54 protein-coding genes (1 of these 54 running past the window's edge) are annotated in these 55,341 nt (G+C 61.1%); 24 read left to right on the top strand and 30 right to left on the bottom strand.

The annotated features are described in order from the left end of the window. Together HMPREF3138_RS04545 and HMPREF3138_RS04540 are read left to right on the top strand one after the other, a co-directional pair. Nucleotides 1–503: the 3' portion of an amino acid ABC transporter permease gene (locus tag HMPREF3138_RS04545; RefSeq protein WP_038876029.1), read on the top strand. The gene continues 211 nt to the left of window position 1, outside the view; only the last 503 of its 714 coding nucleotides appear in the window; its start codon lies beyond the left edge, outside the window; it ends in the stop codon at nt 501–503. Between the two features lies 1 nt (nt 504). Next, nucleotides 505–1,245, top strand: a complete 741-nt coding sequence (locus HMPREF3138_RS04540; protein WP_004933841.1) for an amino acid ABC transporter permease — start codon at nt 505–507, stop codon at nt 1,243–1,245. Here HMPREF3138_RS04540 and yieH read toward each other — a convergent pair. Both yieH and HMPREF3138_RS04530 read right to left on the bottom strand, forming a co-directional pair. After that, on the bottom strand, nt 1,242–1,910 hold the full coding sequence (yieH, locus tag HMPREF3138_RS04535; RefSeq protein ID WP_038876027.1) for a 6-phosphogluconate phosphatase: 669 nt from the start codon (nt 1,908–1,910) through the stop codon (nt 1,242–1,244). The genes HMPREF3138_RS04540 and yieH overlap by 4 nt on opposite strands. Nucleotides 1,911–1,957: 47 nt before the next feature. Then, the gene (locus tag HMPREF3138_RS04530) at nt 1,958–2,362 is read right to left on the bottom strand and encodes an NUDIX hydrolase (protein WP_038876025.1); all 405 of its coding nucleotides are present in this window, start codon (nt 2,360–2,362) and stop codon (nt 1,958–1,960) included. A gap of 235 nt (nt 2,363–2,597) precedes the next feature. Between HMPREF3138_RS04530 and HMPREF3138_RS04525 the strand changes: the two genes are divergently transcribed. Beyond that, nucleotides 2,598–3,935 carry an NCS2 family permease gene (locus HMPREF3138_RS04525; RefSeq protein ID WP_028128066.1) on the top strand — a complete coding sequence of 446 codons (1,338 nt, stop codon included), beginning with the start codon at nt 2,598–2,600 and terminating at the stop codon, nt 3,933–3,935. Between the two features lie 35 nt (nt 3,936–3,970). Here HMPREF3138_RS04525 and HMPREF3138_RS04520 read toward each other — a convergent pair whose 3' ends face one another. The 9 genes from HMPREF3138_RS04520 to rpmH all read right to left on the bottom strand — a co-directional run bounded on the left by HMPREF3138_RS04520 (nt 3,971) and on the right by rpmH (nt 11,471). After that, on the bottom strand, nt 3,971–5,023 hold the full coding sequence (locus HMPREF3138_RS04520; RefSeq protein WP_038876022.1) for an alpha/beta hydrolase: 1,053 nt from the start codon (nt 5,021–5,023) through the stop codon (nt 3,971–3,973). Between the two features lie 77 nt (nt 5,024–5,100). Beyond that, nucleotides 5,101–5,667, bottom strand: coding sequence for an NADPH-dependent FMN reductase (locus HMPREF3138_RS04515; protein ID WP_025304752.1), 567 nt, complete (start codon nt 5,665–5,667; stop codon nt 5,101–5,103). Between the two features lie 161 nt (nt 5,668–5,828). Further along, the gene (locus HMPREF3138_RS04510) at nt 5,829–6,554 is read right to left on the bottom strand and encodes a 4'-phosphopantetheinyl transferase family protein (protein WP_038876020.1); all 726 of its coding nucleotides are present in this window, start codon (nt 6,552–6,554) and stop codon (nt 5,829–5,831) included. Between the two features lie 133 nt (nt 6,555–6,687). After that, the gene (locus tag HMPREF3138_RS04505) at nt 6,688–7,488 is read right to left on the bottom strand and encodes an MBL fold metallo-hydrolase (protein ID WP_038876017.1); all 801 of its coding nucleotides are present in this window, start codon (nt 7,486–7,488) and stop codon (nt 6,688–6,690) included. Between the two features lie 143 nt (nt 7,489–7,631). Then, a complete protein-coding gene (gene mnmE / locus HMPREF3138_RS04500) occupies nt 7,632–8,996 on the bottom strand; it encodes a tRNA uridine-5-carboxymethylaminomethyl(34) synthesis GTPase MnmE (RefSeq protein ID WP_038876016.1) in 1,365 nt (454 codons plus the stop codon). Between the two features lie 96 nt (nt 8,997–9,092). Beyond that, entirely contained in the window at nt 9,093–10,730 is a 1,638-nt protein-coding gene (gene yidC, locus HMPREF3138_RS04495; protein ID WP_038876014.1) for a membrane protein insertase YidC, read from the bottom strand. Between the two features lie 2 nt (nt 10,731–10,732). Continuing rightward, nucleotides 10,733–10,990: a membrane protein insertion efficiency factor YidD gene (gene yidD, locus HMPREF3138_RS25125; RefSeq protein ID WP_004933881.1), complete on the bottom strand. Its 258-nt coding sequence runs from the start codon at nt 10,988–10,990 to the stop codon at nt 10,733–10,735. Then, a complete protein-coding gene (gene rnpA, locus HMPREF3138_RS04490; RefSeq protein ID WP_004933883.1) occupies nt 10,954–11,313 on the bottom strand; it encodes a ribonuclease P protein component in 360 nt (119 codons plus the stop codon). The genes yidD and rnpA overlap by 37 nt, the downstream gene beginning before the upstream one ends. 17 nt (nt 11,314–11,330) lie before the next feature. Next, complete coding sequence (rpmH, locus tag HMPREF3138_RS25120; RefSeq protein WP_000831330.1) at nt 11,331–11,471, bottom strand: 50S ribosomal protein L34; 141 nt, start codon at nt 11,469–11,471, stop codon at nt 11,331–11,333. A 682-nt stretch (nt 11,472–12,153) separates the two neighbouring features. Between rpmH and dnaA the strand changes: the two genes are divergently transcribed. The 5 genes from dnaA to yidA all read left to right on the top strand — a co-directional run bounded on the left by dnaA (nt 12,154) and on the right by yidA (nt 19,273). Further along, nucleotides 12,154–13,548, top strand: a complete 1,395-nt coding sequence (gene dnaA / locus HMPREF3138_RS04485) for a chromosomal replication initiator protein DnaA (RefSeq protein WP_004933889.1) — start codon at nt 12,154–12,156, stop codon at nt 13,546–13,548. 4 nt (nt 13,549–13,552) lie between these two features. Next, nucleotides 13,553–14,653: a DNA polymerase III subunit beta gene (gene dnaN, locus HMPREF3138_RS04480; protein WP_004933892.1), complete on the top strand. Its 1,101-nt coding sequence runs from the start codon at nt 13,553–13,555 to the stop codon at nt 14,651–14,653. Between the two features lie 161 nt (nt 14,654–14,814). Further along, nucleotides 14,815–15,900 (top strand): DNA replication/repair protein RecF, encoded by a 1,086-nt coding sequence (gene recF, locus HMPREF3138_RS04475; protein WP_038876012.1) that lies wholly within the window; start codon nt 14,815–14,817, stop codon nt 15,898–15,900. 18 nt (nt 15,901–15,918) lie between these two features. Then, nucleotides 15,919–18,333 carry a DNA topoisomerase (ATP-hydrolyzing) subunit B gene (gene gyrB, locus HMPREF3138_RS04470; RefSeq protein WP_038876010.1) on the top strand — a complete coding sequence of 805 codons (2,415 nt, stop codon included), beginning with the start codon at nt 15,919–15,921 and terminating at the stop codon, nt 18,331–18,333. 124 nt (nt 18,334–18,457) lie between these two features. Continuing rightward, nucleotides 18,458–19,273, top strand: coding sequence for a sugar-phosphatase (gene yidA / locus HMPREF3138_RS04465; RefSeq protein WP_038876008.1), 816 nt, complete (start codon nt 18,458–18,460; stop codon nt 19,271–19,273). A gap of 25 nt (nt 19,274–19,298) precedes the next feature. On the opposite strand, the gene HMPREF3138_RS04460 is transcribed toward yidA, so the two are convergent. Both HMPREF3138_RS04460 and HMPREF3138_RS04455 read right to left on the bottom strand, forming a co-directional pair. Beyond that, nucleotides 19,299–20,240 carry an ornithine cyclodeaminase family protein gene (locus HMPREF3138_RS04460; RefSeq protein ID WP_038876006.1) on the bottom strand — a complete coding sequence of 314 codons (942 nt, stop codon included), beginning with the start codon at nt 20,238–20,240 and terminating at the stop codon, nt 19,299–19,301. Then, the gene (locus HMPREF3138_RS04455; RefSeq protein ID WP_038876004.1) at nt 20,227–21,195 is read right to left on the bottom strand and encodes a threonine/serine dehydratase; all 969 of its coding nucleotides are present in this window, start codon (nt 21,193–21,195) and stop codon (nt 20,227–20,229) included. Before HMPREF3138_RS04455 ends, HMPREF3138_RS04460 begins: the two co-directional genes overlap by 14 nt. 36 nt (nt 21,196–21,231) lie before the next feature. Here HMPREF3138_RS04455 and HMPREF3138_RS04450 point away from each other — a divergent pair, with 36 nt between their 5' ends. Both HMPREF3138_RS04450 and HMPREF3138_RS04445 read left to right on the top strand, forming a co-directional pair. Next, entirely contained in the window at nt 21,232–21,552 is a 321-nt protein-coding gene (locus HMPREF3138_RS04450; protein ID WP_038876003.1) for a hypothetical protein, read from the top strand. 132 nt (nt 21,553–21,684) lie between these two features. Beyond that, nucleotides 21,685–22,965 (top strand): YidR family protein, encoded by a 1,281-nt coding sequence (locus HMPREF3138_RS04445; RefSeq protein ID WP_038876002.1) that lies wholly within the window; start codon nt 21,685–21,687, stop codon nt 22,963–22,965. A gap of 30 nt (nt 22,966–22,995) precedes the next feature. On the opposite strand, the gene HMPREF3138_RS04440 is transcribed toward HMPREF3138_RS04445, so the two are convergent. Continuing rightward, nucleotides 22,996–23,343: a YceK/YidQ family lipoprotein gene (locus tag HMPREF3138_RS04440; RefSeq protein ID WP_016929593.1), complete on the bottom strand. Its 348-nt coding sequence runs from the start codon at nt 23,341–23,343 to the stop codon at nt 22,996–22,998. A gap of 309 nt (nt 23,344–23,652) precedes the next feature. Between HMPREF3138_RS04440 and ibpA the strand changes: the two genes are divergently transcribed. From ibpA to HMPREF3138_RS04425, 3 genes are all read left to right on the top strand, one after another. Then, a complete protein-coding gene (ibpA, locus tag HMPREF3138_RS04435; protein ID WP_004933919.1) occupies nt 23,653–24,066 on the top strand; it encodes a small heat shock chaperone IbpA in 414 nt (137 codons plus the stop codon). 100 nt (nt 24,067–24,166) lie between these two features. After that, entirely contained in the window at nt 24,167–24,595 is a 429-nt protein-coding gene (ibpB, locus tag HMPREF3138_RS04430; protein ID WP_004933922.1) for a small heat shock chaperone IbpB, read from the top strand. Between the two features lie 167 nt (nt 24,596–24,762). After that, nucleotides 24,763–26,421 carry a putative transporter gene (locus tag HMPREF3138_RS04425; RefSeq protein WP_038876001.1) on the top strand — a complete coding sequence of 553 codons (1,659 nt, stop codon included), beginning with the start codon at nt 24,763–24,765 and terminating at the stop codon, nt 26,419–26,421. 10 nt (nt 26,422–26,431) lie between these two features. On the opposite strand, the gene HMPREF3138_RS04420 is transcribed toward HMPREF3138_RS04425, so the two are convergent. The 4 genes from HMPREF3138_RS04420 to HMPREF3138_RS04405 all read right to left on the bottom strand — a co-directional run bounded on the left by HMPREF3138_RS04420 (nt 26,432) and on the right by HMPREF3138_RS04405 (nt 30,557). After that, entirely contained in the window at nt 26,432–26,812 is a 381-nt protein-coding gene (locus HMPREF3138_RS04420; RefSeq protein WP_038876000.1) for a type II toxin-antitoxin system VapC family toxin, read from the bottom strand. Then, a complete protein-coding gene (locus HMPREF3138_RS04415; protein ID WP_038875999.1) occupies nt 26,812–27,033 on the bottom strand; it encodes a ribbon-helix-helix domain-containing protein in 222 nt (73 codons plus the stop codon). Before HMPREF3138_RS04415 ends, HMPREF3138_RS04420 begins: the two co-directional genes overlap by 1 nt. 74 nt (nt 27,034–27,107) lie before the next feature. After that, entirely contained in the window at nt 27,108–28,358 is a 1,251-nt protein-coding gene (locus HMPREF3138_RS04410; protein WP_038875998.1) for a valine--pyruvate transaminase, read from the bottom strand. A 135-nt stretch (nt 28,359–28,493) separates the two neighbouring features. Continuing rightward, nucleotides 28,494–30,557 (bottom strand): alpha-amylase, encoded by a 2,064-nt coding sequence (locus tag HMPREF3138_RS04405; RefSeq protein WP_070558814.1) that lies wholly within the window; start codon nt 30,555–30,557, stop codon nt 28,494–28,496. Between the two features lie 195 nt (nt 30,558–30,752). Here HMPREF3138_RS04405 and HMPREF3138_RS26635 point away from each other — a divergent pair, with 195 nt between their 5' ends. Continuing rightward, entirely contained in the window at nt 30,753–30,905 is a 153-nt protein-coding gene (locus HMPREF3138_RS26635) for a hypothetical protein (RefSeq protein ID WP_168166338.1), read from the top strand. Nucleotide 30,906: 1 nt separating this feature from the next. Here HMPREF3138_RS26635 and ghrB read toward each other — a convergent pair whose 3' ends face one another. The 8 genes from ghrB to HMPREF3138_RS04365 all read right to left on the bottom strand — a co-directional run bounded on the left by ghrB (nt 30,907) and on the right by HMPREF3138_RS04365 (nt 38,350). Then, nucleotides 30,907–31,884, bottom strand: coding sequence for a glyoxylate/hydroxypyruvate reductase GhrB (gene ghrB / locus HMPREF3138_RS04400; RefSeq protein WP_038875995.1), 978 nt, complete (start codon nt 31,882–31,884; stop codon nt 30,907–30,909). 73 nt (nt 31,885–31,957) lie between these two features. Next, nucleotides 31,958–33,226, bottom strand: coding sequence for an MFS transporter (locus HMPREF3138_RS04395; RefSeq protein ID WP_038875993.1), 1,269 nt, complete (start codon nt 33,224–33,226; stop codon nt 31,958–31,960). Between the two features lie 140 nt (nt 33,227–33,366). After that, nucleotides 33,367–34,332, bottom strand: coding sequence for a sugar kinase (locus tag HMPREF3138_RS04390; protein WP_038876064.1), 966 nt, complete (start codon nt 34,330–34,332; stop codon nt 33,367–33,369). Nucleotides 34,333–34,339: 7 nt separating this feature from the next. Continuing rightward, a complete protein-coding gene (locus HMPREF3138_RS04385; RefSeq protein WP_038875991.1) occupies nt 34,340–35,092 on the bottom strand; it encodes a sugar phosphate isomerase/epimerase family protein in 753 nt (250 codons plus the stop codon). Nucleotides 35,093–35,258: 166 nt separating this feature from the next. Continuing rightward, a complete protein-coding gene (locus HMPREF3138_RS04380) occupies nt 35,259–36,293 on the bottom strand; it encodes a LacI family DNA-binding transcriptional regulator (RefSeq protein WP_038875990.1) in 1,035 nt (344 codons plus the stop codon). 126 nt (nt 36,294–36,419) lie between these two features. Further along, on the bottom strand, nt 36,420–37,082 hold the full coding sequence (locus HMPREF3138_RS04375) for an OmpA family lipoprotein (RefSeq protein ID WP_016929583.1): 663 nt from the start codon (nt 37,080–37,082) through the stop codon (nt 36,420–36,422). 252 nt (nt 37,083–37,334) lie between these two features. After that, on the bottom strand, nt 37,335–37,787 hold the full coding sequence (locus HMPREF3138_RS04370) for an N-acetyltransferase (protein WP_070558812.1): 453 nt from the start codon (nt 37,785–37,787) through the stop codon (nt 37,335–37,337). After that, on the bottom strand, nt 37,784–38,350 hold the full coding sequence (locus tag HMPREF3138_RS04365) for a DNA-3-methyladenine glycosylase I (protein WP_038875986.1): 567 nt from the start codon (nt 38,348–38,350) through the stop codon (nt 37,784–37,786). The genes HMPREF3138_RS04370 and HMPREF3138_RS04365 overlap by 4 nt, the downstream gene beginning before the upstream one ends. 196 nt (nt 38,351–38,546) lie before the next feature. On the opposite strand from HMPREF3138_RS04365, the gene HMPREF3138_RS04360 reads away from it, so the two are divergent. The 7 genes from HMPREF3138_RS04360 (at nt 38,547) to HMPREF3138_RS04330 (ending at nt 49,614) form a co-directional block, all read left to right on the top strand. Further along, nucleotides 38,547–40,535: an autotransporter domain-containing esterase gene (locus HMPREF3138_RS04360; protein ID WP_038875983.1), complete on the top strand. Its 1,989-nt coding sequence runs from the start codon at nt 38,547–38,549 to the stop codon at nt 40,533–40,535. A 744-nt stretch (nt 40,536–41,279) separates the two neighbouring features. Next, entirely contained in the window at nt 41,280–42,197 is a 918-nt protein-coding gene (gene glyQ, locus HMPREF3138_RS04355; RefSeq protein ID WP_004933966.1) for a glycine--tRNA ligase subunit alpha, read from the top strand. Between the two features lie 9 nt (nt 42,198–42,206). Beyond that, the gene (glyS, locus tag HMPREF3138_RS04350; RefSeq protein ID WP_038875981.1) at nt 42,207–44,276 is read left to right on the top strand and encodes a glycine--tRNA ligase subunit beta; all 2,070 of its coding nucleotides are present in this window, start codon (nt 42,207–42,209) and stop codon (nt 44,274–44,276) included. A 308-nt stretch (nt 44,277–44,584) separates the two neighbouring features. After that, entirely contained in the window at nt 44,585–45,304 is a 720-nt protein-coding gene (locus HMPREF3138_RS04345; RefSeq protein WP_038875979.1) for a DUF3053 domain-containing protein, read from the top strand. 540 nt (nt 45,305–45,844) lie between these two features. Then, a complete protein-coding gene (locus tag HMPREF3138_RS04340; RefSeq protein ID WP_038875977.1) occupies nt 45,845–47,764 on the top strand; it encodes a PTS mannitol transporter subunit IICBA in 1,920 nt (639 codons plus the stop codon). A gap of 58 nt (nt 47,765–47,822) precedes the next feature. Then, entirely contained in the window at nt 47,823–48,968 is a 1,146-nt protein-coding gene (locus HMPREF3138_RS04335; protein WP_038875974.1) for a mannitol-1-phosphate 5-dehydrogenase, read from the top strand. Between the two features lie 94 nt (nt 48,969–49,062). Further along, nucleotides 49,063–49,614: an MltR family transcriptional regulator gene (locus HMPREF3138_RS04330; protein ID WP_016929575.1), complete on the top strand. Its 552-nt coding sequence runs from the start codon at nt 49,063–49,065 to the stop codon at nt 49,612–49,614. On the opposite strand, the gene HMPREF3138_RS04325 is transcribed toward HMPREF3138_RS04330, so the two are convergent. After that, entirely contained in the window at nt 49,611–50,219 is a 609-nt protein-coding gene (locus HMPREF3138_RS04325) for a LysE family translocator (protein ID WP_038875972.1), read from the bottom strand. The genes HMPREF3138_RS04330 and HMPREF3138_RS04325 overlap by 4 nt on opposite strands. 141 nt (nt 50,220–50,360) lie before the next feature. Between HMPREF3138_RS04325 and HMPREF3138_RS04320 the strand changes: the two genes are divergently transcribed. Both HMPREF3138_RS04320 and HMPREF3138_RS04315 read left to right on the top strand, forming a co-directional pair. Continuing rightward, the gene (locus tag HMPREF3138_RS04320; RefSeq protein ID WP_038875970.1) at nt 50,361–51,827 is read left to right on the top strand and encodes an aminotransferase-like domain-containing protein; all 1,467 of its coding nucleotides are present in this window, start codon (nt 50,361–50,363) and stop codon (nt 51,825–51,827) included. A gap of 73 nt (nt 51,828–51,900) precedes the next feature. Further along, on the top strand, nt 51,901–52,263 hold the full coding sequence (locus HMPREF3138_RS04315; protein ID WP_004933989.1) for a YibL family ribosome-associated protein: 363 nt from the start codon (nt 51,901–51,903) through the stop codon (nt 52,261–52,263). An 11-nt stretch (nt 52,264–52,274) separates the two neighbouring features. Here HMPREF3138_RS04315 and HMPREF3138_RS04310 read toward each other — a convergent pair whose 3' ends face one another. Both HMPREF3138_RS04310 and yiiM read right to left on the bottom strand, forming a co-directional pair. Then, nucleotides 52,275–53,054 (bottom strand): class I SAM-dependent methyltransferase, encoded by a 780-nt coding sequence (locus HMPREF3138_RS04310; RefSeq protein ID WP_038875967.1) that lies wholly within the window; start codon nt 53,052–53,054, stop codon nt 52,275–52,277. 102 nt (nt 53,055–53,156) lie between these two features. Beyond that, complete coding sequence (gene yiiM / locus HMPREF3138_RS04305) at nt 53,157–53,828, bottom strand: 6-hydroxyaminopurine reductase (RefSeq protein WP_038875965.1); 672 nt, start codon at nt 53,826–53,828, stop codon at nt 53,157–53,159. A 131-nt stretch (nt 53,829–53,959) separates the two neighbouring features. Between yiiM and HMPREF3138_RS04300 the strand changes: the two genes are divergently transcribed. Next, nucleotides 53,960–54,574, top strand: coding sequence for a histidine phosphatase family protein (locus tag HMPREF3138_RS04300; protein ID WP_015376170.1), 615 nt, complete (start codon nt 53,960–53,962; stop codon nt 54,572–54,574). Nucleotides 54,575–54,606: 32 nt separating this feature from the next. On the opposite strand, the gene HMPREF3138_RS26965 is transcribed toward HMPREF3138_RS04300, so the two are convergent. Then, nucleotides 54,607–55,341 (bottom strand): methyl-accepting chemotaxis protein (locus tag HMPREF3138_RS26965; RefSeq protein WP_049301048.1); only part of this gene is annotated, 735 nt, incomplete at its 5' end.

The following is a 55,341-nucleotide window of genomic DNA, read 5'->3' as shown; positions in this document are numbered from 1 at the left end:
TGTTCTTTTGGTATTTCGCCGCCGGGCAGATCCTGCCGTCCGCCGCCATGCAGTGGCTGAACAGCGCCCATCAGGTTGGCCCGCTTGAGTGGCCGTCGTTCGAGTTTCTCGCCGGTTTCTTCGGCCTGACGCTCTACTCCACCGCCTTTATCGCCGAAGAGATCCGCTCCGGCATTCGCGGCGTCGCCGGCGGGCAGAAATATGCCGCTCAGGCGCTGGGGCTGACCGGCTGGCAGGCGATGCGCTACGTGGTGCTGCCGCAGGCGTTGAAAATCGCGCTGCCGCCGCTGCTGGGCCAATACATGAACGTGATCAAGAACTCGTCGCTGACCATGGCGATCGGCGTGGCCGAACTCTCTTACGCCTCGCGTCAGGTCGAAACCGAAACCCTGCGCACTTTCCAGGCGTTCGGCGTGGCGACGGTGCTGTATATCGCCAACATCGCGCTGCTGGAAGGCTGGGGCATGTGGCGCCAACAGCGTAAACCGCTGGGAGGACATTGAGATGGATTTCAGCGTAATTCACGATAACCTGGGCTACCTGCTATGGGGCACCTGGCCGGACGGACCGCTGGGCGGCGCGGCGCTGACGTTGGCGATCAGCCTGATGGCCGGCGTGGCTTCGGCGGTGCTTGGTACCTTACTCGGCGTGGCGCTGGCGATGTCGCGCGGCGTCGCCGCCGGGCTGCTGGCGGCGGTGCTGGGCTTTTTCCGCGCCATTCCGGTCATCATGCTGATCTTCTGGACCTATTTCCTGTTGCCGATGGTGTTTGGCGTCGAGATCCCGGAAATCACCACCGTGGTGTGTGCGCTGGCGCTGATCGCCTCGGCCTATCTGGCCCATGCGGTGAAGGCCGGCATCGCCGCGATCGGCCCCGGCCAGTGGCAGGCCGGGCTTTCTCTGGGGCTGACCCGTTGGCAGACGCTGCGCATGATCGTGCTGCCGCAGGCGCTGCGCATGATGGTGCCGTCGTTCATCAACCAGTGGATTTCTCTGATCAAAGACACCTCGCTGGCTTATATCGTCGGCGTTGGCGAACTGACCTTCTTGGCGACCCAGGTCAACAACCGCAGCATGGTCTACCCGATGGAAGTGTTCCTGTTCGTGGCGCTGGTCTATTTCGTGTTCTGCCTGGCGCTCGATCTGCTGGCCAACGCGGTTAACCGCCGCTTCGGCGCGCAAACCCGCGCGCTGAAGCGGTCCTGGCGCTGGTGGCGCAACAAACCGCCGTTGCCGGCCAGTTAATCGGCCGTCAGCCGCCAGCCGCGTTCGCGCCACAGCGCGGGCAGCTGGGCCAGGTCGTCAAACGTCGTCACCAGCGGGTGGTCGATCGGCGGGTTATGCGGGTCGGCGCAGAAGTAAAAGACCGGAATGCCGGCGTTGATACCGGCCTGGGCGCCGGCGGGCGAGTCATCTACCAGGATGCAGCGCGTCACCGGCACCTGCATCCGTTCGGCGGCGTGAAACACAATAGCCGGATCCGGCTTCCAGCGCTGAATGTCATAGCCGCTGAACAACCGGTCATCAAAATAAGGCAGCATGCCGGTCAGGCCGAGCGAGTGCCGCATCTTGCTGACCGGCCCGTTGGAGACGGTGCAGACTGGCACCGTCACCTGCGCCAGCAGCTCGCGGGCGCCGGCAATCTGTTGCAGTTCGCTGTCGAACAGCCGCGCCACCTCCTGCCGATACAGCGGTTCCAACGCCTCTTTTGCCAGGTTAGTGCCCTGCTCGGCGTTGACCCGATCGATGATCTCGTACAGCTTCACCCCTTTGTATTTTTTGAACACCTCTTCCAGCGACAGATGAATGCCGTAGTGGGCGAACATGTGCACATAGGCTTTGCTGCACAGCACTTCGCTGTCCACCAGCGTGCCGTCGCAGTCGAACAAAATGCAGTCAATCTGATTCATGCGGGACAGGTTCCTTCGGATTGGCGCCGTTGAGGGGCGCTCAGCGATCACTTGATCAGGTTACGCGCCTTGAGATCGTGCAAAATCAGCGCGGCGACGTGTGAACAGTGCGGCAGATCGCGGCTGTCGCACCACCTCAGCTCGGCGATTTCGGCGGCCGGCTGCAGCTGCCCGGTAAAGTCGGCCTGATAGCAGCGAATACGCACCTGGGTGCCGTCCTGCTTGCCGTCCGCCGGGCCGGTGAACTCGCCGTAAAACGCGATGGAGTTCGGCAGCAGCGCAACGGTCAGCTCTTCGTCGATTTCGCGGCACAGCGCCTGTTCGTCGGTTTCGCCCGCTTCGCGTTTTCCGCCCGGCATATAAAACAGCGTCTTATTGTGTGAGCGCACCAGCGCCACTTTGTCGTCTTTCAGCGTAATTAACGCGAGCTTATCGATAAAGGTCGAAGACATGCGGATTCCTGTTTTTTTAGCGGGTAGGGTAAGAGATGCGATAGGCCATTTTATCGGCCGTGCCGGCAAACGGCAACGCAGCGGGCGGGCTCGGGGGATGAAAGCCTATAAATACAAGCCGTTGACACGTTTAGCCGTAAAGACGGCGAAAAAAACCTGTGACCGGCGTCAAAAGCCCCACTTTTTGTTATAGGATAGCCGGCGACTGTCCATTCCCATTTTCGGAATTCTGATAATGACCAAACCAGTATCTGGCCTTGACGCTGAGCAAGGCTTGCTTGGGCGCGTGTTTAAACTCAAGCAACATGGCACGACGGCGCGTACGGAAACGATTGCCGGTATCACCACTTTCCTCACCATGGTGTATATCGTGTTCGTTAACCCTCAAATTTTGGGCGCGGCGGGCATGGATACCCAGGCGGTATTTGTCACTACCTGTTTGATCGCCGCCTTCGGCAGCATCTTTATGGGCCTGCTGGCGAACCTGCCGGTGGCGCTGGCGCCGGCGATGGGCCTGAACGCCTTCTTCGCCTTCGTGGTGGTCGGGGCGATGGGCATCTCCTGGCAGGTGGGCATGGGCGCCATCTTCTGGGGCGCGGTCGGCCTGCTGCTGCTGACCATTTTCCGCATTCGCTACTGGATGATCGCCAACATTCCGGTCAGCCTGCGGGTCGGCATCACCAGCGGCATCGGTCTGTTCATCGGCATGATGGGGCTGAAAAACGCCGGCATCGTGGTGGCCAACCCGGACACGCTGGTGACCATCGGCAGCCTGACCTCGCACAACGTGCTGCTGGGGGCGCTCGGCTTCTTCATCATCGCCGTGCTCTCTTCGCGCAACTTCCACGCGGCGGTGCTGGTGTCTATCGTGGTCACCACCCTGATCGGCTGGATGCTGGGCGACGTGAAATACGGCGGCCTGTTCTCCTTGCCGCCGAGCATCACCTCGGTGGTGGGCCAGGTCGACGTGGCCGGCGCGCTGAACATCGGGCTGGCCGGGGTCATCTTCTCGTTTATGCTGGTGAACCTGTTCGACTCCTCCGGCACCCTGATCGGCGTTACCGATAAAGCCGGCCTGACCGACAGCCAGGGCAAGTTCCCGCGCATGAAGCAGGCGCTGTACGTTGACAGCATCAGCTCGGTGGCCGGTTCGCTGGCGGGTACCTCTTCCGTGACCGCTTACATCGAAAGCTCTTCCGGCGTTGCCGTCGGCGGCCGCACCGGTTTGACGGCGGTGGTCACCGGCCTGCTGTTCTTGCTGGTGATCTTCCTGTCGCCGCTGGCGGGCATGGTGCCGGCTTACGCCGCCGCCGGCGCGCTGATCTACGTCGGCGTGCTGATGACCTCCAGCCTGGCGCGGGTGAAGTGGGACGATCTGACCGAAGCGGTACCGGCGTTTGTCACCGCGGTGATGATGCCGTTCAGCTTCTCGATCACCGAAGGTATCGCGCTCGGCTTTATCTCCTACTGCGTGATGAAGCTCGGCACCGGCCGCTGGCGTGAAATCAGCCCGTGCGTGGTGGTGGTGGCGCTGCTGTTCGTGCTGAAGATCGTCTTCGTCGACGGCCATTGACTGCCAAAGGGCCGGCGCCTGCCGGCCCTGAACCCCTAGACACCCGGCGTCGCATCCGGCGCCCGATCCAACACCCACTGCAATGGCCGCCTGAAGCGTGCCTGCCAACTGCCGGCGGCATCCTCGCCCTGGGCGAAGTGCAGCGTCTGCACCTGATTATCCTCCCCGAACAGATTGGCGAAGTGCAATGCCAGCGCCTGCTCGCTGAAGTTCTGCCGATCGTAATACGCCATCACGATTTTCTTTTGCGCCGCCAGCGACTGCTGGGCCGGCTTGATCTCGCCGTTGGGGGCGATCAGGAGCGCGCCGGCGTAAAACTGCGGGTACTTCGCGATCAGGTTGGCGGCGTGCAGTGCGCCCTGGCCGCGGGCGCTGAGGTAAATCCGTTGGGTATTCAGCTTTAGCTGCGGAGCCAGCTGTTGCAGCGTACGCTGAATGGCGGTGTGGGTGCTCTCGTCGCTGTAATTCGACCAGCGGAAGCTGTTTTCCGACAGCATCTGCGTGCCGTTGATCTCGATGTACGCCACGCCCATTTCGCCGAACAGCAGCCGTTCTTCGGGGCTGATGGCGGCGGCTTTGCCGTAGGTATGCAGGAAGATCACCGTTGGCCAGCCTTCAGGCGGCGCTTCTCCGTCCGGCATCGCGTAGCTGGCCTTGCCTTCATAGTGACGGGCGTGCTGCAGATAGCGCGCTTTGGTGGCGGCCAGGATCGATTGGTAGGTGGCGGAGTGCTGGATGCTGTTGAAGGCGTCGTCCTCCAGCAGGTTGTAGTAGTACCACAGGCCGCGGTCGGCGCTCAGCTGCAGGTAACGCTCCGCCAGCTCGGTTTGGCCTTTCTCCGCCGACGATACCGCCAGCTGGTAGGGCGCCCAGACGTTGCGGCCGTCTTCGCGCATCAGCGTCAGGTACAGCGACATGGCGCCCAGCTTTTTGTCTTCCTGGTTTTGCGCGGATCGCGACAGCTGGGCGTTGAGCGCGCTGTGTGCCGGTAGCTCCAGCGGCTCTTCACCGGCGGGATAACGCATGTCTGCGGCGAAAGCGGGACTGGTGATGGAAACAAAAAATAACGCTAAGATGAAAAAATACATGATGCTATGGCTTTAATTTTCAATGAATTGACGGACTTCATGTCCTGTTGCGGCGCCCCGCGGGCGCCGCGAGACGGTCACTCCACGCGGCGAATAAAATCGCTGAACGCGGACAGCTGACCGGTCAGGAAATCCAGCGTTCCCTGATCGCTCAGTTCACCGGCCTGTTCATCGACCTTGCTCTGGATCACGCCGCCCATAAACTCAGGCTTGTTCATTACCATCGCATCGAGGAACACCAGGATCTGGCGCAGATGATATTGGCAGCGCGCGCCGCCGATCGGCCCCATCGAGCTGGTTTGAATGGCGACCGGCTTGCCGGCCAGCGGCTGATTCGGCAAGCGAGACAGCCAGTCGATGGCGTTCTTCAACCCGCCGGGCACGGAATAGTTATATTCAGGGGTGACGATGATCACGCCGTCGGCCTGGCGGATCTGTTCGGCGATCGCCTCGACAGCGGCAGGGAAGCCTTCACCCTGTTGCATGTCGGCGTCGTACAGCGGGATATCGCGGATAGAGGGTAGCGCTTCAATGGTGACGCCCTGTGGGGCCAGCCCAGGCAGGGCGCGGGCCACCATGGCGTTGTAGGAGCCTTTGCGCAGGCTACCGAGCAGAGTGACGATTTTCAAGGCTTGGTCTGACATGGTGATTCTCCCTTTCGAATGAGCAGATTCAGCGTACAACATGGGCGAATAGTAGGCTAAAGCGCGGGTCGAGAATAGGTGATTGCTCAACATTTAGCTGTCTTTACAATTTAATCCAGCAACTTGTGCGGTAAAGACAGCGTTCTCCGCTTTGCGCTGCGTTAACCGGGCGTCTTCAGGCCCGTCAGTTTAACGAAGCGCGAGGACGCCGCCGGGCTGCGCGGCGAGATTTCCCCGTCTTTGTGCAGGCCGCGGCGCTCTTCGTAGCGCCAGCACAGCAGGCGGTCCAGGCCGGGGCTGCCGGCGCAGGCCCAGCTCAGGTATTCGTCGGCGTCGCTCATCACCTGAACGTCCGGCGTGGCGCTGGAGCGCAGGTGGCCGGAGAAGGGATGCAGACGCAGCGTAGCCTGGCCGCTGTTGCCGAGGCCGGAAATTTTCAGCACGCTTTGCCGGATGCTCCACAGCTGAGTTTCTGCCTCCAGCCGATCGTCCTGCGCGCCGATCCAGGCACTTTCCGCCGGCGTCTGATGCGCGTGTTGCAGCGCGCTTTGCCGGGTACCGCGCGCCCGCATCACTTCGATATCCAGTCCCACTTTGCCCTCGTCGCTGAGCAGCACGCCCACGGTGTTGCTGGCGTAAGCGAGGCTGAAATCGGGCAGCTGATGATCGGCGAAACAGGGGCGGCCGGTCGGCGTGGTGGCGATGGGGGGCAGCGTCGGCAGACCGTACAGGTAGAACATCATTTCGGCGAGCAGAATGCGCCCTTGCAGAAAGCGCGTGCGGCGTTTAACGGAAAAGGTGCGGGTGGCGGCTATCACTTCGTCGGAGAGTCTTTGGGTATCTAGGACAGCGGAGGCCGGTGTCCAGCGGGCAAAATGACACGCCATTGTTCACTCCATGACAGAGGGTCGCTAAGAACGCAGGGGTGTTAGATTAAGACTAAGTTGAGGATTTATCATCAAAAAACACTATGCGTTTTATCCGATTTGTTGCCGATTTCAATGATGAGCGGCGCAGGCGTTATTCCAGGATCCAGCTATCGCCGGTGGCCGGCGAGATCCCTGCCGGCAGCCATAGCCGGCCCCAGGTGCCGGTACAGTGGCAGCCCATGATCTTTTCCGGCTGATGCTGCCGCAAAAAACGGCGGACGTGCCAGAGCGTGCGCGGGGAAGCGCAGCGCAGATGAAAACCGCCGATCAAGGCGTGGATCCGAACGATCCCGGTTATTTTCTGGCAGTGGCGCACGATATTGACGATCCCGCGGTGCCCACAGCCGGTCACGATCACCAGACCGCGATCCGATTTGTAAATCAGCACGCCTTCGTCGATCACGTAATCCACCGCCGCGTTTTCCCCGGCGATCACCCCGTATGCGCGCGGTGCGGGTACCGCGATTTCGCCTGACCACATAAAGCGATCGCCGATCGCCAGCGGTTTACGGCTGTATTGCATACGATGGCGCGCGTAGTCGATATCCAAAGAGAGCTTTTTGATTTTGCGGGTGTGGCCCAGCACCTTCAGCGCCGCATAGCGCTCATCGCCGACCTGCGGGTGACAGATGATGCGGCTGTTGTCCGGCAGCCAGGCGACGCCGCCGCAGTGGTCATAGTGGCCGTGGGAGAGCACCGTTGCGGTAATACGGGAGAGATCGACGCCCATCAGCGCCGCATTGCGCAGAAAGCAGTCGTCGGGGCCGGTATCGAACAGTATGGACGTCGTCTCATCCTCAATCAGCAGGCTTAGCCCGGCCTTGGCCTGCAATAGTGGGTTGGCGCCGGCGGCGCGGCGGTTTTCCAGCAGTACCTTGAGGGTCAATGCCATGTTGACTCGTTCCTGAGAGAGATTCCTGACTTTTCAGTATAGCGTGGAGGGCGGTAGCGGCTCTGTGAGCCGGCGCGCAGAGCGCGGGAAAGAAAAACGGCCGGAACAAGGGCTTGTCCCGGCCGTGAAGGCGTCTGGCGGCGTTATTTACCGATACAGAAGCTGGAGAAGATGCGGCCCAGCAGGTCGTCGGAGGTGAATTCGCCGGTGATTTCACTCAAGGCCAGCTGCGCCTGGCGCAGCTCCTCGGCCAACAGCTCGCCCGCGTAAGCGCTCACTAACTGTTCTTTGCCTTGCACCAGGTGCTGTGCCGCCAGTTCCAGCGCCTGCAGGTGGCGACGGCGCGCCAGGAAACCGCCTTCCATGTTGCTGGTGAAGCCCATGCTCTGTTTCAGATGATCGCGCAGCACATCGACGCCTTCGCCGGTGCGCGCCGACAGGCGAATAAGTGAGTGGTTGTTCACTTCCGTCAGACCCAGCGTTTCGCCGGTGATGTCGGCCTTGTTGCGCACCACGGTGATCGGCAGCGTGCCCGGCAGGCGCGCCATAAACTCCGGCCAGATCTCCGCCGGCTCGGTGGCGGCGGTGGTGGTGCCGTCCACCATAAACAGCACTCTGTCGGCTTGTTCGATCTCGTTCCACGCACGTTCGATGCCGATACGCTCAACTTCGTCGCTGGCGTCGCGCAGGCCGGCGGTGTCGATGATGTGCAGCGGCATGCCGTCGATATGGATATGTTCGCGCAGGACGTCGCGGGTGGTGCCGGCGATATCGGTGACGATCGCCGCTTCACGCCCGGCCAACGCATTGAGCAGGCTGGATTTACCGGCGTTGGGGCGTCCGGCGATCACCACCTTCATCCCTTCGCGCAGCAGGCTGCCCTGGCGCGCTTCGCCGCGCACGCTGTCCAGATCCGCCATCACGTCGTTGAGCTGCGCCTCGATTTTACCGTCGGACAGGAAGTCGATTTCCTCGTCCGGGAAGTCGATCGCCGCTTCCACGTAGATTCGCAGGTGAGTGAGCGCTTCCACGAGCTGGTGGATGCGGGTAGAGAAGGCGCCCTGCAGCGAGTTCATCGCCGAACGCGCCGCCTGCTCGGAGCTGGCGTCGATCAGATCGGCAATCGCTTCGGCCTGCGCCAAATCGAGTTTGTCGTTGAGGAACGCGCGTTCGGAGAACTCGCCGGGCCGTGCGATGCGCACGTCGGGCAGGGCCAGCACGCGCTTGAGCAACAGATCGAGGATCACCGGCCCGCCGTGGCCCTGCAGTTCCAGCACGTCTTCGCCGGTAAAGGAGTTCGGCCCCGGGAACCACAGCGCGATGCCCTGATCGAGGGTGGCGCCCGTGGCGTCGCGGAACGGCAGATAGTCAGCGTAGCGCGGCTTCGGCAGCTTGCCGAGCAACGCCTGGGCGACGTCTTTGGCCTGGCTTCCGGAAATGCGTAGAATGCCGACGCCGCCGCGTCCCGGCGGGGTGGCTTGGGCTACGATGGTATCGGTGGTGCTCATAACGGTTCTCTCTGACGATTAAGATGCAAAAAGGCGGTCTAATGACCGCCTTTGGTGTGACTGCAAGGGTCGGCGCGCCGAACCCCTACAATACGCTTAGCTTTTTTTCTTGTCGCGGCTGTGCAGACCGCGTTTTTCCAGACCACGGTAAATCAGCTGCTGCTGCAGGATGGTCACCAGGTTACTGACGATGTAGTACAGCACCAGACCGGACGGGAACCACAGGAAGAACACTGTGAAGATCACCGGCATGAAGGTCATGATTTTCTGCTGCATCGGGTCAGTCACGGTGGTCGGTGACATCTTCTGAATGAAGAACATCGTCACGCCCATCAGGATTGGCAGGATGTAGTACGGGTCTTGCGCCGACAGGTCATGGATCCACAGGGCGAACGGCGCGTGGCGCAGCTCGACCGAACCCATCAGCATGTAGTACAGCGCCAGGAAGATCGGCATCTGAATGATCAGCGGCAGGCAGCCGCCGAGCGGGTTCACTTTCTCCGCCTTGTACAGCGCCATCATCTCTTGGCTCATGCGCTGTTTGTCATCGCCGATGCGCTCGCGCATCGCCTGCAGCTTCGGCTGCAGCATGCGCATTTTCGCCATCGAGGTGTACTGCGCCTTGGTCAGCGGGTACATGATGCCGCGCACGATGAAGGTGATGATGATGATGGAGAAGCCCCAGTTACCGATAAAGCCGTGGATGAACTTCAGCAGTTTGAACAGCGGCTGGGAGATGAACCACAGCCAACCGTAATCCACGGTCAGGTCCAGGTGCGGCGCCAGCTGGGCCATCTGGTCCTGCAGCTCCGGACCGACCCACAGGGTCGCGTTCAGCTGCTGCTGAGCGCCCGGCTGCACCACGACCGGCGTAGATTTGAAGCCGATGGTGGACAGGTTGTCGCCCGGTTTGGCGGTGTAGAAGGTGTTGTCACCCTTGGTCGCCGGTACCCACGCGGTGGCGAAGTACTGTTGCAGCATGGCGACCCAACCGTCTTTGGTGGTGACGCTCAGGTTTTCGTCTTTGTCGAACGCGTATTTCTGGTACTTGTCATCGCTGGACGAGTACGCCGCGCCGCGGAAGGTGTGCAGCGCGAAGTTGCTGCTGCCGGTGTCGCGGTGCTTAGGCAATTCGGTGGTCTGCTTCAGCTGGCCGAACAGGGTCAGCTCCAGCGGTGCCGCGCCTTTGTTGTCGATGCTGTAATCCACGCCGACCGCATAGTGGTTGCGTTTGAGCACGAAAGTCTTGGTGTAGACCGCGCCGTCTTTATCGGTGTAGGTCAGCGGGATGCGCAGCTCGTCCTGGCCTTCCGGCAGGGTGTAGCTGTCCTGTGCCGCCTGATACAGCGGGCGTTCGCCGTTGGCCGGGTTGTCCGGGCCGTTTTTACCGGTCAGGCCGCTTTGCGCCTGATAGACGAACGACGGAGTGGTTTCCAGCAGTTGGAACGGAGTCGATGAACCCAGAGTATCCGGGTAGGCCAACAGTTTAGCCTGCTCGATATCGCCACCACGGGTGTTGATGGTCAGTGACAGCACGTCGGTGTTCACGGTAATCAGCTTACCCTGACCACTGGCTGGCACGGCCTGGCTGGCGGCATCACCGGCTACTGCGTTCGAAGTCTGTTGCGTGGTCTGTGCGGCCGGCTGCGGAGCGTTGTCCGTTTGCCATGCCTGCCAGATCATGAAAGACACGAACAGCAGAGCGATGAGGAGAAGATTGCGTTGCGAATCCATCGTTAGTGTTCTCTGTTATCGTCGGTTTTTGGCGGCACCGGATCATCGCCACCTGGGTTCAAAGGGTGGCATTTTAATACGCGTTTCAATGCTAACCAACTGCCTTTTATCATGCCAAACCTGCTTAATGCCTCAATTGCGTAATGAGAGCATGTCGGCTGGAAGCGACAACGAGGCCCTAGCAGCGGACTGATGACGAGCTGATAGGCCCGCACCAGCCCGATCAGGATGCGGGAGCCTGGCGACAGTGGCGACGCCATAATTTATCCAAAGCTTCCGTCAGCGCGCGGTTATCCAAATCCGCTATCCCCTTTTTGGCCACCACGACAAAATCCATCGCCGGTAATTCGTGCTGGCGCAGGCGGAAGCTTTCGCGGGTTAGGCGTTTGATCCGATTACGCTCGTGCGCGCGTTTGACGTGTTTTTTGGCGACGGTAAGACCGATGCGGGGATGCCCCAGCTGGTTCAGGCGGCCGAGGATGGTGATTTGCGGCGTGCCAGCCCGTTGTGGCTGCTGGAAGACGAAAGTGAAATGAGTGGGAGTTAACAAACGTAACTCCCTGGGAAAAGCGAGCTTAACCACTCAGCGGGTTAGCTTTATTACTTAGAAACAGTCAGACGAGCACGGCCTTTCGCACGACGGCGGGCCAGAACTTGACGACCATTTTTGGTGGCCATACGAGCACGGAAACCGTGGCTACGGTTGCGCTTCAATACGGACGGTTGGAAAGTGCGTTTCATAGCGATTTCTACCTAAACTTAAAATAATTACTGATCAGTAAACGCGTTTGGCTACTCGGCGTGAAGATGACCGACGCCTCAATCGCAATACATAAAGAAGCGGGATTGTAATAATTGTACAGTCCTGAGTCAATTCGCATCGCGCCAGCCTACCTGGTTGTCTGCCAATAACGGAACAAAATCCGGTCTTGGCCCGTGGTCACCGCAGAATCCTGTCTGGCTAATGACGCACCATAAGGAACCAGGTATCACACGTAGGGCGAAGATTATACGGACTCGGGGTGAAATCGCAAGGATCCCCGTGAGATCCTTTGCGCGCGATCGCAGGATCCGGCGTGGATAACAGGGTATAACCGGTTGACAATGTAAAAAACGCGGCGCAGCGACCGGGATCTGCGTGGTCATCCGGCGCCGGCGGTGAAAAGATCGCCGCCGGCCGCGGCCTGTGGATAAAATGGATCTAATCTGTGAGGAAGGGGAGGATCTCTTGCTCGGATTGCGCTATGATCCGTCATTCCGATCGCGATCCCTCATGCCGGGATCGTGAGGGACACAAACCGTGAAAGGCGGTTCGCATCCCCCACAGGCAAATCGCCGATGCCGGGTATGTGTCAAAAATCATGAGTTATAAAAAAGTTGCCCGTTTCTTTTCTTTATTGATCTTGTTCGAGTGGAGTCCGCCGTGTCACTTTCGCTTTGGCAGCAGTGTCTTGCCCGATTGCAGGATGAGTTACCTGCCACAGAATTTAGTATGTGGATTCGCCCATTGCAGGCGGAACTGAGTGACAACACCCTGGCGCTGTATGCGCCTAACCGTTTTGTGCTGGATTGGGTTCGCGATAAGTACTTAAACAACATCAATGGTCTGCTGAATGATTTCTGCGGTACGGACGCGCCTTTGCTGCGTTTTGAAGTCGGTAGCAAGCCGATCACGCAGGTGATCAGCCAGACCGTGACCGCCAGCGTCAGCAGCGCACCTGCGGCCCCGGCGGCACGCACGGCCGCGCCTTCGCGCCCGAGCTGGGACAACGCGGCGGCGCAACCCGAGCTCTCTTACCGCTCCAACGTCAACCCCAAACACACCTTCGACAACTTCGTCGAGGGTAAGTCCAACCAGCTGGCGCGCGCGGCGGCTCGCCAGGTGGCGGACAATCCGGGCGGCGCCTACAACCCTTTGTTCCTGTATGGCGGCACCGGCCTGGGTAAAACTCACCTGCTGCACGCGGTCGGCAACGGCATCATGGCGCGCAAGGCCAACGCCAAAGTGGTCTACATGCACTCGGAACGCTTCGTGCAGGACATGGTCAAAGCGTTGCAGAACAATGCCATCGAAGAGTTTAAGCGCTACTACCGTTCGGTGGACGCCTTGCTGATCGATGACATCCAATTCTTCGCCAACAAGGAGCGTTCGCAGGAAGAGTTCTTCCATACCTTTAACGCCCTGTTGGAAGGCAATCAGCAGATCATCCTGACCTCGGATCGCTACCCTAAAGAGATCAATGGGGTGGAAGATCGTTTGAAGTCCCGCTTCGGCTGGGGGCTGACGGTGGCGATCGAGCCGCCGGAGCTGGAAACCCGCGTGGCGATCCTGATGAAAAAGGCCGACGAGAACGACATTCGCCTGCCGGGCGAAGTGGCGTTCTTCATCGCCAAGCGCCTGCGTTCCAACGTGCGTGAGCTCGAAGGGGCGCTGAACCGCGTGATCGCCAACGCCAACTTTACCGGCCGGGCCATCACCATCGATTTCGTGCGCGAAGCGCTGCGCGATCTGCTGGCGCTGCAGGAAAAGCTGGTCACCATCGACAATATTCAAAAGACGGTGGCGGAGTATTACAAGATTAAAGTCGCGGATTTGCTGTCCAAGCGGCGTTCGCGATCCGTTGCCCGCCCGCGCCAGATGGCGATGGCGCTGGCGAAGGAACTCACCAACCACAGCCTGCCGGAAATCGGCGATGCGTTTGGTGGCCGCGACCATACCACGGTGTTGCACGCCTGCCGGAAGATCGAGCAGCTGCGTGAGGAAAGTCACGACATCAAAGAAGATTTCTCCAATTTAATCAGAACATTATCTTCATAGCGCTATGAAATTTATCGTTGAACGTGAGCATCTGCTAAAACCGCTGCAACAGGTAAGCAGCCCGCTGGGCGGCCGCCCGACCTTGCCGATCCTGGGCAATCTGCTGCTGCAGGTGACGGAAGGCTCCCTGCTGCTGACCGGCACCGATCTGGAGATGGAGATGGTGGCGCGCGTCGCCCTCTCCCAACCGCACGAGCCGGGCGCGACCACCGTGCCCGCGCGCAAATTCTTTGATATCTGCCGTGGCCTGCCGGAAGGGGCGGAGATCGCCGTCACACTGGAGAGCGAGCGCATGCTGGTGCGGTCCGGCCGCAGCCGCTTCTCGCTGTCCACGCTGCCGGCGGCGGACTTCCCGAACCTGGACGACTGGCAGAGCGAGGTAGAGTTCACCTTGCCGCAGGCGACGCTGAAGCGCCTGATCGAAGCCACCCAGTTCTCGATGGCCCATCAGGACGTGCGTTACTACCTGAACGGCATGCTGTTTGAAACCGAAGGCGAAGAGCTGCGCACCGTCGCCACCGACGGCCACCGCCTGGCGGTGTGCTCGATGCCGATCGGCCAACAGCTGCCGTCCCATTCGGTGATCGTGCCGCGTAAAGGGGTCATGGAGCTGGTGCGTCTGCTGGACGGCGGCGATTCGCTGCTGCAGCTGCAGATCGGCAGCAACAACATTCGCGCCCACGTCGGCGATTTCATCTTCACTTCCAAGCTGGTTGACGGCCGTTTCCCGGACTATCGTCGCGTCTTGCCGAAGAACCCGGATAAAACGCTGGAAGCCGGCTGCGATCTGCTCAAGCAGGCGTTTGCGCGCGCGGCCATTCTCTCGAACGAGAAATTCCGCGGCGTGCGGCTGTACGTCAGCCAGAACCAGCTGAAGATCACCGCCAACAACCCGGAGCAGGAAGAGGCAGAAGAGATCCTCGACGTCAGCTACGACGGCGCGGAGATGGAGATCGGCTTCAACGTCAGCTACGTGCTGGACGTGCTGAACGCGCTCAAGTGTGAAGACGTGCGCCTGCTGTTGACCGACTCGGTCTCCAGCGTGCAGATCGAAGACGGCGCCAGCCAGGCGGCGGCCTACGTTGTCATGCCAATGCGGTTGTGATCGATATCCGGGCTATCTTGCTTGCCATTTTACGATTGGGCAGTGCTCGCAATCCTCACGTACTCTGTGTACGCTCCGGTTGCTGTGCGCTGTCCGCTCGTAAACTGCCTGCGCCGATAACGCCCTTACAGTGAGCGTAGTTTCCCGGTGATAGAGTTGGCATGGCATTAACGCGTTTATTGATTAAAGATTTCCGCAATATCGAGGCGGCGGATTTGGCACTGGCGCCGGGATTCAACTTCTTGGTCGGCGCCAACGGCAGCGGCAAGACCAGCGTGCTGGAAGCAGTGTATACCCTCGGGCACGGCCGCGCCTTTCGCAGCCTGCAGGCCGGTCGGGTGATCCGCCACGACCAGCCGGAGTTCGTGCTGCACGGCCGCATAGAAGGTACGGAGCGCGAGCTGTCGGTAGGATTGAGCAAGAGCCGTCAGGGTGACAGCAAAGTACGCATCGATGGCAGCGACGGCCACAAGGTGGCCGAGCTGGCGCAGCTGCTGCCCATGCAGCTGATCACTCCCGAAGGTTTTACCCTGCTGAACGGCGGGCCGAAATTCCGGCGCGCCTTCCTGGACTGGGGCTGTTTTCATAACGAACCCGGTTTTTTCACCGCCTGGAGCAACCTGAAACGGTTACTGAAGCAGCGCAATGCCGCGCTGCGCCAGGTGAGTCGCTATGCGCAGATCCGCGCCTGGGATCAGGAACTGATCCCGCTCGCGGAGCGCATCAGCGAATGGCGGGCGGAATACAGCGACGCGATCGCCGCGGATATCACCGCGACCTGCGCGCAGTTTCTGCCTGAATTCGCCCTGAGCTTCTCCTTCCAGCGCGGCTGGGACAAAGAGAGCGACTACGGCGAGCTGCTGGAGCGCCAGTTCGAGCGCGACAGGGCGTTGACCTATACCGCGGTGGGGCCGCACAAAGCGGACTTCCGCATTCGTGCCGACGGCACGCCGGTAGAGGATTTGTTATCGCGCGGTCAGCTTAAGCTGCTGATGTGCGCGTTGCGCTTGGCGCAGGGTGAGTTTCTCACCCGGCAGAGCGGGCGGCGTTGCCTGTATCTGATTGATGATTTTGCCTCCGAGCTGGACACCGGCCGTCGCCGGTTGCTGGCCGATCGCCTGAAAGCCACCCAGGCCCAGGTTTTTGTCAGCGCGGTCAGCGCTGAACAAGTGACCGACATGGCCGGTGAAAAGGGCAAGATGTTCCGCGTGGAACAGGGTAAAATAGAGATTCAACCACAGGACTAAAATGAGCGAGAAACGTTGATGTCGAATTCTTATGACTCCTCAAGTATCAAGGTATTAAAAGGGCTGGATGCGGTGCGCAAGCGCCCGGGCATGTATATCGGCGATACCGATGACGGCACCGGTCTGCACCACATGGTATTCGAGGTTGTGGACAACGCTATCGACGAAGCGCTCGCGGGCCACTGTAGTGACATTCAGGTCACCATCCATGCCGACAACTCGGTATCGGTACAGGATGACGGCCGCGGCATTCCGACCGGCATTCACCCTGAAGAAGGGGTTTCAGCCGCAGAGGTCATCATGACCGTGCTGCACGCCGGCGGTAAATTCGACGACAACTCCTATAAAGTTTCCGGCGGCCTGCACGGCGTGGGCGTCTCGGTGGTTAACGCTCTGTCTGAGAAACTGGAGCTGGTGATCCGCCGCGAAGGCAAAGTACACGAACAAACTTACAGCCACGGTGAGCCGCAGGCGCCGCTGAATGTGGTGGGCGAAACCGAGCAGACCGGCACCATGGTGCGTTTCTGGCCGAGCCACCAGACCTTCACCAATGTGACCGAATTCGAATACGACATTCTGGCCAAGCGTCTGCGCGAGCTGTCCTTCCTCAACTCCGGCGTGTCTATCCGCCTGCAGGACAAGCGCACCGACCGTGAAGACCACTTCCATTACGAAGGCGGCATCAAGGCGTTTGTCGAGTACCTGAACAAGAACAAAACCCCGATCCACCCGAACGTGTTCTACTTCTCGACCGTGAAAGACGACATCGGCGTGGAAGTGGCGCTGCAGTGGAACGACGGTTTCCAAGAAAACATCTACTGCTTCACCAACAACATTCCGCAGCGCGACGGCGGCACGCACCTGGTCGGTTTCCGTACCGCGATGACCCGTACGTTGAACAGCTACATGGAAAAGGAAGGCTACAGCAAGAAGGCCAAGGTCAGCGCCACCGGCGATGATGCGCGTGAAGGCTTAATCGCCGTGGTGTCGGTGAAGGTGCCGGATCCGAAGTTCTCTTCTCAGACCAAGGACAAGCTGGTCTCTTCCGAGGTGAAAACCGCGGTTGAAACGTTGATGAACGAGAAGCTGGTGGATTACCTGATGGAAAATCCAGGCGACGCGAAAATCGTGGTCGGCAAAATCATCGACGCGGCGCGCGCGCGCGAAGCGGCGCGTAAAGCGCGTGAGATGACCCGCCGCAAAGGCGCACTGGATCTGGCCGGCCTGCCGGGCAAACTGGCGGACTGCCAGGAACGCGATCCGGCGCTGTCCGAACTGTACCTGGTGGAAGGGGACTCCGCGGGCGGCTCTGCCAAGCAGGGGCGCAACCGCAAGAACCAGGCTATCTTGCCGCTGAAGGGGAAAATCCTCAACGTCGAGAAAGCGCGTTTCGACAAAATGCTCTCCTCGCAGGAAGTGGCGACGCTGATCACCGCGCTGGGTTGCGGCATTGGCCGCGACGAGTACAGCCCGGATAAGCTGCGTTACCACAGCATCATCATCATGACCGATGCCGACGTCGACGGTTCGCACATCCGTACGCTGCTGTTGACCTTCTTCTACCGCCAGATGCCGGAAATCATCGAGCGTGGCCACGTGTTCATCGCGCAGCCGCCGCTGTACAAGGTGAAGAAAGGCAAGCAAGAGCAGTACATCAAAGATGACGAGGCGATGGATCAGTACCAGATCGCCATCGCGATGGACGGCGCTACGCTGCACACCAATGCCAGCGCACCGGCGCTCGGCGGCGAGCAGCTGGAAAAACTGGTGGCCGAACACTACGGCGTGCAGAAGCTGATCGGCCGTATGGAGCGCCGCTACCCGCGCGCGCTGCTGAACAGCCTGATCTATCAGCCGACGCTGAACGAAGGCGATCTCAGCGATGAAGCCAAGGTGAAAACCTGGATCGCTTCGCTGGTGCAGGCGCTGAACGACAAAGAGCAGCACGGCAGCAGCTATGACTTCGTTATCTTCGAGAACCGTGAGCGCCAGATGTTCGAGCCGGCGCTGCGCATCCGCACCCACGGCGTGGATACCGACTATAAGCTGGACTTCGACTTCATTCACGGCGGCGAATACCGCAAGATCTGCCAGCTGGGCGAGAAGCTGCGCGGGCTGATCGAAGACGGTGCGTTCATCGAGCGTGGCGAACGTCGTCAGCCGGTAGACAGCTTCGAGCAGGCGCTGGAGTGGCTGGTTAAAGAGTCGCGCCGCGGCCTGTCGGTGCAGCGTTATAAAGGTCTGGGCGAGATGAACCCGGAGCAGCTGTGGGAAACCACCATGGATCCGGAAAGCCGCCGCATGCTGCGTGTGACCGTCAAGGACGCCATCGCTGCCGATCAGCTGTTCACCACGCTGATGGGCGATGCGGTTGAACCGCGCCGCGCCTTTATCGAAGAAAACGCCCTGAAAGCGGCGAACATCGATATCTGATGCGTTAATGGCTGTGAAAATCCGCGCCGGGCGACCCGCGCGGATTTTTTTACGCCTTTTTTGGCGCTGACAGCCGAGGCTGAAACGCGTTAGCATGAGAAAAAACCACTGGGAGAAGCGTTGAATGGCTATTGAACTGATTGCGATCGACATGGACGGCACGTTGCTGGATCCGCAGCACCAAATCACGCCGGCGGTAAAGCAGGCTATCGCGGCAGCGCGGCGCAAAGGGGTGCACGTGGTGCTGGCCACCGGGCGGCCTTATGTCGGCGTGCAGGACTATCTGCGCCAGTTGGACATTCAGGGCCCCGGCGATTTCTGTATAACCTATAACGGCGCACTGGTGCTGCGTGCGGTCGACGGCGCCTGCATCCTGCAGGAAACGCTGGGCTTCGAGGACTATCTGCACTTCGAACAGATGGCGCGCGAGCTCGGCGTTCACTACCAGGCGTTCGATTTCGACACCCTGTATACCCCGAACAAAGACATCGGCAAATACACCATACACGAGGCGGAAATGACCGGTATTCCGCTGAAATACCGCAGCGTGGAAGAGATGGATCGCCAGATGCGTTTCCCTAAAGTGATGATGATCGACGAGCCGGAGTTGTTGGACCGCGCTATCGCGCGCATCCCGTCGGAAACGCGCGAGCGTTATACCATTTTGAAAAGCGCGCCTTATTTCCTCGAGATTCTGCACAAGAACGTCGATAAGGGCGCCGGGGTGAGAATGCTGGCCGAGCACCTCGGCGTGGCGCGGGAAAACATCATGACGCTGGGGGATCAGGCCAACGATACGGCGATGATTGAGTATGCCGGCGTCGGCGTGGCGATGGGCAACGCGATTCCCGAGCTGAAAGCGGTGGCGCAGTTTGTCACCGGCGCCAATACCGAAGACGGCGTGGCGCGCGCCATCGAGAAGTTCGTGCTCAACGCCTGAGAACACGGGGCGCTGCGGCGCCCCTTTATATTGCCGCCAACACCCCTTTGGCGATCTGCAGATCCTGAATCGCCAGCCCGGTAAGATCGGCGATGGTGATGTGCTGCGGTTCGCTTCGCAACCGCCCGCCCTGCGCCAAGAGGGCGCCCATTTCGACGATTGGCATTGAAGTGAGCCTGTTTTGCCGATAAGCCGTCGCGATCTCGCCATAGTCAGCGCATTGCGCCAGCGCATCGACCAGCAGCGCGTCCGCGTTGGCCACCAGATCGGTCGCCAGCTCCTGCTTGCCGGGCGCGTCGGCGCCCACGGCGGTGATGTGCGTGCCGGGCCGGATATCCGCAGCCTGCAAGATCGGTTCGCGGCTGGGCGTGGTGGTCACGATCAGTTGACAGTGCGCCGCCAGCTCGGCCGCGTCCTGTGTGACCCGCACCCGAAAACCTTCGGCCTCGGCATCGCGCCGATACGCCGCCAGCGCCTGTTCGTTGCGGCCCCACACCCACACCTCGCGGCAATCGGTCACCGGTTTCAGGCATTGCAGCTGTAGCCGCGCCTGCAGGCCGGTGCCGACCATGCCGATCGCCTGAATATGCGGCGGCGCGCACAGTTCGGCGGCGATGCGGCCGGCCAGTGCGGTGCGCAGCGCGGTCAGCCAGCCCTCATCCTGCAGCAGCGCCCGGGGTTCGCCGGTTTGGGCGGAGAACGCCATCACCAATCCCTGATTGCTGGCCAGGCCGCGCTCGGCGTTGCGATAGAAACCAGTGGACACCTTGACCACGAACAGCTCGTCGCCTTCCAGCCAGGCGGATTTGATGCAGCAATCGCCGGCGGCCTGTTCGAACAGGAAATGCTGTACCCGCGGCTGTTGCACCCGCCGCTGCGAATAGGCGATAAACCCCTGCTTCAGCAGCGCGGTTATGGCCTCGGCGTCGAACGCGGCGAGGATTTGCTGCCGGTTAAGGATGTGCATCGGCGACGGCCTTAAGGTATTTCTCCAGCACGATGTTTTTACCGCACAGCACCACCGCCACTTTTTTCCCCTGAAATTCCGGCGCCAGCCTGATCGCCGCCGCCAGCGCCACGCCGGCCGCGCCTTCGATAATCCACCGATCGCTGGCGGCGATCCGGCGCATCGCGTGTTTGATCTCTGCTTCGCTGACCAGTACTTTGCGGTCGATCAGCTGCTGGCACAGGGGAAAGGTCACGGCGCCCGGTTCGACGCCGCCGGCGGTGCCGTCGGACAGCGTTTCTTGCTCTTCCACCGGGAAGATATGGCCCGCTTCCAGCGCGCTGTACATGCTGGTGGCGTTTTCAGGCCAGCAGGCGATAAGCTGCGTGTTCGGCGACAATTGCCGCAAAACGGTGCCGATACCGGCGATATAACCACCGCCACCCACCGCCACGAACACGGCGTCCAGACCGGTGAGCTGTTCAACCAGCTCCATGCCGCAGGTGCCCTGGCCGGCGATCACCTGCTCGTCGTTATACGGCGAGATATAGGTTTTTCCCTGTTCGCGGGCGGCCTGTTCCCCGGCCAGTTCGGCGTTCAGCGCATCGCCCGGCACCAGTTCCACGGTGCCGCCCAGCGCGCGGATGGTGTCTAGCTTGATGCTCGCCGCCGTCTCCGGCGCATAAACCGTGACGCCAACGCCCATCAGCTGCCCCGCCAGGGCGACCGCCTGGCCGTGATTGCCGGTTGAGGCGGCGATCACGCCGCGCCGGCGTTGCTCGCTATCCAGCAATCGCAGCTTGTTGCTGGCGCCGCGAAATTTAAAGGAGCCGGTGTGCTGCAGATGGTCGCATTTCAGATACAGCTCACAGCCGAGCTGCTGTGAAAGCAGCACGCTGCGCTCCAGGGGCGTGACCCGTACCTGAGGGCGCAGTTGCTGATGGGCAGAAACAATGGCATCGAAGAGGGGATTCATACCGGCTCCGTAATATTTTGGACTTAAAAATCCAGTTTGTACTTTTTTGTATTGATTGTAAACCCCGTCGCCCGCCCGCCGGGCAACCCGGCCCGCCAGCGGCAACGGCCGGGGAAGCGCATCGCGTTGGCGTTGAAAATAATCATTAACCTGTCGTTTAGCGACACGATTTTTTATTTATTTGCGTTAAGGAAGCTGCTGCCGCTGACTTATTTTGATAAAGGAAATGAGAATGAAAAAAATAGCGCTCGCGGCATCCGCCTATACGGCATGGGCGCCGTTGAGTTTCGCCGCCAGGAATGCGAGCGCCTAATCGGCCGCTTATTTCCTGCCGATGCCGTCGTTCGGCTTAAATGATAAGACGCTGAAAAATAATTGCGTCATTTCGAACCGAAAAATCCCCCCGCCTTACCCGCGCAGGCCATGTGAAACGCTGTCGCCGATCCGGTAAGATGGCGACTCAGTGCCGGCATGCGCAGGAGAACCGCCATGAGCCATCGGGAAAAACAACTGACTTTCGACCCTCGCGGGCATCAGTTAACCAATATCAACGTCTGGACGCCGGACAGCCAATGGCTGGCTTATGACGTGCGCCCGCGCGGCGCCTCTTTCACCGGTCTGAGCATCGAGCGGGTCAACGTCGCCAGCGGCGCGGTGGAGGTGGTTTATCGCGCCCAGCACGGCGCCCACGTCGGCGTGGTCACGGTCAGCCCCGATGCGCCGGCGCGTTATGCCTTTATCCACGGTCCGGAGCACCCCGACAGCGCCTGGCAGTATGATTTTCACCACCGCCGCGGGGTGATCGTCAGTGAACCGGATCGCGAGTTGGCCATCACCCTCGACGCGCTGGATATCACCGCCCCCTACACGCCCGGCGCGCTGCGCGGCGGCAGCCATGTGCACGTTTTCAGTCCGGACGGCAGCCGTCTTAGCTTTACCTACAACGATCACGTCATGCACGAACGCGATCCGGCGCGCGATCTGCGCAACGTCGGGGTGGCCGTGCCGCTGCACGGGGTCAATCCGCCGAAACAGCACCCGCGCGAGTATGACGGTAGCCACTATTGCGTGCTGGTCAGCGAAACCGTGCCGCAGCCGCAGCCGGGCAGCGATCAGATCAATCGCGCCTACGAAGAAGGCTGGATCGGCCGCGAAGGTTACCGTAAGGCCGACGGCAGCCGGCAGCGCTGGGCGCTGGCGTTCATCGGCGATACGCTGTCCGCCTCCGGCGAGAAGCTGCCGGAGGTGTTTATCGTCGATCTGCCGGAGAACGATGCCGATTACGCCAGGGCGGGCGCTTTGCCGCTGCAGGGGACGGAAAGCGAGCTGCCGGCGCCGCCGCAGGGCGTCAGGCAGCGGCGGGTAACCTTTACCGGCGATCGTCGTTTTCCGGGCGTGGCCGGCGCGCCGCGCCATTGGCTGCGCAGTTCGCCGGACGGCAGCCAGATTGCATTTTTGATGAAGGATGACGGCGGCGTGGTGCAGCTGTGGACGGTGTCGCCGAACGGCGGGGAGCCGCGCCAGGTGAGCCGCAGCGAGCATGACATCCAGTCGGCGTTCAGCTGGCACCCGCAGGGCGGGGCGATTGCTTTGGTGTGCGATAACAGCGTGATGCTGTGCGAGGTCGCCGGCGGCCGCCTGCAGCGTTTAACGCAGCGCAGCGCGCAGCCGCCGTCGGCGGATGCCGTGGTGTTTTCACCGGATGGCAAGAAAGTGGCGTTTATGCGCGAGATAGCGGGGTTCAACCAGATCTTTGTGGTTGAGGTGTAAGGCGGGCCTGGCGGCCCGCTGCGTGCGCGATTAGTGGGTGGCGGTGCTGTCGTTGCCTTCGCCGGGATTGCCGGTTGCCGCCAGATTCTGCTGCTCGCTGCGCAGGATGCGCGCTTTTGGCGAGTCTGCGGTGGCGTCGTTGCCGGAACGCAGATAGTCGTAAGGCAACAGTACGGTGTCCATCACCGCGGAGAACGGCAGATCCAGCGCCACCAGCGGCATCATCGCCCAGCTGGTGTTGTCGTCCTTCAGCATGTCCACGCTGGCGCGGGTGCCGGGATAGTAACCCTGATTCGGGCCGGTATGGCTCATCACGCTGGAGCAACCGCTGGTCGCCAACAACATGCAGCCCGTCGCTATCGCTTTCATCGTCGTCATTAATCCATCCTGCAGGGTTGCTGTTCCCCTAAATTAAGCTGATTTATAACATCCTGTTGCTGCTTTTAAAGAAGCAAAATCCCGCTCTGTGGCGGCTCTCTCACTTTAGTGTAAGTGGTAAAAAAACTTTCGCCTAATCGGTGCGAAGTTTTTTTGATCCTCGCCTGTTGAATTGATGAAATCAACCCCCATTTTATCATCAGAGCCGAATTGAGAATTCGCCGTAAGGGAATTCTGGCTTAATTAGCCTGTCCAGAGTGGAAGGCGTATTTATTTCAACCTCGCTGAAGTGCCTTAGGAGGCTGTTTTATGCGTAATTTTGATCTTTCCCCGCTATACCGTTCCGCCATTGGTTTCGATCGCTTGTTTAACGCGCTGGAAGCCGGTCAGAGTCAGGGCAACGGCGGTTATCCGCCTTATAATGTCGAGCTGGTGGACGAAAATCATTATCGCATCGCCATCGCGGTAGCCGGGTTTGCCGAGCAGGAGCTGGAGATCACCACGCAAGATAATCTGCTGATCGTGCGCGGGGCGCACAATAACGAACCGGCAGAAAAAACCTATTTATACCAGGGCATCGCCGAGCGTAATTTCGAGCGTAAATTCCAGCTGGCCGAACATATTCAAATTAAAGGCGCCAAACTGGAGAATGGCCTGTTGTATATCGACATGCAACGCATCGTGCCGGAAACATTAAAACCGCGCCGCATCGAAATTAAATAAATTCCCGTTTCGCCGGCAGGTACGCTGCCGGAAAATAATACCTAGCCTGCCGTCAGGGGGCTGAATAAACACATCTCGCTTAATGAAAGGAGTTGTTCCTATGCGTAATTACGATTTATCCCCGCTTCTGCGTCAGTGGATTGGTTTTGATAAATTGGCCAGTTCAATGGGTGGCCAGGAACCCCAGGGGTTCCCACCGTACAACATCGAGAAAAGCGATGACAATCACTACCGCATTTCTCTGGCGCTGGCCGGTTTCCGGCAGAGTGAACTGAATATCGAAGTGGAAGGGCCGCGGTTGACCGTCAGCGGTAAACCTACGCCGCCGGAAAAACAGGTCGAATACCTGCATCAAGGCCTGGTGTGCAAAGAGTTCCAGCTGACCTTCACCCTGGCGGAGCATCTGCAGGTGTCCGAGGCCAAATTTGAAAACGGCCTGCTGCACATCGATCTGGTGCGTCAGGTGCCGGAAGCCTTGCAGCCGCAGCGCATCGCCATCGGTGCGACGCCGGAGCTGGAAGCCAAATAACCGACTGAAAAACGGTCATCATCATGCGGGGGAGATCCAGACGGATCTCCCCCGCTGCGTTATGTGGCGCACGCCACAGTCCCCCCGTCTGTCCGATGTCATAATCCTTGTTAACTGTGTGCTTTTAACTGCGAATTCCCGATTCAACTTTGGCAAGGATGTGATCTATGAACGATATCGCCCTGACCGTCAGCATGTTGGCGCTGGCGGCCGTCATTGGGCTGTGGATGGGGAACTGGAAGCTGTACGGCGTCGGGCTGGGCATCGGCGGCGTGCTGTTCGGCGGCATCCTGGTCGGTCACTTCGCCCAGAGTGGGCAAATCAGCCTGAACGGGGACATGCTGCACTTTATCCAGGAGTTCGGCCTGATCCTGTTCGTTTACACCATCGGTATTCAGGTCGGCCCCGGTTTCTTCTCTTCGCTGCGCGTCTCCGGTCTGCGCCTCAACGCCTTCGCGGTGCTGCTGGTGCTGACCGGCGGTGTCGTGGCGGCGGCGGTGCACAAGCTGTTCGACGTGCCGCTGCCGATCATCCTCGGCGTGTTCTCCGGCGCGGTCACCAATACTCCGGCGCTGGGTGCCGGTCAACAAATCCTGACCGATCTCGGTTCCGATCCGGCGTTGGTGGACGGGATGGGCATGGGCTACGCCATGGCCTATCCGTTCGGCATATGCGGCATTCTGCTGGTGATGTGGCTGATCCGGCTGTTTTTCCGCATCAACATCGAGCGCGAGGCGCAGGCGTTTGAAAGCAGCCTGGGCAATCAGCGTGAGCTGCTGCACGCCATGAACGTGGCGGTGCGCAACCCGAATCTGCAGGGCATGGCGATCAAGCAGGTGCCGCTGCTCAACGGTGAAGCGATCGTCTGTTCGCGCCTCAAACGCGGGGAGCTGCTGATGGTGCCGGCGCCGCACGAGCGGCTGGAGCTTGGCGACTACCTGCATCTGGTGGGCAAACGCGAAGATCTGGAAAATGCTCGGCTGGTGATCGGCGAAGAGGTGGATGCCTCGCTGTCGACGCGCGGCACCGCGCTGCAGGTGGTGAGGGCGGTGGTGACCAACGAGCAGGTGCTGGGCAAGAAAATCCGCGATCTGAACCTGAAGCAGAAGTATGACGTGGTGATTTCACGCCTCAACCGCGCCGGCGTGGAGCTGGTGGCCGGCAGCAACGTGACGCTGCAGTTCGGCGACATTCTCAACCTGGTCGGTCGGCCGGAGGCCATCGACGCGGTGACGGCAATCGTCGGCAACGCCCAACAAAAACTGCAGCAGGTGCAGATGCTGCCGGTCTTTATCGGCATCGGCCTCGGGGTGCTGCTCGGCTCCATTCCGCTGTTCGTACCCGGCTTCCCGGCGGCATTGCGGCTGGGGTTGGCCGGCGGGCCGCTGGTGGCCGCGCTGATCCTGGGGCGCATCGGCAGCATCGGCAAGCTGTATTGGTTTATGCCGCCGAGCGCCAACCTGGCGCTGCGCGAACTGGGCATCGTGCTGTTTCTGGCGGTGGTTGGATTGAAATCGGGCGGCAACTTCATCGATACGTTGTTGCACGGCGAGGGGCTGACGTGGGTCGGGTACGGCGCGCTGATCACCGCCATTCCGCTGCTGAGCGTCGGTATTCTGGCGCGCACGGTGGGCAAGATGAACTATCTGACGCTGTCCGGCATGCTGGCGGGATCGATGACCGATCCGCCGGCGCTGGCGTTCGCCAACGGTCTGCATCCCACCAGCGGCGCCGCCGCACTGTCTTACGCCACCGTGTATCCGCTGGCGATGTTCCTGCGCATCATGTCGCCGCAGCTGCTGGCGGTGCTGTTCTGGACGCTGTAACGCTGCCCGACTACAGCCGGTAAGGCATTAACACGCCGTTGTCAGTGCCAAAATCTTTGGGGTTGCGGGAGATGAGCGTCCGGAACCCCACCTGCGCGGTGGCCCAGATAATGGCGTCCGGCAGCTTCACATGCTGTGAGTGGCGCAATTCTACGGCGCGTTCGGCAACTTCATCGGTAATAGGCAGCAGCAGGAATTGCCCTAAAAACTGGCGCGTTTTCAGCTCCAGCGCCGGCCCCTGTTTTTTGGCACCCACTATCACTTCCATCCAGGTGATGGCGCTAATAGCCGGGTTGATGTGGTATTCGGTCAGAACGTCTTTGGCTTGAGGAATGCCGTTGAGATAATCGATCAGGATATTGGTGTCGAATAACGCCCGTTGAGCCACCATTATTCCCACTCCTCGCGCTGACGATTTTCGTAGTCTACGCCATCGCCCATCGCCCCGGACCAGAGCCCGAAGGCATTGCTGGGATCTTCAACGTGGTTCTCCGCCAGATAACGGGAGACGGCCTGACGGATGATTTCGGCCCGGGGAACGTGGCGGATATTTTTCAGATTGTCGAGCTGCCGCAGGTCTTCTTCAGGTAAATCGATCACGATGCGAGTCATCGCTAGCCTTCCAAAAAAAGATATACGATATATGCATCGTATATCTTTATCGGTCAATTTTCAATCAGCTGGCGTTAGCCTTCCTGATGCGCGCGTTCGATCTCTTCCGCCAGGATCGCCACGCCGCGCTCGATTTTCTCCGGGTCGGGCACGTAGTTCATGCGCATGCACTGGTGGGTATGCGGCCAGTCGTGCTCCAGCCCCGGGAAGAAGTAGTGGCCCGGCACCATCAGCACGCCGCGCTTTTTCAGGCGCTGATACAGCACTTCGGTGGTGATCGGCAGATCCTTGAACCACAGCCAGAGGAAGATAGCCCCTTCCGGTTTGTGGATCAGGCAGCGCTCCGGCGACAGGTAGCGGCGGATAATCTCGATGGTGTGCTCGACGCGCTGTTTGTAGAACGGGCGAATCACCTCGTTCGACAGGCGCAGCAGATCGCCGCGCGCGATCATTTCCGTCGCCATCGCCGGCCCCATGCTGCCCGGCGACAGGCTGATGATGCCGTTCATGTTGGTCAGCGCGGTGATCACCTTCTCGTCGGCGATCACGATGCCGCAGCGCGAGCCCGGCAGGCCGAGCTTGGACAGACTCATGCACAGGATGGTGTTCGGGTTCCACAGCGGCGTGGCGTCGCTGAAGATGATGCCGGGGAAAGGCACGCCGTAGGCGTTGTCGATCACCAGCGGAATATCGCGCTGCTGCGCCAGCAGGTCAAGCTTCATCAGCTCTTCGTCGGTGATCACGTTGCCGGTCGGGTTGGTCGGCCGTGAAACGCAGATCATGCCGATGTCGTCGCCGATGGTGAGGTGTTCGAAATCAACGTGATACTTGAACTGGCCGTCCGGCAGCAGCTCGATGTTCGGCTTGGCGGAGACGAACAGCCCTTCGTCCAGCCCGGCGTCGGCATAGCCGATATATTCCGGCGCCAATGGGAACAGCACGCGGCGGCGCGAACCGTCGGCATAGCGGCCGGCGAACAGGTTGAACAAGTAGAAAAACGCGCTTTGGCTGCCGTTCGTCAGTGCAATATTCTGTGGCGAAATCTCCCAGCCGAGCTCGTCACGCAGCAGATTGGCCAGCGCTTCCAGCAGCGCGTCCTTGCCTTGCGGGCCGTCGTAGTTGCACAGCGCTTCGGTCAGTTTGCCCTGATCGAGCATCTCCTGGCACAGCTGTTTGAAGTAGGCTTCCATCTCTGGGATCTGCGCCGGGTTGCCGCCACCGAGCATGATGGCACCGGGGGTGCGCAGGCCTTCGTTCAGGTCGTCCATCAAACGGGTAATGCCCGCATAACGGGTAAATTTTTCGCCGAAAAGTGAGAAAGTCATAGGTGCAGCAGTACTGTTTCTTAGCAGGTAATCCCCCACCATACCGCCAGACAAATCCCGCTGCAATGCGGCCGACAAATCGACCAATGGGCACAAACTTCGCCCATTAGTCGATTAGTAGCATATTACACTGGATTATTGTGACCGTTCGCCGGCCCACACCCCCATCACCTTATCGTCGCCGAGCCGGCGGCTGAAGGCGTAGTAGGCGGCGTGCGGCTGCGGGGTTTGCACGCCGCCGCCGATCGCCGGGTGGCGAGCGCGGAACTGCCCCAACCGTTGCCAGTGGGCCAGCAGCGGGGCTTTTTCTCCCAGCAGTTCACGCCAGTTCATGTCGGAGCGGGTGCCCTGCAGCGGATCGGAACCGGTTGGGCCGAGCGGGCGGCCGCTTTCATCGCCGTAGTAAATCTGCACCGCACCCGGCGCCAGCAACAGCAGGTTCGCCGCCCGCTGTTGCAGCGGCAGCGAGCCTTTGGCGTCGCCGGCGAAGAACAGCCGGGTGTCGTGTGAAGAGAGGTAGCTCAGCACGTTGAAATCCTGCAGCCGCTCGGCCATCTGCCGGTAGGTGGCGTCGATGTCGGCAAAGCAGCCCAATGCCTGCGACGCCTGGTCCTGGAAGTCGAAGTTGATCATCGCGTCGAAGCCGTTTTGGTAATAGTCGCTTTTCATCACCCCGTGGCCCCAGGCCTCGCCGGTCATCCAAAACGGCGCGTCATCCAGCGCTTGCTGCGGATGCTCCGCTTTCCACGCCGCCAATGCCGCCGTGGCGCGCTGCTTCAACAGCGCCAGCGTAGGTTTTTCCACGTGCTTGGCGGTATCGACGCGAAAACCGTCGATGCCGTAATCGCGCACCCACTGGCTGAGCCAGACGGTCAGGTAATCGCGGGTGGTGGCGCCGGGCATGTCGCGCGCGGCGGTGTCGGGTTTGTGGCGATAGAACAGTGGCAGGCCGCTGGCGCCGGGCGCTTCGGTTTTGATGTCCGGCAGGAAGGCCAGCGACATCGTCAGGTCGTCATAGCCCGGTGAGTCATAGTCGCCGATGTCGGTGCGGATCCAGTTTTTCCCCCACCATTGGCGCCAGCCCGCTTTGTCGCTGAAGTTGATGTAGTCGTTGAAGCTGTGCCAGTTTTGCCCCGGCCCGGGGCGCCAGTCGCTCCAGTTTTTCCCCAGGGTTTTCTCCACCTCTGTACCTTGCAGATACAGCGAGCCGAAGTGGAACGTCTGCATATCCGCCAGCGTGGCGTAACCGACATGGTTCACCACCACGTCGAACAGAATGCGAATGCCGCGCCGATGCGCTTGCTCGACCAGCGTGCGCAGCTCCTGTTCGGTGCCCATGTTGGCGTCGAGGCGAGTCCAGTCCAGTGCGTAATAGCCGTGATAGGCGTAATGCGGGAAATCGCCTTTGGTGCCGCCGCCAACCCAGCCGTGGATCTGCTCCAGCGGCGAGCTGATCCACAAGGCGTTGACGCCCAGCTGCTGCAGATAATCCAGCTTCTGCGTCAGGCCGGCCAGATCGCCGCCGTGAAAGGTGCCTATTTCCTGCAGGCCGTCGCTGCGGCGCCCATAGCTGTGGTCATTGGCCGGGTTGCCGTTCTCAAAGCGATCGGTCAGCACGAAGTAGACCGTGGCGTTATGCCAGCTGAACGCCGCCGGTTTCGCCGTGGCGGCGGATTCCAGCAGCAACAGGCCGCCGCTGGCGGCGGCGGGCTGCAGCGTGATTTTCCCCTGGCTCACCTGCGCCGTTTGACCGGAATAGAAATCGCGCAGCGTTTCGCCTTCGGCGAAGGTGGAGGCGACGTCGATCGTGACCGGCTTGCCGTCCCAGCGCGGGCAGCTGCGGACGGCAACGGCGGTGTTTTCCGGCGCGCTGCTCAGGCTGAGCTGCAGCGTCGGCGTGCCGCTGCGGGTGTCGATGCGCACCTGATAATCGCCGGCGCGGAACTGCCGCCAGCTGACCGGCGGATGAGTGCCGCAGGGCTGCAGCGACAGCGTCTGGTTAAGCTTCACCGCCTCGGCCGGCTGCCAGCAGTGGTTATCCTGATACAGCCGCAGCGGCAGCTGGCCTTTGGGAAGCGCGGCCTGACTGGCGAACAGCCCGGCGGCAGTTTCGTCGAAGGCCGGGAAGCCCGGCAGCGTCCAGCCGGCCAGCGCCGAAGGCGACAGCAGCATCAACAAGGGCAGGGGTAACAGTTTCATGGCTCTCCTTACGCGCGGCAGGAAGCGTTTTCTCGCAGGGTAGCGCCCAGTGTGGCAAACGGTGGAAAAATGGCCTCCTCCCTGCGGGGGTTTTTCGGGGAGGAGAGGAAGGGCGGAGCGTTTTCGGATTGATTCGGCTTGGCTTTGCGCGCGCGCTGCGGCAGATTAAACGATGAACATCAAAGGAGGTTAGCGATGACGGACAAAAACTGGCGAGAAGAGATCGTTCAGGCAATTCAGGATGCCGAATTGCAGCACTTCGCCGAAGAACATCAGCTGCAGGCGCTGTTCGCACCGCAGCAGGAAGAGCAACACGGCCGGTTATCCGCAGACCACCGGCCGTGCTGAGTTATTTCCGCAACAGCTGCGGGTTGACGCAGTTTTCTTTCACCGTGCCGGTCAACGCGGCGATCAAATTATCCACCGCACAGGCGGCCATGCCGTAGCGCGTTTCATGGGTGGCGGAGCCGATGTGCGGCAACGCCACCACGTTCGGCATGCTGAGCAGCGGCGAGTTGGCCGGCAGCGGCTCTTTCTCGAACACGTCCAACCCGGCGGCGTGGATCACGTCGTTTTGCAGCGCTTCGATCAGCGCCTGCTCATCCACCACCGGCCCGCGGCCGGCGTTGATCAGAATGCCGCTTTTCTTCATTTTCGCCAGCTGATCGCGGCCGATCATGTGGAAGGTTTGTTCGGTCAGCGGCAGCGTGATGCAAACGAAATCCGACTCGGCCAGCAGGGTATCCAGATCGCAGCGGCGCGCGTTAAAGCGCTGCTCCGCTTCTTCGTGTGTGCGGCGGGCGTTGTACAGCACCGGCATGCCGAAGCCGAAATGCGCGCGCTGCGCCAGCGCCAGGCCGATACGCCCCATGCCGAGGATGCCGATGGTTTTATGGTGCACGTCGACGCCGAACCAGTCCGGCCCGATGCTGCCGCGCCATTCGCCGGCCTTCACCCGCTCGGCCACTTCCACCACCCGGCGTGCGGTCGCCAGCACCAGGCTCATGATGGTGTCGGCGACGGTTTCGGTCAGCACCGTCGGGGTGTGCATCAGCAGCACGTTATGGGCGTTGAGCGCCTCGACGTCGAAGTTGTCGTAGCCGACGGAAACGGTCGAGGCCGCGCGCAGTTTGGGCGCCTGCTGCAGGAAGGCTTCGTCAATTTTACCGCCGGAACCGATGATCCCTTCGGCCTGCTGCAGCGCCTGGCGCAGTTCGTCGCGGTTCTCCGGCTGCAGGCCGTTGAAGGCGTGCACGGTGAAGTGCTGTTCCAGACGTTCACGCAGATCGGCAGGCAGGCTTTTGTACAATACGATAGAAGGCTTCATCACGAACTCCAGCTGGGCCAAAGGGGGCATGGCGCCCCCCCGGTTGGGTTAACAGATAAAAAGTATAACCGGATCAAGCCAATTGCGGCTGGATCTCGTTGCGGGTGGGTTTGACGATCAGCGTCAGCACCACCGCCACCACCAGTGCGATGGCCATAAACATGTAAGAGGCCGCCGGGCTGCCGGTGGCGCCATTCAGATAGCCGACGAACCACGAACCGAAGAACGACCCCAGCGCGCCCATGCTGTTGATCAGCGCCATGGCGCCCCCGGCAACGTTTTTCGGCAGCATTTCCGGAATGATGGCGAAGAACGGCCCGTAGGGGGCGTACATCGCGGCGCCGGCGACCACCAGCAGGCCGTAGGAGATCCAGAAGTGGTTGGTGCCCACGGCGTAAGAGCCGAAGAACGCCAGCGCGCCGATCAGCAGCAGCGGCCAGACGAACAGCTTGCGGTTTTGCATTTTGTCCGACGCCCAGGAGACCACGATCATGGCGATGGTCGCCGCCAGGTAAGGCACCGCGGACAGCCAGCCGGCTTCCACCATGCCCATCTGCATGCCGCTGCGCAGGATGGAAGGCAGCCACAGCACGAAGCCGTACACGCCGATGCTCCAGGCGAAGTACTGCACGCACAGCAGGATCACGTTGCGCGAACGGAAGGCTTCGCCGTAGTTGCGCACGGCCTTGATGCCTTTCTGCTCTTCGTCCAGCTGCTGTTGCAGCGCCTGTTTCTCCTCGGCGCTCAGCCAGCCGGCCTGCGCCGGTTTGTCTTTCGCCAGCACCCACCAGCAGAACGCCCAAATAACCGCCGGAATGCCTTCGATGATGAACATTTCACGCCAGCCGAAGGCGTGGATCAGGTAGCCGGACACCACCGACATCCACAGCACCGTCACCGGGTTGCCGAGGATCAGGAAGGTATTGGCGCGTGAGCGCTCCGATTTGGTGAACCAGTTGCTGATGTAGATCAGCATCGCCGGCATCACCGCCGCTTCCACCACGCCGAGGATAAAGCGGATGGCGGCTAACATCGGGATATTGCTGACCACGCCGGTCAGCGAGGCGCAGCCGCCCCACAGGATCAGGCACCAGAAGATCAATTTTTTGACGCTGCGGCGTTCGGCGTAGATGGCACCGGGAATTTGGAAGAAGAAATAACCGAGGAAAAACAGCGCACCCAGCAGCGAGGCCATGCCTTTGGTGATGCCGAGATCTTCATTGATGCCGGCGGCAGAGGCGAAGCTGAAGTTGGCGCGATCGAGATAGGCCAGGCTGTAGGTGATAAACACGATGGGCATGATGTACCACCAGCGTTTGGCCGCGACAGTCGCTTTGTTCATGTTCAGTATCCTTCAGTGGTGTTGCATCCCCTTCGCCCGGCACGCTGGGCATGCAAGACAAAGGGGCAGATGCTCTCCCGACGCGTCCCGGTTGTAGGGCCAGAGGCTGACGTCATGCGGAGAAGTCGTTTTTTTTATTGTTATTCGGCCAGCGCCGCGCGGGTTGGCAGGCCTTCGCTGTCGCCGATGGCCTGGATCGCCAGCGAGCCGATTTTGTTGCCGCGCTGCACCGCCTGTATCAGCGTTTTGCCTTCCAGCAGGGCGCTGAGGGTGCCGACGGCAAAGCCGTCACCGGCGCCGACGGTATCCACCACGTTGTCGACCTTGACCGCGGCCACTGCCGCCTTGTCGCCGGCGGCGGTTTTAAACCAGGCGCCGTCCGGGCCGGTTTTGATGATCACCGCCTGCACGCCGCGTTCCAGATAGAAATCGGCGATGCCTTCCGGCGTCGATTGGCCGGTGAGGATCTGCCCCTCTTTCAGTCCCGGCAGCACCCAGTCGGCGGCGAACGCCAGCTGGTTCAGCTGCTCGATCATCACCTCGCGGCTGGGCCACAGCACCGGGCGCAGGTTGGGGTCGAACGAAATGGTTTTGCCCATGGCGCGCATTTCGCGCGCCGCATGGTGGCACAGCGCCAGCGACTCGCTGGACAGCGCCGCCGCCACGCCGCTCAGGTGCAGGTGGCGCGCGGAACCAAAATACTCAGGGTTGAAATCGGCGACCGACAGGTGGCTGGCCGCCGAGCCTTTACGGAAGTATTCCACGCTGGGATCGGTACCATCGGTGGTTTTGGATTTCACCTGAAAACCGGTGGGATAGTGGCCGTCGACCGTCACCTGCCGGTAGTTGATGCCTTCTTTTTTCAGCTGCTGCAGGGTGAAGCGGCCGAACGAATCGTTGCCGACGCGGCTGACCCAGCCGACGTTCATGCCCAGACGCGCCAGGCCGATCGCCACGTTCAGTTCGGCGCCGGCGATGCGTTTGGTGAAGGTTTCCACCTCCGCCAAATCGCCGGTTTGCGCCGCCACGAACATCGCCATGGCTTCGCCCAGTGTGACCACATCCAGGGGCGCCTGCTGCGCCGTCGTTGCCGTTAACGTTGTCATCATGGGGTTACTCCGCACGCAAAATATTGACGTAATGGCGGGTGACGGCTTCCAGGTCATCGCCCTGCAACGGGAATTCGATGCCGCGCGGCGCATCGTGCGGCAGGCGGGCCAGCAGATCGCGCCAGCTGCCGTCGGTATCGTCCAGCGCGACGGCGCGCCAGCCGCGCGGGCCTTGGGTGGCGGCTTTGACGTGCACGTAACCGACGTGGCGGGCCAGGCGCTCGGCGGCGGCGAAGGCGTCTTGCCCCACCCATAGCCAGTTGGCCATATCGAAGGTCATGCTGACCGGCAGGTGGCTATCTTCCGCGGCGTGGAAAAAGGCGTTCAGCATCGACAAAATGCCGCAGTCCGGCGTCTGATCGTTTTCGACCACCAGTTTGACCGGGTGCTGCTCCAGCGCCACTTTCAGCTCGGTAAAATCGAAGCCGGGGCGGAAATGGCCGAGGGACAACTTCAGCCGGCGCGCGTTCAGCGCCTGCGCTTCCGCCAGCAGCGCCGGCAGGTTAGGGTTCAGCGTATGTTGCGGGGTGAACAGCGCCTCAGGGGCCGAGTAGACGGCGAACAGCTGCTGGCGTTCAATCTCTTGCGCCAGGGCCGGCAGGCTGTCCAGTTCGCCGGCGGCGAACAGTTCGCGGCGGATCTCCACCCCGTCGGCGCCCGCGCCGGCGATGATGGGCAACAGCGCGCGCTGGCCGCCGTGTTGTTTGACGGTATCGGTGCCGTAGGCGCCGGTGACCACGATGATTTCTGTTTTCATTTTGACTCCTGAGGCGGCATTGTTGCCGCCGCTGCTGTTACCGGTACGTTAAATGGAACCGGTTCCAGCGGAAAGCGACAGAGTGTAAAAATATGATCGCAATCACGAAGCTGAGCAAAAAACAGCCGATGAGGGCGGGGCGGGCAACGGCCCCGGAGAAGGCGGGTTAGCGGGTGGTGGAGCCGCGGACGATCAGCTCGCCGGAGAACATCTGCTCGCCGCTGGGGGCAGCCAGGCCCTGAATGCGCTGCACCAGCCGCTCCAGCGCCGCGTGCCCCATTTGGTAGGTGGGCTGTTTCAGCGTGGTGATGCCGACGCCCGCCAGCTCCGCCCACTCCAGCTCGTCAAAGCCCAGCAGGCCGATGTCGTTGCCCCACTGAATGCCGAGCCGGCGCATGGCGCGCGCCACCTGCAGCGTCAGGGCGCCGTTGGCGGAGATCACCGCCTTGCGCATGCCGCGATGGCGGCCGCTGAAATCGCTCAGCACCTGCTCCAGCTTCTGCCGATCGTTGAGCGGCGTTTCGGCCTGCTCCGCCAACAGCGTGGGGTGCTGTGCCATGGTGTGTCTGAAAGCGTGCAGGCGTTCGAGACGGGTATTGACCGTACCGAGCGGCTCGCTGAGGAACAGGATCGCTTCGAAACCTTGTTGTAGCAGATGTTCGGTGGCGACGGTGGCGGCTTCGCGGTTGTTCAGGCCCACCACGTCGCAGGCGAAGTCGGGGATTTTGCGGTCGATCAGTACCATCGGCAGCATCGACTGTTGCAGCGTGGATAACGCTTCCTCGCGCATGCCGACCGCGTTGACCACGATGCCTTCCACCCGGTAACTGCTGAGTAGCTGCAGGTAGTGCTGTTCCTGATTGACTTCGTTGTTGGTGTTACACACCAGCAGGGTAAAGCCGTGCTGGCGGCAGGCGGCCTCGATGCCGCGCATCACGTCCACCGAATAGGGGTTGGTGATATCGGCGAGGATCAGGCCGATCAGGCGGGTCTGGCCGCCTTTCAGGCTGCGCGCCATCTGGCTTGGCCGGTAGTCGAGCTGCCGGATCGCCTGTTCGATGCGCTGTTTGAGATCGTCGGAAAGCAGGTGTTGTTCACCATTTAGATAGCGCGACACGCTGGTCTTGCCGGTTTTGGCGATGCTGGCCACATCGCTGATGGTGGCGCGTCCCGAGGCGCGCGTTGCCTTGACAGTGCTCACAGCCGATCCCTCCTGCGGTTAATTGCCAAGGAGACTACCATACCCGATGTGCGGGCGGGAGTATTGAAGGGTAAGGAGAAAATCGCAGGGAGGCGGCGGGGCGCCGGTTGCGCGCCCCGCACGGGATTACTGCAGCGGGCTGAGGGTGATCTCGACGCGGCGGTTTTGCGCCTTGCCTTCCGCGGTGCTGTTGGAGGCGATCGGGTTGTCCGGGCCAGCACCGGTGGTGCGGATACGGTTTGCCGCCACGCCCTGGGTGATCAGCGCGCTGGCTACGCCGTCGGCGCGCTGCTGCGACAGGTTCATGTTGAGCGAGCGGGAGCCGGTGCTGTCGGTGTAGCCGACAACGTTGACCGCGGTTTTCGGGTACTCTTTCAGCACCATGGCGACGCCGGTCAGGGTGTTGGCGCCCGCCGGTTTCAGCGTGGCGCTGCTGCTGTCGAAGGTCACGTTGTTCGGCATGTTCAGCACGATGTTGTCTCCCTGGCGGGTGACGCTGACGCCGGTGCCTTTCATCTTGTCGCGCAGTTTGGCTTCCTGCACGTCCATGTAATAACCTGCGCCGCCGCCCAGTGCCGCACCGGCCGCCGCGCCGATCAGCGCGCCCTTGCCGCGATCTTTCTTGGAAGAGGACAGCACGCCGACACCGGCGCCCAGTGCGGCCCCGAGGCCTGCGCCGATGCCGGATTTGCCGACTTCGGATTCGCCGGTGTATGGGTTAGTGGTACAGGCCGACAGCGTGAGCGCTACGCTCACTGCACCGGCAATAATTGCAATGCGTTTTTTCATGTTCTTGTCCTTAATGGAATGGCATCAAAATCTGTACGCGCCTGCCCAAAACGGGGGCGCAAAAAATAGGCGACGCAGGTGGGGCCCGCGTCACCGCGCTACTATGACGCGTTGACTCGCCGGCAGTTCCGGAGAAAAACGTGACAAATGATGAGCGCGGGGAAGTGCTGGGGGAGTTATGCGGCAAAACGCCAGGCGACGCCATGAAGCGGATTCCTAATTGCGCGCATCCGGGGTGCGGATGCGCCTTTTTTAAGCCCAATGGGTTGAATTTTCGACTGCCGACCAGTTCATGATCAGCGTATAGGCCTGGGTTTCTTCATTGAACAGGCGCTGCGTCACCTGAAAGCCGTGCTTGTGGTAGAACGCGCAGGCACGCAGGTTCTGCTGGTACACCTCCAGGCTGAGCCGGCGGTAGCGCTGCTGCACGTGCGTCATCAGCGCCTGGGCGACGCCGCGGCCGTGAAACGCCCGATCGACAAACAGCGCGCCGATGAACTGCTCGTCCAGCACGCTGATAAAGCCAACGATCTCGTCGTGATGCCAGCAGGCCCAGCTCTGCGCGCGCGGCAGGGAGTTTTCCCGCACCAGCGCGGCGCTCTCACGCCAGTACTTTTCCGCCACGAACGGATGGGCGGCGATGGTGCTGGGCAGCCACAGCGCCATCAGCCGTTCGAGATCCTCCGGGCCACAGGGGCGGATCACCGTGGCTTTGGGTAGCAGATGCACCCCGTCAGATGATCGTTCACCAGCCCGCTGGCCTGCATGAAGGCGTAACAAATGGTGGAGCCGATAAACTTGAAGCCGCGCTTTTTCAGCGCCTTGGACATGGCGTCGGACTGTTCGGTTTTGGCCGGCACCTGGTTCAGCGCCTGCCAGCGATTGAGCTGCGGCCGGCCGCCGACGAAGTCCCAAATGAAGGCGACGAAATCTTCGCCGGCCGCTTCCATCGCCAGATAGGCCTTGGCGTTGGTGATGATGGCTTCTATCTTGCCGCGGTGGCGGATGATGCCGCTGTCCTGCAGCAGGTTTTCCACGTCCTCTGTGGTCATGGCGGCGACACGCTGCGGATCGAAACCGTGGAAAGCGCGACGGTAATTCTCGCGCTTTTTCAGCACGGTGATCCAGGAAAGACCGGCCTGTTGCCCCTCCAGACACAGCATTTCAAACAGCTCGCGTGCGTCGGTGGTGGGCGCGCCCCATTCCTTGTCGTGATACTCGAGATACAACGGATCGGCCGTCACCCAACCGCAACGTTCGTCTGCCATCCTGACTGTCCTTATGCTGTGTTTATGAACAGTAATCATCGCTCGTAGCGCCGAACTTGGCAAGCCTCTGATTGTTTTGTCATCAGCCCGCTTGACGTGACGAAAAAGCCGACAATAGTTACTACATGGCCGGTGGAAAACCGGTCAATGATAAAAACGACATTGCCTTCATTTGTAGGCTCTCAGGAGTCGATTCATGCCTCTGAAAATAACGTGCATGCCCCGCCCGGCGGCGCTTGCAGTGGCACTACTTTGCAGTGTGACCCTACCGGCTCAGGCGTACGATCAACTGTACGTCTTTGGCGACAGCCTGAGCGATACCGGCAATAACGGCCGGTTCACCTATGACGGCAACCAGCACTTGCTGTACGACGAAGCGTTGGCGCAACGCATCGGAGCGGCGCTGGTGGCTTCGGACAACGGCGGTGAAAACTACGCCGCCGGCGGCGCCGTTGCGGTGCCGGGCCTGAACCCGGTCGACAACACCCAGGATCAGGTGCAGCGCTACCTGAACCGGGTCAACGGCCAGGCCGACGGCGACGGGCTGTATATTCATTGGATCGGCGGCAACGATCTGGCGGCGGCGGCGCTGAATGCCGCTACCGCGCCCGGCGTGGCCTATAACAGCGCTGCGGCCGCCGCCGCGCAGGTGCATTCGCTGCTGAACGCCGGCGCCGGCACGGTGATCGTGCCAACGGTGCCGAACATCGGTTCCACGCCGCAGCTGATGGAATTGATCATTCAACAGGCGCTGTCGCCGGTGCAGGGGGCGGCGATCCAGGCGGCCTATGCCACGCTTAATTCGGTGGCGACGCCGGACAACGCTTCACGCACGCAGGCGATCCACGCGGCGTTGGCCACCGCGGCGAAGCAGGGCAGCGCCATTCCTCAGGTGCAGCAGGCGATCGCCGCGCAGCTTATCGCGGCGTATGACAGCCTGAGCGCGCAGGCCGCCCAGCTGACCGATTTCTATAATCAAAGTGAAGACCGTCTGCTGGCGCAGGGCGGCGGCAATATCGTTCGGGTGGACGTCAACAAGCTGTTCGCCGAAGCGATCGCCAATCCGGCGCAGTTCGGCTTCGCCAACACCGCCGGTATGGCTTGCCCGCCGGGCGTTTCCTCGGCGGTTTGTCGTTCCGATATGCCCGGCTTCGACGCCAGCCAGTCCTATCTATTCTCCGACCATTTCCACCCCAGCCCGCAGGCGCACCTGCTGATTGCGGATTATATTCAGGCGGTGTTGGATGGCCCGGCGCAGGTGGTGGCGCTGAATCAGGCGACCGCGGCGATGGCGCGCGACAGCCGCGCCACGCTCGACAGTCGCTTCCAGCAGCTGCGCAACGGCGACAACCCGCAGGGATCGCTGGGCGTGTTCGGCGGTTACGCCGGCCAGCACTACGACTATGCCGATAACCGGGCGGCGGGGGACGGCAATGCCACTACCCACAACCTGACCGTCGGCGTGGACTATCAGCTGACCGACGGTTGGTTAATCGGCGCGTTGATCGCCGGTTCCAACGACGATCAGCATCCTTCCAGCCGCTTTGATTACAAGGCGCGCGGGCTGCTGCTGTCGGCCTTCAGTTCGCTGGCGCTATTCGAGCATGGCTGGGTCAACGCCGATCTGCACTATGCGACGATGGATTATGACGACATCCGCCGCAGCATGCGGCTGGGGCCGCTGACGCGCACCGAAACCGGTTCGACCACCGGCAAGCAGTGGGGCGCGCGCGTGACCGCCGGCTATGACTTCCCGATTACTTCTTACCTGACCACCGGGCCGGTCGCGCAGTTCGCCTGGGATTACAGCCGCGTTTCCGGCTACGGTGAAGATGGCGATGACAGCACCGCCATGCGCTTCAACGATCAAACCTACCACTCGCAGATCGGCGCGCTGGGTTGGCGGCTGGATACGCAATTCGGCGTGTTTAACCCTTATGCGGAAGTGAGTTATCAGCATCAGTTCGGCGACGACGTCTACCGCGCCGGCGGTGGCTTGAAATCGACGCAAACCTCGTTCACCCGCGACAGTGCGGGCCAGGACAAAAACTGGGTGGATGTCACGCTGGGGGCCAACATGCCGTTGACGGACAGGGTATCGGCCTTCGCCACCGTGTCGCAAACCGGCGGGCTGAGCAGCGGCGAGCAGTTTATGTATAACGTCGGCGTCAGCGCGCGTTTTTGAATTGGCCATCGGCGCGCTCAACGGCGCAGGATAAGCCATAAGGTCTGATAAGGGATTTAAGCGGAGGGCGGCCTGGAGTGAATTATGCGGGCCGCAATGACGTTGGCGGAAATACAAAAAAAAACTGATCCTATGAAAGGATCAGGTAGCCACTTGGCCAACACCAGGGAAAATTTTATTTATTATTGTATAACCAAAGATTAACTGTCAATTTGTTTCTGTGGCCCGTTTGCGCCGTATTTCATCCCTCACCTTCCCTTCATGCCCAGAGCCTCGGTCCGCCGTGCGCTATCGCCTTATTTTTCACGTTAATAAGAAATAATCTGGCACTTGATCACATTATCTCTCGGTGAGGGGAGTTTTTTAGTTGATAAAATTAACAAAAATAACATTGTCGCAACTTTATCTTGTGGCAAATATAAGGATATGCGTACGTAAATCAGCCTGAATTTGGCCGGTGAGGCGAGATATAGCGTTCAGCTAATTGCTTATTTAAACGGCGGTGGGTGATGTTTTTGTTAAGTGTGCCTAATGAATTTGGCGGCGTCACGCCTTTCAGGCCGGCTCGTGGATGGCGAGGGGCCGGCCGGAGCGCCGTGTCTTCACGCTGCGGCTGACGTGTGAAAATCCAGCGCTTCTCACCCCGATTCGCACTTGTTGCCGGATTCTGGCTGTATATCTTACGGTCAAAGGGTATACTGGCCCATTCCATCTAAATCCACTTGTATCGCGTGCGAATTCAACATGCAAAAGTTTGATACCAAGACCTTCCAGGGCCTGATCCTGACACTGCAGGATTATTGGGCGCGCCAGGGCTGCACCATCGTTCAACCATTGGACATGGAAGTCGGCGCGGGAACCTCACACCCGATGACGTGCCTACGCGCACTGGGGCCGGAGCCGATGGCCGCCGCCTATGTGCAGCCATCCCGCCGCCCGACCGACGGCCGCTACGGCGAAAACCCGAACCGTCTCCAGCACTACTACCAGTTCCAGGTGGTGATTAAGCCGTCGCCGGACAACATTCAGGAACTCTACCTGGGCTCGCTGAAAGAGCTGGGTCTGGATCCGACCATCCACGACATTCGCTTCGTGGAAGACAACTGGGAAAACCCGACGCTCGGCGCTTGGGGCCTGGGTTGGGAAGTGTGGCTGAACGGCATGGAAGTGACGCAGTTCACCTACTTCCAGCAGGTCGGCGGCCTGGAGTGCAAGCCGGTGACCGGCGAGATCACCTACGGCCTGGAGCGCCTGGCGATGTACATCCAGGGCGTGGACAGCGTGTACGATCTGGTGTGGAGCAACGGCCCGCTGGGTGTTACCACCTACGGCGACGTGTTCCACCAGAACGAAGTGGAGCAGTCCACCTACAACTTCGAATACGCCGACGTCGACTTCCTGTTCTCCTGCTTCGAGCAGTACGAGAAAGAAGCCCAATCGCTGCTGGCGCTGGAAAAACCGCTGCCGCTGCCGGCCTACGAACGCATCCTGAAGGCGGGCCATACCTTCAACCTGCTGGACGCGCGCAAGGCGATTTCGGTGACCGAGCGTCAACGCTACATTCTGCGCATCCGCACGCTGACCAAAGCCGTTGCCGAAGCCTACTACGCTTCCCGCGAAGCGCTGGGCTTCCCGATGTGCAACAAGAAGAACGAGAACTAAGAGGCAGCCATGACTCAACAGACTTTCCTGGTGGAAATCGGCACGGAAGAGCTGCCGCCGAAGGCGCTTCGTTCCCTGGCGGAATCTTTCGCCGCCAACTTCACCGCCGAGCTGGACAACGCCGGCCTGGAACACGGTGACGTGAGCTGGTTCGCCGCACCGCGCCGCCTGGCGCTGAAAGTGGCCAACCTGAGCGCGGCGCAGGCCGATCGCGAAATTGAAAAACGCGGCCCGGCGATCGCCCAGGCGTTCGACGCCGAAGGCAAACCGAGCAAAGCGGCCGAAGGCTGGGCGCGCGGCTGCGGCATCACCGTCGATCAGGCGGAACGCCTGGTGACCGACAAGGGCGAGTGGTTGATGTACCGCGCCCACGTCAAAGGCCAGTCGGCGCAGCAACTGCTGGCCGGCATGGTCAGCACCGCGCTGGCTAAACTGCCGATCCCGAAACTGATGCGTTGGGGCGACTCCGACGTGCAGTTCGTGCGTCCGGTACATACCGTCACGATGCTGCTGGGCGCCGATCTGATCCCAGGCACCGTGCTGGGCATCGACTCTGCGCGCACCGTGCGCGGCCACCGCTTCATGGGCGAAGCCGAGTTCACCCTCGACAACGCCGACCAATACCCGCAGATCCTGTTGGAGCGCGGCAAAGTGGTCGCCGACTATGAAGCGCGTAAAGCCCTCATCAAGCGCGATGCAGAGCTGGCGGCGCAGAAGATTGGCGGCAAGGCCGATCTGAGCGACAGCCTGCTGGAAGAAGTGGCCTCGCTGGTGGAATGGCCGGTGGTGCTGACCGCCAAATTCGAAGAGAAATTCCTGGCGGTGCCGGCGGAAGCGCTGGTGTACACCATGAAGGGCGACCAGAAGTATTTCCCGGTGTATGACGCCGCGGGCAAACTGCTGCCGAACTTTATCTTCGTGGCCAACATCGAGTCGAAAGACCCGCAGCAGATCATCTCCGGTAACGAGAAGGTGGTGCGTCCGCGCCTGGCCGACGCCGAGTTCTTCTTCAATACCGACCGTAAGAAACGCCTGGAAGATAACCTGCCGCGCCTGGAAACCGTGCTGTTCCAACAGCAGCTGGGCACCCTGCGCGACAAAACCGACCGCATTCAGGCGCTGGCGGGCTGGGTTGCCGGCCAGATCGGCGCCGACGTCAACCACGCCACCCGCGCGGGCCTGCTATCGAAGTGCGACCTGATGACCAACATGGTGTTCGAATTCACCGATACCCAGGGCGTGATGGGCATGCACTACGCGCGCCACGACGGTGAGGCGGAAGACGTCGCCGTTGCGCTGAACGAGCAGTATCAGCCGCGCTACGCCGGCGATGCGCTGCCGCAGTCGCTGGTGGCCTGTTCCCTGGCGATCGCCGACAAGATGGACACCCTGGCCGGCATCTTCGGCATCGGGCAGCATCCGAAAGGCGATAAAGACCCGTTCGCGCTGCGCCGCGCCGCACTGGGCGTGTTGCGCATCATCGTCGAGAAAAACCTGCCGCTGGATCTGCAGACCCTGACCGAAGAGGCCGTGCGCCTGTACGGCAGCAAGCTGACCAACGCCAAAGTGGTCGACGAGGTGGTGGAATTCATGTTGGGCCGCTTCCGCGCCTGGTATCAGGAAGAAGGCCACGCGGTCGATACCATTCAGGCGGTGCTGGCGCGCCGTCCGACCAAGCCGGCCGACTTCGACGCACGCGTCAAGGCGGTGTCTCACTTCCGCACGCTGGAAGCGGCGGCGGCGCTGGCTGCGGCCAACAAACGCGTCTCCAACATTCTGGCCAAGTCTACCGAAACGCTGAACGACAGCGTGCGTGCCTCGGTGCTGAAGGACGCGGCGGAGATCCAGCTGGCGACTCATCTGGTGGTGCTGCGCGACAAGCTGCAGCCGTACTTCGCGGCGGGCAACTACCAGGAAGCGCTGGTGGAGCTGGCTGCGCTGCGCGAGCCGGTGGATGCGTTCTTCGACAACGTGATGGTAATGGCGGACGATGCGGAAGTACGCGTGAACCGCCTGACGCTGCTGAGCAAGCTGCGTGAACTGTTCCTGCAGGTGGCGGACATCTCCGTGCTGCAGTAAGCGATTCTCTGCTGTGAAAAGGCGCCTGCGGGCGCCTTTTTTTATTTCCGTTTCCTGGGCGCGAAGGCAAGGTCGCCTGGCGATTTGGGGGGCGACTTGGGGAAATTGAAGCGTCCGGTCGCCGACGGCAATGAACCTCAGTGCATTTTGCGCACGATTTTCAACCGCACCCGGCCGGGGCAATGCTCATCGCAAGCGGAATCGCGTATCGGAACGCCGCCAGTTGATCTATTCTTATAGGCGCACGGAGTGCGGAAAAAGGGGCGGAGTCCAATGAAAAAGCAGGTTTATAACAGGAGTTATGTCACATGGCGGTAGGGATCCAGAGCAGAGGTTTCGCGCGTTGGTTGGCACCGGTATTGGCATTGTTGGTGGTCATGCAATTGACCGCCTGCGGCGATAAAGAGCCGGAACAGCGCAAAGCATTTATCGATTACTTACAGAATACAGTGATGCGCAGCGGGGCGAACATCCCCACGCTGAGCGAAGATCAGAAGCAGAAGTTCGGCAACTATGCCGGCGATTACGCGATTTTGGTCGGCTTCTCGCAGCAGCTGTCCAGGTCGGTCGGTGCCAGCCTGACGCCGGCGCTGGATCAGATTAACCAGATCCGCACCGCGCAGGACTATCTGAACAAACGCGATGCGCTGCAGCAATCGGTCGGGGCGTTGAACCTGCTGGGCCAGCAGATCCAGTCAGCCAAATCACAGGCGGATACCGCCCGCGCGGCGCTGAAGCAGCCCGACGATCTGAAGGCGGTGTACAACCAGGCCTATGACAAGATCGTTACCGCACCGGCCAACGCACTGATGCCGGCGATCCCGACCACCGCCAGCTTTGTGCAGGATCTGGTGCAGGTCGGCGATTTCCTGCAGAGCCAGGGCAATCAGGTCAGCTTCAACAACAACGGCGTGCAGTTCCGCACCGCGCAGCAGGTGGCGCAGTACAACACCATGATGTCGAATCTGGTGGCCAAACAGCAGAACCTGATGAATGCGCAGAAAACCATTCAAAGCGTGACGCAATAACGCCTCCACGCACGCAGCAGGCCGGCATTACCGGCCTGTTTTATTTCCCCTCAGCGTTTCCAATAGCTTGCTGGTTTATTGCGCAGGCTTCTGTACTACACTTCAATTAATCCATTCATTCGGCAATGTAGTTTTCTTTCATTCATCACTTCGCTAGTTCCCGGCGGGATGAGTGCTCACAGGGAAGATCAAACAGAGCGTCGCGATCGGGCGCTGCAGCTGAAAATAAATTGTGATGTTTATCACAATTTAAAAACAAACCACCAATTTAAAAGTGTGACAAATGTCACGTTATGATGGGTTTTAAGGCGGTTTTTTTCTCACTGTGCTTTTTTTACACGCCATAAATGTGATCTTTGTCACTATAAAGGGTGGTTTGTTGGGGTGTTGTATGTGATTTGTATCACAAAAAATCCGTGAAGTTCGCGTGACAAAAACAGCGTGATAGAGTCCGTTTCGCATACAGCGGCAACACGGCTGGATCGTCACAACAATAATCACGCGCTCTATTGTCAGCGCGTAACAATAGGGGTGTGTTTTATGTTTTCACCAGACATCAAGGTTAAAGTGCAAAACTTTGGCCGCTTCCTGAGCAACATGGTGATGCCCAACATCGGCGCCTTTATCGCCTGGGGGATTATCACCGCGCTATTCATTCCAACCGGCTGGCTGCCGAATGAAACCTTAGCCAAGCTGGTCGGCCCGATGATCACCTACCTGCTGCCGCTGCTGATCGGTTATACCGGCGGGCGGCTGGTGGGCGGCGATCGCGGCGGCGTCGTCGGCGCCATCACCACCATGGGCGTCATCGTCGGCGCCGACATGCCGATGTTCCTCGGCGCGATGATCGCCGGCCCGCTGGGCGGCTGGGCTATCAAGCACTTTGACCGCTGGGTGGACGGCAAGATCAAAAGCGGCTTTGAAATGCTGGTGAACAACTTCTCCGCCGGCATCATCGGCATGCTGCTGGCGATCCTGGCCTTCCTCGGCATCGGGCCGCTGGTGGAGGTGCTCTCCAAGCTGCTGGCGGCGGGCGTACACGTCATGGTGACGAACAACCTGCTGCCATTGGCGTCCATTTTCGTTGAACCGGCGAAAATCCTGTTCCTGAATAACGCCATCAACCACGGCATCTTCTCGCCGCTGGGTATCCAGCAGGCTACGGAAGCCGGCAAGTCGGTGTTCTTCCTGATTGAAGCCAACCCAGGCCCGGGCATGGGCGTACTGATGGCCTACATGTTCTTCGGCCGCGGCAGCGCCAAGCAATCCGCCGGCGGTGCGGCAATCATTCACTTCCTGGGCGGCATCCACGAAATCTACTTCCCTTACGTGCTGATGAACCCACGCCTGCTGCTGGCGGTGATCCTGGGCGGCATGACCGGCGTCTTCACCCTGACGATGCTGAACGGCGGCCTGGTTTCTCCGGCGTCTCCGGGTTCGATCCTGGCGGTGCTGGCGATGACGCCGAAAGGCGCCTACTTCGCCAACATTGCGGCGGTGTGCGCAGCCTTTGCCGTCTCCTTCGTGGTGTCCGCTTTCCTGCTGAAAACCTCCAAGGTGAAAGAGGATGACGATCTGGAAGCCGCAACCCGTCGCATGCAAGAGATGAAATCGCAGTCCAAAGGCGGCGCAGCGGCGCCGGCATCGGTCGATGGCGATCTGAGCACCGTGCGCAAAATCATCGTCGCCTGCGATGCGGGCATGGGTTCCAGCGCCATGGGCGCCGGGGTGCTGCGCAAGAAAGTGGCCGACGCCGGGCTGAAGAACATCTCGGTGACCAACAGCGCCATCAACAGCCTGCCGGACGACGTGGATCTGGTGATCACCCACCGCGATCTGACCGAGCGCGCGATGCGCCACGCGCCGCAGGCCCAGCACATCTCGCTGACCAACTTCCTCGACAGCAAGCTGTACAGCGATCTGGTCGATCGCTTGCTGGCGGCCAACAAAACCAGCGACAACCAGCAGAAGGTGCTGGGCGCGCTGGACGACAGCTTCGAAGCCGGTGAGCCGAACCTGTTCAAGCTGAGCGAGAGCAACGTGTTCCTCAACCTGCAGGCCAGCGACAAAGAGCAGGCGATCCGCTTCGCCGGCGAGCAGCTGGTGAAAGGCGGCTACGTCGAGGCGGAGTACGTGCCGGCGATGCTGGAGCGCGAGAAACTCACCTCCACCTACCTGGGCGAGTCGATCGCCGTGCCGCACGGCACCATCGAGGCCAAAGACCGGGTGCTGCGCACCGGCGTGGTGTTCTGCCAGTACCCGCAGGGCGTGCGCTTCGGCGAGGAAGAGGATGAAGTGGCCCGCCTGGTGATCGGCATCGCCGCGCGCAACAACGAGCATATCCAGGTGATCACCAGCCTGACCAACGCGCTGGATGATGAGAGCGTGATTGAGCGGCTGGCGAATACCACCAGCGTGCAGGAAGTGCTGGACCTGCTCGGCGGCAAAAAAGCCGGATAACAGAATCATTTTAAAGGGTGCAGCTTGCTGCACCCTTCGACATTAAGAAGGTAGAGTTATGAAAGCATTACATTTTGGCGCAGGGAACATCGGCCGCGGTTTTATCGGCAAGCTGCTGGCGGACGCAGGGGTTGAGCTGACCTTCGCCGACGTCAATCAAACGGTGCTGGATTTGCTGAACAGCCGTAAAAGCTACGCGGTGCACGTGGTGGGCGAGCAAGAACGCGTGGAGAGCGTCAACAACGTCAGCGCCGTCAACAGCGGCAGCGAGGCGGCGGTGGCGCTGATCGCTGAGGCGGATCTGGTGACCACCGCCGTTGGCCCGCAAATTCTCGCCAAAATCGCCGGCACCCTCGCCAAAGGGCTGGTGCTGCGCCATCAGCAGGGCAATGCGCAACCGCTGAACATCATCGCCTGCGAGAACATGGTGCGCGGCACCAGCCAACTGAAACAGCATGTGTTCGCCGCGCTGCCGCAGGACGAGCAGGCCTGGGTTGAGCAGCACGTCGGCTTCGTCGACTCGGCGGTCGACCGCATCGTGCCGCCGGCGGACAGCAGCGATCCGCTGGAAGTGACGGTGGAAACCTTCAGCGAATGGATCGTCGATCAGACCCAGTTCAAAGGCCAGCCTCCGGCGATCGCCGGCATGGAGCTGACCGATAATCTGATGGCGTTCGTTGAGCGCAAGCTGTTCACCCTCAACACCGGCCACGCCATCACCGCCTACCTCGGCCAACGGGCCGGGCTGCAAACCATTCGCGACGCCATTCTCGACCCGGCGATCCGCCGCGTGGTGAAAGGGGCGATGGAAGAGAGCGGCGCGGTGCTGATCAAGCGCTACGGCTTCGATGCCGACAAGCACGCTGCCTACATCAACAAAATCCTCGGCCGCTTCGAAAACCCGTATCTGCACGACGACGTCGAGCGCGTGGGACGTCAGCCGCTGCGCAAACTGAGCGCCGGCGATCGCCTGATCAAACCGCTGCTGGGCACGCTGGAATACGGCCTGCCGCACGCCAACCTGATCCAGGGCATCGCCGCCGCCATGAGCTACCGCAGCGAACAGGATCCGCAGGCTCTGGAGTTGGCGGAATTGCTGAACACGCTCGGGCCGAAAGCCGCGCTGGCGCAAATTTCCGGCCTGCCGGCGGAAAGCGAGGTTGTAGAAGAGGCCGTTGCTGTGTATAACGCCATGCACAAGTAGAATCGTGATGATGAACACCCGAGCGCAGCTTGCTGCGCTCCTGCAACCCGAGTTCGGCATCGACGGCCCTCCCCACGCCTTTCGAAAAGCGACGATGGAAGAAGCACAGGCATTTGAAAACCAGGTTCTGGAAAAGCTGAACGCGGGCAAAACGGTGCGCAGCTTCCTGATCGCGGCGGTAGAGCTGCTGGCGGAAGCGCTCAACGTGCTGGTGGTGCAGGTATTCCGCAAGGATGACTACGCGGTGAAATATGCCGTCGAACCGCTATTGTCCGGCAGCGGCCCGCTCGGGGAGCTGTCGGTGCGCCTGAAGCTGATGTATGGGCTGGGGGTGATCTCTCGCCACGAATATGAAGACGCCGAGCTGCTGATGGCGATGCGCGAAGAACTGAACCACGACGGCTCGGAATACCGCTTCGTCGACGACGAAATCCTCGGGCCGTTCGGCGAGCTGCACTGCGTGGCCGCGCTGCCGCCGGTGCCGACCTTCCTGCAGCCGGGCGAAGCGGATGAAGCGCTGATCGCCATGCAGCGCCAGCGCTATCAGCAGATGGTGCGCTCCACCATGGTGCTGTCCATTACCGATCTGATCGCCGGCATCGGCGCCAAACAACCTTCCCGGCTCTCTCCTCTCGGCCGCGGCTAAGCAAAGGCCGCGCGCCACTCGTCGAACAACAACCACAGCGCGGTGGCGGCCATCAGGCCGGACATCACGCCGTTGAAGGCGCGCAGCTTCCAGGTGACCCGCAGCGCGTTGCGCAACCGGTCGCCCAGCACCGCCCACAGCAGCACGCACGGCAGGTTCAGCAGCGCGAAGCCGGCGATGACCGACAGCGTATGGACAAAGGTGGCGCCTTCGCGCGGGGTGAACAGGATCGCCACGTTGATCACCATCAGCCAGGCCTTGGGGTTGACCGCCTGAAACAGCGCGCCGTTGAGCAGGCTCATCGGCTGCGCCTGCTCTTTGGCGTCCGGCGAGGCCGCCTGGAACAGTTTCCATGACAGCCACAGCAGGTAGGCGCAGCCGATCACCGCCAGCGGGAGGCGGATGACGCCGGCCCAGCTCAGCGCCAGCGCCAGCAGCGGGATAATGATCGCCAGCTGCACCGCACAGCCGACGCAGATGCCAAGCAGCATCGGCAGGGTGCGGCGCAGGCCGAAGTTGACGCCCGACGAGGCCAGCAGCAGGTTGTTGGGGCCGGGGGTAATCGACATGACGGTGACGTAGCTGACAAAGGCGGAGTCCAGCATGGCAGGTTCCTTGAAAATGGCGGTAATACGAGAGGATCAGCATAATCGCTGCGATGGGATGGTGACAGAACCACAAATCGGATATTGTCATGGTTACAGTTGTGCAAAATGTAAACTGTACCCATTGCCTGGAGAGAAACTGTGACCCTACTCGATGAAACCCCGGATACCCGTTACCTGCAGCTGGCGGATACGCTGGCCGAGGCCATTCGCCGCGGCACGCTGCGGCCCGGCGACCGCCTGCCGTCGGTACGGCGCTGTGCGCAAACCCATCGCGTCAGCATTAATACTGTGGTGTCGGCTTACCGCACGCTGGAGGATCGCGGGCTGATCGAAGCGCGGCCGCAGTCGGGGTTTTATGTCCGCAGCACGCTGCCGGCGCTGAAGATGGCCTCGGCGCCCAGCGGGCGCATCGAACCGCCGGCGGACGACGTGCTGGCGCTGATCGACACCGTGTTTGCCGCCCAGCAAAACCCGGCTTTCACCAACATTGCGCTGGCCTGCCCGCAGACCAGCGATTTTTATCCCGGCGGCAAGCTGGGGCGCATGCTCTCCTCTCAGTTGCGCCGCCAGCCGGATCTGATCGGGCAGTACCCGTTGCCGCCCGGCAGCCTGCGGCTGCGTCAGCAGATCGCCCGCCGCTCGATGACGCTGGGCATGCTGCTGGAGCCGGGCGACGTGGTGCTGACTCACGGCTGCATGGAAGCGCTGCAGCTGGCGCTGCGCGTCACCACCAAACCGGGCGACTGCGTCGGGCTGGAGTCGCCGACCTACTTCTACCTGCTGCCGCTGCTGGCCAGCCTGGGGCTGAAAGCGCTGGAAATCCCCACCGATCCGCAGCTGGGGCTGTCGCTGGACGCGCTGGAACTGCTATTGAACGAGAAACGGCTGAACGCGGTGATCGCCATGCCGACGGTGCAAAACCCGCTGGGCTGCACTATGCCGCTGGCGGCGAAAAAGCGGCTGGCGCGGCTGATGAACGATCATCAAGTGCCGTTGATTGAAGACGGGCTGTATGCCGAGATCCAGTTCGGCGGCGCGCTGTCGCCGGCGGTGAAGGCGTTCGATCGCGACGGCTGGGTGCTGTTTTGCTCCAGCTTTACCAAAACGCTGGCGCCGGATTTTCGCGTCGGCTGGATCTGCGGCGGCCGTTTCCACGAGGCGTTGCGCAAGCTGAAGGCGGTGTCGTCGATGTCCGAGTCGCAGCTGCTGTCGGAAACGCTGGCGACCTTCCTGGAGAGCGGCGGTTACGATCACCATTTGCGCAACCTGCGCAAGCGCTATGCGGCGCAGGTGGACGAGGCGCGGGCGCTGATCGCCCGGCATTTCCCGCGCGGCACGCTGGCCACGCAGCCGGCGGGCGGGTTCGTGTTTTGGGTCGAATTTCCCCCCGGCGTGGACAGCGTGGCGCTGTTCCATCAGCTGCTGGAGGAGCAGATTTGTTTGACGCCGGGCACTTTGTATTCGCCCAGCGGGCGCTATCGCAACGCGCTGCGGCTCTCCTGCTGCTACCCGTTCAACGCGCGCTACACCCAGGCGTTGGCCCGGCTCGGCGCCAGGGCCTGCGAGATGAGCGGCCTGCCGCCCGGCATTGCGCAAGACGGGTAACGGCGCGCGCCTTTTGCTACAATGCCGGTATCGTTGATTAGCGTGCCATTTTGGGCACAACGGGCCAGAGACCATGAAAGAGAAAGAAAAGGCAGAGATCAAGCGCCTGAGCGACCTGCTGGACGCCTTGAACCACAAAGATGCCACTGTGATCCAACAGGGCAACCCTGAGTTGATCGCGCAGCACACCAAAGAGAAAGAGAAGCTGGCGACGGAGATCGAACGCCTGAAAAACGTGCGCGGCGAGAAGCTGAGCGCCGAAGCGCAGAAGCTGAGCAAGCTGCCGTTCAGCCGCGAGATCACCAAGAAAGAGCAGGCCGATATGGGGGCGCTGAAGAAGAGCGCGCGCGGGCTGATCGTGGTGCACCCGATGACCGCGCTGGGCCGCGAGATGGGCCTGAAAGCGGTCACCGGTTACGCCAAGAAAGCGTTCTGAACCCCCGGACGTCAGACCTTGGTGGTGAAATACGCCTTGGTCTGATAGGGCACGGTGACCGTGTCCTGGCCCCGCAGTTCCTCTTCTTCCGCCACCAGCTGGCGCAACCGCTCGATAACCTGCTCCTGTTGCGGCTGCGGCAGCGCGGCGATAAAGCTGGTTGAACGCACCCGGTTGTAGATCACGTCCTCCACCGCGCCGCGGTGACCCAGCATAAACACCTGTTCCTGCAGCGGTTCAAAGCCTTTGAACGGGAAGAACTTGCGCCATTCGCCGGTATAGAAACGCGGCGCATCGCCTTCGTGGCTATCGACGATCTGATTCAATTTACGCACCCAACCGACGCGCGCATCGCGCATGTTCCACACCAGACCGAGTTTGCCGCCGGGCTTGAGGATGCGCTGGATTTCCGCCAGCGCCTGCGGCGTGGCGAACCAGTGGAAGGATTGGGCGCACACCACCGCATCGACCGACTCGTCCGGTAGCGGGATCGCCTCGGCGGTGCCCGCCAGCGTTTTCACCTGCGGCAGCGCCGCCGACAGTTTTTCCAGCATTTGCGGCACCGGTTCGACGGCGATCACCTGCGCGCCGGTTTCCAGCAGGCGCGGGGTAAACTTGCCGGTACCGGCGCCGAGATCGATGACCGTCATGCCGGCGTGCAGGCCGATAGTTTCACGCAGCCAGACGGCGATTTCCGGCGGGTAATCCGGCCGGCCTTTCACATAGCGATCGGCGTTGGCCTGATAGCCTTCGGCGGCGGCGTGATGAATCAAATGGGTCGGGGGGGTCATTACCTGGCTCCTGGCTGAAAAAACGTGCGGCTACAGTATAGGCGGAAGAATAGGGTTAACGCGGCATTCGGCGCACGTTTTTCATCTTTTCCGCCCGCGATTTCAACGGCCGAGCAGGCGGCGGTTGAAGTCCTCGAGGCGCCCTTCGGCAAGCCGCGTGAGCATGGTCTTGCTCCAGCTGGCGGAGAGGCCGGCCACCGCCAACAGGCGGCGATACTGTTCCGCGTCGAACGGCATATGCCAGGCGATGGCGATGGCTTCGGCGACCGACACGTCGCTGTTGCGTGCTGCCAGCTCCAGCGGACGATCGCCGCTGACCGCGCCGGGCGACACCACCCGATACAGCCAGCCGCAGCGGCCGCTTTGCTGCATCAGCACCGAAATATCCTCGATGGCGAAGTGATAATTGAGCTTGTAGCACGGCGAGCGCGGCTGGGTGACCTGGATCAGCGCTTCGCCCCAGCGGAAGATGTCGCCCATAAACACATTGTGTTCGGTCAGCCCTTCGGTGGAGATATTCTCGCCGAAGGCCGGGGCGCAAAATTGCTCGGCCTGCGCCGGAAACTGCTCGCGCCAGTGGGCATAATGCTCGCGCGGGTAGTGGCACAGCGCGCGGTCCGGCCCGCCGTGGTAGCTTTTTTCGGCCTGTTCGTCGCCTTCCAGCCCGAGCGGCGTGAGCCGGATGGCGCCATCCACCTGGCGTTTGGCGATGGCGCTGGGGCGCCCGCCTTCATAGGGTTGGATGCTGCCGATGTAAACGTCTGGGTGATGCATGTGCGCCTCCGTGTCTCGCGTCGAGGGCTCAGCATAGCCTGAGTTGTTCCCGTACACTACCCGGCGTTTACCTGTACGGAAGGATGTGTTTTTCCTGTCTATATTTAGGCTTTTATCGTCGAGAAAAAACCATGCGTTTCATTGTATTGAGGCATGCGGAGTCAGAATGGAACCGCTCGGGGATTATTCAGGGGCGAAGTGACAGTCCGCTGACAGAAGAGGGGCGACGTCAAATCGCTGGGCTTGGCGCTCGCTTGCAAATGTTATCGGTCACTTTGTTGATCAGTTCACCGGCTGGCCGGGCTTTTACGACAGCGGAGACGTTGGCTGAGAGATGTGGCTGCACTGTGCAAATGGATAAGCGTTTGCAGGAGCAAGATTTTGGCCGACTGGAAGGATTATCTTATGCGCAGGCCATGCGCGATTATCCTGAAGCGACGCAGTGCCTCTTTGCCGGTAAGGCAGAGGCGTCGGCTCCGGGAGGGGAGAATGCTTATGAGGTTGCCTGGCGCCTGATGGCTTGTCTGTCCGATCTGGCTGTCGATGGACAAAATCAAACGCTTGGTGTGGTTACGCATGGCCATGCTCTGCAGGCACTGATTTGGTGGCTTAAAGGGGCTGACCCGCAGGAGGACCTCCGCAGATACGGTCATCGCAATTGCGGCTACGCAATGCTTGATGCGACCGCCTCTGGTTTTAATTTGTTGAATTGGGGAGTCGCGACCCACCTGTTGCCACAAAGATAGGGCGAGGAACGGATATTCCTCGCCTGAGGGCGTCAGAAGGTGGTCCAGTTCTCTTCCGCTGCGGCGTTGGCGGCCGCGGGTTTTACGGCCGGCGCTTTCGGCGCGGCGGCTTTCACGGCGGCGGGTTCGGTCTGCTCCGCCAAACGGAACACCGAAACGCTCTGCAACAGCATGTCGGCCTGCTCTTCCAGCGAATCGGCGGCGGCGGCGGACTCTTCCACCAGCGCGGCGTTCTGCTGAGTGGTATGGTCCATTTCGACGATCGCCTGGCCAATCTGGGCGATGCCGCGCGTCTGTTCATCGGAGGCGGCGGCGATCTCGGCCATGATGTCGCGCACGTGGGTAACCGAGCGGACGATCTGCTCCATGGTATTGCCGGTGCTTTCCACCAGTTCGGTGCCGGTTTTCACCCGGCTGACCGATTCGGCGATCAGCCCTTCGATCTCCTTGGCCGCCTGGGCGCTGCGGCTCGCCAGGCTGCGCACTTCGCTGGCAACCACCGAGAAGCCCCGGCCCTGTTCGCCGGCGCGCGCCGCTTCGACCGCGGCGTTGAGCGCCAGGATGTTGGTCTGGAAGGCAATGCCGTTGATCAGGGTGGTAATTTCGGCGATACGCTGCGAACTGCTGGAGATATCGCGCATGGTGCTGACCACGTTTTCCACCAGCTTGCCGCCCTGCTGCGCGGTCTGCGAGGCGTCGGTGGCCAGCTGATTGGCGTGATGGGCGTTGTCGGCGTTCTGTTTCACCGTGGCGGTCAGCTGTTCCAT

This window comes from Serratia sp. HMSC15F11 (genome assembly GCF_001808215.1).
GTDB classification, from domain to species: Bacteria; Pseudomonadota; Gammaproteobacteria; order Enterobacterales; family Enterobacteriaceae; genus Serratia; species Serratia nevei.
This window is presented reverse-complemented; position numbering and strand designations above follow the sequence as displayed.

What these genes read in the sequence shown, in the direction of transcription:
- HMPREF3138_RS04540 (WP_004933841.1), top strand. Translation starts at nt 505, where the DNA reads ATGGATTTCAGCGTAATTCACGATAACCTGGGCTACCTGCTATGGGGC.
- yieH (WP_038876027.1), bottom strand. Translation starts at nt 1,910, where the DNA reads ATGAATCAGATTGACTGCATTTTGTTCGACTGCGACGGCACGCTGGTG.
- HMPREF3138_RS04530 (WP_038876025.1), bottom strand. Translation starts at nt 2,362, where the DNA reads ATGTCTTCGACCTTTATCGATAAGCTCGCGTTAATTACGCTGAAAGAC.
- HMPREF3138_RS04525 (WP_028128066.1), top strand. Translation starts at nt 2,598, where the DNA reads ATGACCAAACCAGTATCTGGCCTTGACGCTGAGCAAGGCTTGCTTGGG.
- HMPREF3138_RS04520 (WP_038876022.1), bottom strand. Translation starts at nt 5,023, where the DNA reads ATGTATTTTTTCATCTTAGCGTTATTTTTTGTTTCCATCACCAGTCCC.
- HMPREF3138_RS04515 (WP_025304752.1), bottom strand. Translation starts at nt 5,667, where the DNA reads ATGTCAGACCAAGCCTTGAAAATCGTCACTCTGCTCGGTAGCCTGCGC.
- HMPREF3138_RS04510 (WP_038876020.1), bottom strand. Translation starts at nt 6,554, where the DNA reads ATGGCGTGTCATTTTGCCCGCTGGACACCGGCCTCCGCTGTCCTAGAT.
- HMPREF3138_RS04505 (WP_038876017.1), bottom strand. Translation starts at nt 7,488, where the DNA reads ATGGCATTGACCCTCAAGGTACTGCTGGAAAACCGCCGCGCCGCCGGC.
- mnmE (WP_038876016.1), bottom strand. Translation starts at nt 8,996, where the DNA reads ATGAGCACCACCGATACCATCGTAGCCCAAGCCACCCCGCCGGGACGC.
- yidC (WP_038876014.1), bottom strand. Translation starts at nt 10,730, where the DNA reads ATGGATTCGCAACGCAATCTTCTCCTCATCGCTCTGCTGTTCGTGTCT.
- yidD (WP_004933881.1), bottom strand. Translation starts at nt 10,990, where the DNA reads ATGGCGTCGCCACTGTCGCCAGGCTCCCGCATCCTGATCGGGCTGGTG.
- rpmH (WP_000831330.1), bottom strand. Translation starts at nt 11,471, where the DNA reads ATGAAACGCACTTTCCAACCGTCCGTATTGAAGCGCAACCGTAGCCAC.
- dnaN (WP_004933892.1), top strand. Translation starts at nt 13,553, where the DNA reads ATGAAATTTATCGTTGAACGTGAGCATCTGCTAAAACCGCTGCAACAG.
- recF (WP_038876012.1), top strand. Translation starts at nt 14,815, where the DNA reads ATGGCATTAACGCGTTTATTGATTAAAGATTTCCGCAATATCGAGGCG.
- gyrB (WP_038876010.1), top strand. Translation starts at nt 15,919, where the DNA reads ATGTCGAATTCTTATGACTCCTCAAGTATCAAGGTATTAAAAGGGCTG.
- yidA (WP_038876008.1), top strand. Translation starts at nt 18,458, where the DNA reads ATGGCTATTGAACTGATTGCGATCGACATGGACGGCACGTTGCTGGAT.
- HMPREF3138_RS04460 (WP_038876006.1), bottom strand. Translation starts at nt 20,240, where the DNA reads ATGCACATCCTTAACCGGCAGCAAATCCTCGCCGCGTTCGACGCCGAG.
- HMPREF3138_RS04455 (WP_038876004.1), bottom strand. Translation starts at nt 21,195, where the DNA reads ATGAATCCCCTCTTCGATGCCATTGTTTCTGCCCATCAGCAACTGCGC.
- HMPREF3138_RS04445 (WP_038876002.1), top strand. Translation starts at nt 21,685, where the DNA reads ATGAGCCATCGGGAAAAACAACTGACTTTCGACCCTCGCGGGCATCAG.
- HMPREF3138_RS04440 (WP_016929593.1), bottom strand. Translation starts at nt 23,343, where the DNA reads ATGACGACGATGAAAGCGATAGCGACGGGCTGCATGTTGTTGGCGACC.
- ibpA (WP_004933919.1), top strand. Translation starts at nt 23,653, where the DNA reads ATGCGTAATTTTGATCTTTCCCCGCTATACCGTTCCGCCATTGGTTTC.
- ibpB (WP_004933922.1), top strand. Translation starts at nt 24,167, where the DNA reads ATGCGTAATTACGATTTATCCCCGCTTCTGCGTCAGTGGATTGGTTTT.
- HMPREF3138_RS04425 (WP_038876001.1), top strand. Translation starts at nt 24,763, where the DNA reads ATGAACGATATCGCCCTGACCGTCAGCATGTTGGCGCTGGCGGCCGTC.
- HMPREF3138_RS04420 (WP_038876000.1), bottom strand. Translation starts at nt 26,812, where the DNA reads ATGGTGGCTCAACGGGCGTTATTCGACACCAATATCCTGATCGATTAT.
- HMPREF3138_RS04415 (WP_038875999.1), bottom strand. Translation starts at nt 27,033, where the DNA reads ATGACTCGCATCGTGATCGATTTACCTGAAGAAGACCTGCGGCAGCTC.
- HMPREF3138_RS04410 (WP_038875998.1), bottom strand. Translation starts at nt 28,358, where the DNA reads ATGACTTTCTCACTTTTCGGCGAAAAATTTACCCGTTATGCGGGCATT.
- HMPREF3138_RS04405 (WP_070558814.1), bottom strand. Translation starts at nt 30,557, where the DNA reads ATGAAACTGTTACCCCTGCCCTTGTTGATGCTGCTGTCGCCTTCGGCG.
- HMPREF3138_RS26635 (WP_168166338.1), top strand. Translation starts at nt 30,753, where the DNA reads ATGACGGACAAAAACTGGCGAGAAGAGATCGTTCAGGCAATTCAGGAT.
- ghrB (WP_038875995.1), bottom strand. Translation starts at nt 31,884, where the DNA reads ATGAAGCCTTCTATCGTATTGTACAAAAGCCTGCCTGCCGATCTGCGT.
- HMPREF3138_RS04395 (WP_038875993.1), bottom strand. Translation starts at nt 33,226, where the DNA reads ATGAACAAAGCGACTGTCGCGGCCAAACGCTGGTGGTACATCATGCCC.
- HMPREF3138_RS04390 (WP_038876064.1), bottom strand. Translation starts at nt 34,332, where the DNA reads ATGACAACGTTAACGGCAACGACGGCGCAGCAGGCGCCCCTGGATGTG.
- HMPREF3138_RS04385 (WP_038875991.1), bottom strand. Translation starts at nt 35,092, where the DNA reads ATGAAAACAGAAATCATCGTGGTCACCGGCGCCTACGGCACCGATACC.
- HMPREF3138_RS04375 (WP_016929583.1), bottom strand. Translation starts at nt 37,082, where the DNA reads ATGAAAAAACGCATTGCAATTATTGCCGGTGCAGTGAGCGTAGCGCTC.
- HMPREF3138_RS04365 (WP_038875986.1), bottom strand. Translation starts at nt 38,350, where the DNA reads ATGGCAGACGAACGTTGCGGTTGGGTGACGGCCGATCCGTTGTATCTC.
- HMPREF3138_RS04360 (WP_038875983.1), top strand. Translation starts at nt 38,547, where the DNA reads ATGCCTCTGAAAATAACGTGCATGCCCCGCCCGGCGGCGCTTGCAGTG.
- glyQ (WP_004933966.1), top strand. Translation starts at nt 41,280, where the DNA reads ATGCAAAAGTTTGATACCAAGACCTTCCAGGGCCTGATCCTGACACTG.
- glyS (WP_038875981.1), top strand. Translation starts at nt 42,207, where the DNA reads ATGACTCAACAGACTTTCCTGGTGGAAATCGGCACGGAAGAGCTGCCG.
- HMPREF3138_RS04345 (WP_038875979.1), top strand. Translation starts at nt 44,585, where the DNA reads ATGGCGGTAGGGATCCAGAGCAGAGGTTTCGCGCGTTGGTTGGCACCG.
- HMPREF3138_RS04340 (WP_038875977.1), top strand. Translation starts at nt 45,845, where the DNA reads ATGTTTTCACCAGACATCAAGGTTAAAGTGCAAAACTTTGGCCGCTTC.
- HMPREF3138_RS04335 (WP_038875974.1), top strand. Translation starts at nt 47,823, where the DNA reads ATGAAAGCATTACATTTTGGCGCAGGGAACATCGGCCGCGGTTTTATC.
- HMPREF3138_RS04330 (WP_016929575.1), top strand. Translation starts at nt 49,063, where the DNA reads ATGGAAGAAGCACAGGCATTTGAAAACCAGGTTCTGGAAAAGCTGAAC.
- HMPREF3138_RS04325 (WP_038875972.1), bottom strand. Translation starts at nt 50,219, where the DNA reads ATGCTGGACTCCGCCTTTGTCAGCTACGTCACCGTCATGTCGATTACC.
- HMPREF3138_RS04315 (WP_004933989.1), top strand. Translation starts at nt 51,901, where the DNA reads ATGAAAGAGAAAGAAAAGGCAGAGATCAAGCGCCTGAGCGACCTGCTG.
- HMPREF3138_RS04310 (WP_038875967.1), bottom strand. Translation starts at nt 53,054, where the DNA reads ATGACCCCCCCGACCCATTTGATTCATCACGCCGCCGCCGAAGGCTAT.
- yiiM (WP_038875965.1), bottom strand. Translation starts at nt 53,828, where the DNA reads ATGCATCACCCAGACGTTTACATCGGCAGCATCCAACCCTATGAAGGC.
- HMPREF3138_RS04300 (WP_015376170.1), top strand. Translation starts at nt 53,960, where the DNA reads ATGCGTTTCATTGTATTGAGGCATGCGGAGTCAGAATGGAACCGCTCG.